At 70.4% G+C, this 50,073-nt stretch carries 51 protein-coding genes and 1 tRNA gene; 17 read left to right on the forward strand and 35 right to left on the reverse strand.

Annotation, left to right across the window (positions count from 1 at the left end; translation table 11 throughout):
* Positions 1-467: 467 nt before the first annotated feature.
* A complete protein-coding gene (gene murA, locus LL648_RS38920) occupies positions 468-1,736 on the reverse strand; it encodes a UDP-N-acetylglucosamine 1-carboxyvinyltransferase (protein ID WP_232667979.1) in 1,269 nt (422 codons plus the stop codon).
* 63 nt (positions 1,737-1,799) lie between these two features.
* Positions 1,800-3,830, reverse strand: coding sequence for a serine/threonine-protein kinase (locus LL648_RS44885; RefSeq protein WP_305080816.1), 2,031 nt, complete (start codon positions 3,828-3,830; stop codon positions 1,800-1,802).
* Positions 3,831-3,909: 79 nt separating this feature from the next.
* Here LL648_RS44885 and LL648_RS38930 point away from each other — a divergent pair, with 79 nt between their 5' ends.
* Complete coding sequence (locus LL648_RS38930) at positions 3,910-4,482, forward strand: cob(I)yrinic acid a,c-diamide adenosyltransferase (protein ID WP_232667980.1); 573 nt, start codon at positions 3,910-3,912, stop codon at positions 4,480-4,482.
* A 77-nt stretch (positions 4,483-4,559) separates the two neighbouring features.
* Here LL648_RS38930 and LL648_RS38935 read toward each other — a convergent pair whose 3' ends face one another.
* The 13 genes from LL648_RS38935 to glyA form a co-directional block, all read right to left on the reverse strand.
* Positions 4,560-5,024, reverse strand: a complete 465-nt coding sequence (locus LL648_RS38935; protein WP_232667981.1) for a DUF2550 domain-containing protein — start codon at positions 5,022-5,024, stop codon at positions 4,560-4,562.
* A gap of 10 nt (positions 5,025-5,034) precedes the next feature.
* Complete coding sequence (locus LL648_RS38940; protein ID WP_232667982.1) at positions 5,035-5,409, reverse strand: F0F1 ATP synthase subunit epsilon; 375 nt, start codon at positions 5,407-5,409, stop codon at positions 5,035-5,037.
* Positions 5,410-5,421: 12 nt separating this feature from the next.
* A complete protein-coding gene (gene atpD, locus LL648_RS38945; RefSeq protein WP_232667983.1) occupies positions 5,422-6,849 on the reverse strand; it encodes a F0F1 ATP synthase subunit beta in 1,428 nt (475 codons plus the stop codon).
* On the reverse strand, positions 6,849-7,811 hold the full coding sequence (locus tag LL648_RS38950; protein WP_232667984.1) for a F0F1 ATP synthase subunit gamma: 963 nt from the start codon (positions 7,809-7,811) through the stop codon (positions 6,849-6,851). Before LL648_RS38950 ends, atpD begins: the two co-directional genes overlap by 1 nt.
* Positions 7,812-7,822: 11 nt before the next feature.
* A complete protein-coding gene (gene atpA, locus LL648_RS38955; protein ID WP_232667985.1) occupies positions 7,823-9,472 on the reverse strand; it encodes a F0F1 ATP synthase subunit alpha in 1,650 nt (549 codons plus the stop codon).
* A gap of 48 nt (positions 9,473-9,520) precedes the next feature.
* Positions 9,521-10,351, reverse strand: coding sequence for a F0F1 ATP synthase subunit delta (locus LL648_RS38960; RefSeq protein ID WP_232667986.1), 831 nt, complete (start codon positions 10,349-10,351; stop codon positions 9,521-9,523).
* The gene (locus tag LL648_RS38965) at positions 10,351-10,902 is read right to left on the reverse strand and encodes a F0F1 ATP synthase subunit B (RefSeq protein WP_232667987.1); all 552 of its coding nucleotides are present in this window, start codon (positions 10,900-10,902) and stop codon (positions 10,351-10,353) included. Before LL648_RS38965 ends, LL648_RS38960 begins: the two co-directional genes overlap by 1 nt.
* 35 nt (positions 10,903-10,937) lie before the next feature.
* Positions 10,938-11,162: an ATP synthase F0 subunit C gene (gene atpE / locus LL648_RS38970; protein WP_232667988.1), complete on the reverse strand. Its 225-nt coding sequence runs from the start codon at positions 11,160-11,162 to the stop codon at positions 10,938-10,940.
* Between the two features lie 66 nt (positions 11,163-11,228).
* A complete protein-coding gene (gene atpB / locus LL648_RS38975) occupies positions 11,229-12,014 on the reverse strand; it encodes a F0F1 ATP synthase subunit A (RefSeq protein WP_232667989.1) in 786 nt (261 codons plus the stop codon).
* Positions 12,015-12,071: 57 nt separating this feature from the next.
* Positions 12,072-12,290 (reverse strand): AtpZ/AtpI family protein, encoded by a 219-nt coding sequence (locus LL648_RS38980; RefSeq protein WP_232667990.1) that lies wholly within the window; start codon positions 12,288-12,290, stop codon positions 12,072-12,074.
* 180 nt (positions 12,291-12,470) lie between these two features.
* Positions 12,471-12,908, reverse strand: a complete 438-nt coding sequence (locus LL648_RS38985) for a hypothetical protein (RefSeq protein ID WP_232667991.1) — start codon at positions 12,906-12,908, stop codon at positions 12,471-12,473.
* The gene (locus LL648_RS38990) at positions 12,905-14,011 is read right to left on the reverse strand and encodes a glycosyltransferase family 4 protein (RefSeq protein WP_232668026.1); all 1,107 of its coding nucleotides are present in this window, start codon (positions 14,009-14,011) and stop codon (positions 12,905-12,907) included. Before LL648_RS38990 ends, LL648_RS38985 begins: the two co-directional genes overlap by 4 nt.
* A gap of 64 nt (positions 14,012-14,075) precedes the next feature.
* Positions 14,076-15,356, reverse strand: coding sequence for a serine hydroxymethyltransferase (gene glyA, locus LL648_RS38995; RefSeq protein ID WP_232667992.1), 1,281 nt, complete (start codon positions 15,354-15,356; stop codon positions 14,076-14,078).
* A gap of 172 nt (positions 15,357-15,528) precedes the next feature.
* Here glyA and LL648_RS39000 point away from each other — a divergent pair, with 172 nt between their 5' ends.
* A complete protein-coding gene (locus LL648_RS39000) occupies positions 15,529-16,224 on the forward strand; it encodes a TetR/AcrR family transcriptional regulator (RefSeq protein ID WP_232667993.1) in 696 nt (231 codons plus the stop codon).
* A gap of 622 nt (positions 16,225-16,846) precedes the next feature.
* Here LL648_RS39000 and LL648_RS39005 read toward each other — a convergent pair.
* From LL648_RS39005 to argS, 10 genes are all read right to left on the reverse strand, one after another.
* Positions 16,847-17,494 (reverse strand): L-threonylcarbamoyladenylate synthase, encoded by a 648-nt coding sequence (locus tag LL648_RS39005; RefSeq protein WP_232667994.1) that lies wholly within the window; start codon positions 17,492-17,494, stop codon positions 16,847-16,849.
* A 9-nt stretch (positions 17,495-17,503) separates the two neighbouring features.
* The gene (prmC, locus tag LL648_RS39010; protein ID WP_232667995.1) at positions 17,504-18,382 is read right to left on the reverse strand and encodes a peptide chain release factor N(5)-glutamine methyltransferase; all 879 of its coding nucleotides are present in this window, start codon (positions 18,380-18,382) and stop codon (positions 17,504-17,506) included.
* A gap of 104 nt (positions 18,383-18,486) precedes the next feature.
* On the reverse strand, positions 18,487-19,551 hold the full coding sequence (gene prfA, locus LL648_RS39015; protein WP_232667996.1) for a peptide chain release factor 1: 1,065 nt from the start codon (positions 19,549-19,551) through the stop codon (positions 18,487-18,489).
* Between the two features lie 75 nt (positions 19,552-19,626).
* Positions 19,627-19,842 carry a 50S ribosomal protein L31 gene (gene rpmE / locus LL648_RS39020; protein WP_232667997.1) on the reverse strand — a complete coding sequence of 72 codons (216 nt, stop codon included), beginning with the start codon at positions 19,840-19,842 and terminating at the stop codon, positions 19,627-19,629.
* A 159-nt stretch (positions 19,843-20,001) separates the two neighbouring features.
* Complete coding sequence (rho, locus tag LL648_RS39025) at positions 20,002-22,287, reverse strand: transcription termination factor Rho (RefSeq protein WP_232667998.1); 2,286 nt, start codon at positions 22,285-22,287, stop codon at positions 20,002-20,004.
* 341 nt (positions 22,288-22,628) lie between these two features.
* Positions 22,629-23,531, reverse strand: a complete 903-nt coding sequence (gene thrB, locus LL648_RS39030; RefSeq protein WP_232667999.1) for a homoserine kinase — start codon at positions 23,529-23,531, stop codon at positions 22,629-22,631.
* A gap of 58 nt (positions 23,532-23,589) precedes the next feature.
* Positions 23,590-24,660 carry a threonine synthase gene (gene thrC, locus LL648_RS39035; RefSeq protein ID WP_232668000.1) on the reverse strand — a complete coding sequence of 357 codons (1,071 nt, stop codon included), beginning with the start codon at positions 24,658-24,660 and terminating at the stop codon, positions 23,590-23,592.
* Entirely contained in the window at positions 24,657-25,988 is a 1,332-nt protein-coding gene (locus LL648_RS39040; RefSeq protein WP_232668001.1) for a homoserine dehydrogenase, read from the reverse strand. Before LL648_RS39040 ends, thrC begins: the two co-directional genes overlap by 4 nt.
* A 52-nt stretch (positions 25,989-26,040) precedes the next feature.
* Positions 26,041-27,483 (reverse strand): diaminopimelate decarboxylase, encoded by a 1,443-nt coding sequence (lysA, locus tag LL648_RS39045; protein WP_232668002.1) that lies wholly within the window; start codon positions 27,481-27,483, stop codon positions 26,041-26,043.
* On the reverse strand, positions 27,480-29,129 hold the full coding sequence (gene argS, locus LL648_RS39050; protein WP_232668003.1) for an arginine--tRNA ligase: 1,650 nt from the start codon (positions 29,127-29,129) through the stop codon (positions 27,480-27,482). The genes lysA and argS overlap by 4 nt, the downstream gene beginning before the upstream one ends.
* A gap of 92 nt (positions 29,130-29,221) precedes the next feature.
* On the opposite strand from argS, the gene LL648_RS39055 reads away from it, so the two are divergent.
* The 3 genes from LL648_RS39055 to LL648_RS39065 all read left to right on the forward strand — a co-directional run bounded on the left by LL648_RS39055 (position 29,222) and on the right by LL648_RS39065 (position 30,814).
* The gene (locus LL648_RS39055; protein ID WP_232668004.1) at positions 29,222-30,013 is read left to right on the forward strand and encodes a DUF3105 domain-containing protein; all 792 of its coding nucleotides are present in this window, start codon (positions 29,222-29,224) and stop codon (positions 30,011-30,013) included.
* Positions 30,014-30,015: 2 nt separating this feature from the next.
* Positions 30,016-30,714 carry a DUF305 domain-containing protein gene (locus tag LL648_RS39060; RefSeq protein ID WP_232668005.1) on the forward strand — a complete coding sequence of 233 codons (699 nt, stop codon included), beginning with the start codon at positions 30,016-30,018 and terminating at the stop codon, positions 30,712-30,714.
* A gap of 28 nt (positions 30,715-30,742) precedes the next feature.
* Positions 30,743-30,814: transfer RNA gene (locus tag LL648_RS39065), tRNA-Arg, on the forward strand.
* 161 nt (positions 30,815-30,975) lie between these two features.
* On the opposite strand, the gene LL648_RS45585 is transcribed toward LL648_RS39065, so the two are convergent.
* Positions 30,976-31,767 (reverse strand): tyrosine-type recombinase/integrase, encoded by a 792-nt coding sequence (locus tag LL648_RS45585; protein WP_232668006.1) that lies wholly within the window; start codon positions 31,765-31,767, stop codon positions 30,976-30,978.
* A 904-nt stretch (positions 31,768-32,671) separates the two neighbouring features.
* Here LL648_RS45585 and LL648_RS39075 point away from each other — a divergent pair.
* A complete protein-coding gene (locus tag LL648_RS39075) occupies positions 32,672-32,953 on the forward strand; it encodes a hypothetical protein (protein WP_232668007.1) in 282 nt (93 codons plus the stop codon).
* A 448-nt stretch (positions 32,954-33,401) separates the two neighbouring features.
* Positions 33,402-33,818: a hypothetical protein gene (locus tag LL648_RS39080; protein ID WP_232668008.1), complete on the forward strand. Its 417-nt coding sequence runs from the start codon at positions 33,402-33,404 to the stop codon at positions 33,816-33,818.
* A 439-nt stretch (positions 33,819-34,257) separates the two neighbouring features.
* Here the strand turns inward: LL648_RS39080 and LL648_RS39085 are convergent, their stop codons facing one another.
* From LL648_RS39085 to LL648_RS39100, 4 genes are all read right to left on the reverse strand, one after another.
* Positions 34,258-34,665 (reverse strand): hypothetical protein, encoded by a 408-nt coding sequence (locus tag LL648_RS39085; protein WP_232668009.1) that lies wholly within the window; start codon positions 34,663-34,665, stop codon positions 34,258-34,260.
* 87 nt (positions 34,666-34,752) lie between these two features.
* Complete coding sequence (locus tag LL648_RS39090; protein WP_232668010.1) at positions 34,753-36,060, reverse strand: alpha-amylase family glycosyl hydrolase; 1,308 nt, start codon at positions 36,058-36,060, stop codon at positions 34,753-34,755.
* 235 nt (positions 36,061-36,295) lie between these two features.
* Positions 36,296-36,874, reverse strand: coding sequence for a dihydrofolate reductase family protein (locus LL648_RS39095; protein WP_232668011.1), 579 nt, complete (start codon positions 36,872-36,874; stop codon positions 36,296-36,298).
* A gap of 65 nt (positions 36,875-36,939) precedes the next feature.
* On the reverse strand, positions 36,940-37,761 hold the full coding sequence (locus tag LL648_RS39100) for a helix-turn-helix domain-containing protein (RefSeq protein WP_232668027.1): 822 nt from the start codon (positions 37,759-37,761) through the stop codon (positions 36,940-36,942).
* A gap of 58 nt (positions 37,762-37,819) precedes the next feature.
* Here LL648_RS39100 and LL648_RS39105 point away from each other — a divergent pair, with 58 nt between their 5' ends.
* The gene (locus LL648_RS39105; RefSeq protein ID WP_232668012.1) at positions 37,820-38,389 is read left to right on the forward strand and encodes an adenylate kinase; all 570 of its coding nucleotides are present in this window, start codon (positions 37,820-37,822) and stop codon (positions 38,387-38,389) included.
* Positions 38,390-38,476: 87 nt separating this feature from the next.
* Positions 38,477-39,064 (forward strand): dihydrofolate reductase family protein, encoded by a 588-nt coding sequence (locus LL648_RS39110; RefSeq protein ID WP_232668013.1) that lies wholly within the window; start codon positions 38,477-38,479, stop codon positions 39,062-39,064.
* Between the two features lie 16 nt (positions 39,065-39,080).
* Here the strand turns inward: LL648_RS39110 and LL648_RS39115 are convergent, their stop codons facing one another.
* The gene (locus tag LL648_RS39115; RefSeq protein ID WP_232668014.1) at positions 39,081-40,088 is read right to left on the reverse strand and encodes an RNA polymerase subunit sigma-70; all 1,008 of its coding nucleotides are present in this window, start codon (positions 40,086-40,088) and stop codon (positions 39,081-39,083) included.
* A gap of 101 nt (positions 40,089-40,189) precedes the next feature.
* Positions 40,190-41,143, reverse strand: a complete 954-nt coding sequence (locus LL648_RS39120; protein ID WP_308190450.1) for a CehA/McbA family metallohydrolase — start codon at positions 41,141-41,143, stop codon at positions 40,190-40,192.
* Positions 41,144-41,250: 107 nt separating this feature from the next.
* On the opposite strand from LL648_RS39120, the gene LL648_RS39125 reads away from it, so the two are divergent.
* Complete coding sequence (locus LL648_RS39125; protein WP_232668015.1) at positions 41,251-42,138, forward strand: PhzF family phenazine biosynthesis protein; 888 nt, start codon at positions 41,251-41,253, stop codon at positions 42,136-42,138.
* 176 nt (positions 42,139-42,314) lie between these two features.
* A complete protein-coding gene (locus LL648_RS39130) occupies positions 42,315-43,250 on the forward strand; it encodes a TIGR03619 family F420-dependent LLM class oxidoreductase (protein WP_232668016.1) in 936 nt (311 codons plus the stop codon).
* On the opposite strand, the gene LL648_RS39135 is transcribed toward LL648_RS39130, so the two are convergent.
* Together LL648_RS39135 and LL648_RS39140 are read right to left on the reverse strand one after the other, a co-directional pair.
* A complete protein-coding gene (locus LL648_RS39135) occupies positions 43,232-43,879 on the reverse strand; it encodes a response regulator transcription factor (RefSeq protein WP_232668017.1) in 648 nt (215 codons plus the stop codon). The genes LL648_RS39130 and LL648_RS39135 overlap by 19 nt on opposite strands.
* Positions 43,831-45,126, reverse strand: a complete 1,296-nt coding sequence (locus LL648_RS39140; protein ID WP_232668018.1) for a sensor histidine kinase — start codon at positions 45,124-45,126, stop codon at positions 43,831-43,833. The genes LL648_RS39135 and LL648_RS39140 overlap by 49 nt, the downstream gene beginning before the upstream one ends.
* 109 nt (positions 45,127-45,235) lie before the next feature.
* Between LL648_RS39140 and LL648_RS39145 the strand changes: the two genes are divergently transcribed.
* On the forward strand, positions 45,236-45,892 hold the full coding sequence (locus tag LL648_RS39145) for a VC0807 family protein (RefSeq protein ID WP_232668019.1): 657 nt from the start codon (positions 45,236-45,238) through the stop codon (positions 45,890-45,892).
* A 126-nt stretch (positions 45,893-46,018) separates the two neighbouring features.
* A complete protein-coding gene (locus LL648_RS39150; RefSeq protein ID WP_232668020.1) occupies positions 46,019-47,107 on the forward strand; it encodes an ABC transporter substrate-binding protein in 1,089 nt (362 codons plus the stop codon).
* A gap of 6 nt (positions 47,108-47,113) precedes the next feature.
* Here the strand turns inward: LL648_RS39150 and mscL are convergent, their stop codons facing one another.
* Complete coding sequence (mscL, locus tag LL648_RS39155) at positions 47,114-47,521, reverse strand: large conductance mechanosensitive channel protein MscL (RefSeq protein ID WP_232668021.1); 408 nt, start codon at positions 47,519-47,521, stop codon at positions 47,114-47,116.
* A 159-nt stretch (positions 47,522-47,680) separates the two neighbouring features.
* Between mscL and LL648_RS39160 the strand changes: the two genes are divergently transcribed.
* From LL648_RS39160 to LL648_RS39175, 4 genes are all read left to right on the forward strand, one after another.
* The gene (locus tag LL648_RS39160; RefSeq protein WP_232668022.1) at positions 47,681-48,280 is read left to right on the forward strand and encodes an ArsR/SmtB family transcription factor; all 600 of its coding nucleotides are present in this window, start codon (positions 47,681-47,683) and stop codon (positions 48,278-48,280) included.
* Positions 48,277-48,957, forward strand: coding sequence for an SRPBCC family protein (locus LL648_RS39165; RefSeq protein ID WP_232668023.1), 681 nt, complete (start codon positions 48,277-48,279; stop codon positions 48,955-48,957). The genes LL648_RS39160 and LL648_RS39165 overlap by 4 nt, the downstream gene beginning before the upstream one ends.
* A gap of 24 nt (positions 48,958-48,981) precedes the next feature.
* Positions 48,982-49,386 (forward strand): VOC family protein, encoded by a 405-nt coding sequence (locus LL648_RS39170; RefSeq protein WP_232668024.1) that lies wholly within the window; start codon positions 48,982-48,984, stop codon positions 49,384-49,386.
* A gap of 106 nt (positions 49,387-49,492) precedes the next feature.
* Positions 49,493-50,020 carry a hypothetical protein gene (locus tag LL648_RS39175; RefSeq protein ID WP_232668025.1) on the forward strand — a complete coding sequence of 176 codons (528 nt, stop codon included), beginning with the start codon at positions 49,493-49,495 and terminating at the stop codon, positions 50,018-50,020.
* The last annotated feature ends 53 nt before the right edge of the window (positions 50,021-50,073 follow it).

A 50,073-nucleotide genomic window follows, 5' to 3' on the forward strand; every position in this document is an offset into this window, starting at 1 on the left:
CTCATCACGGCATCATGACCACACACTGACCCGCACGGTGTCGAGCACGAACTCCACCACTCAGCGGGACGTGACCCGCCGAAGTGGGCACCGCTCCTCAGTTGCGGGTGCTGACGGCTGCCGCGACAGCCACCAGCACCCGCAAGTCGGCCAGCACCGGTGAACGAACGGCACTTTCGTCCACACCTATTGGACGAAAGTGCCCCCCCGTTCGTTCGAACCAGGCGGGCTGCTGGGCCTGCCAGCTCGCCGCAGGCCGCTGTGTGCGATGTGCGCGGAGGTCAGGAAAACCACTTTCATGCAATGCCGTTGCAGGAAAGTGGCTTTCCTGACCCCTGGCGTGTGGGTGGACGACCTGGGCTGCGCGTTTGCCGCTCTCAAGCATCAGGGGGACGTGCGGTGCCAGGAAAGTGGCTTTCCTGGCGCTCCCCGGGGCTGCGGCGCGCGGCTCAGGTTGGTGGGAGCGTTCAGCGGTCCGGGTCGGCCGTCACGCGTGCGATGGTGGCGCCGAGGCCGCTGAGGTTCTCGACGAAGCGGGGGTAGCCGCGGTCGATGTGCTCGATGTCCCAGACCTCGGTCTCGCCGTCGGCGCAGAGCGCGGCGAGGACGAGCCCGGCGCCCGCGCGGATGTCGCTCGCCCAGACCGGGGCGCTCGACAGCTGCGGCACGCCCCGGACCACGGCGTGGTGGCCGTCGGTGCGGGCGTCGGCGCCGAGGCGCACCATCTCGTCGACGAACCGGAAGCGCGATTCGAACACGTTCTCGGTGATCATCGAGGTGCCGTCGGCGACGGCGGAGAGCGCGATCGCCATCGGCTGCAGGTCGGTGGCGAAGCCCGGGTAGGGCAGCGTGACGAAGTCGACGGCGGTGGGCCGGCCCTCCATCGTGACGGTGAACTCGTCCTCGCCGATGTCGGTCCGTGCACCCGCGCTGCGCAGCTTGTCGAGCACGAGGTCGATGTGGTGCGGGTCGACCCCGCGGACGGTCACCTCGCCGCGGGTCATCGCCGCGGCGAACGCCCAGGTTGCGCCGACGATCCGGTCGCCGATCACGCGATGGGTGGTCGGGGAGAGCCCGGTGACGCCGTGCACGGTGAGCGTCGAGGTGCCGACACCCTCGATCTTGGCGCCCATGTGCGACAGCATCGTGCACAGGTCGACGATCTCCGGCTCACGCGCGGCGTTGTCGATCACCGTGGTGCCCTCGGCCAGCACCGCGGCCATCAGGATGTTCTCGGTGGCGCCGACGCTGGGGAAGTCGAGCCAGATCTGCGCGCCGCGCAGCTCCTCGACGCTCGCGACGACCCTGCCGTGCTCGATCTCCGTGGTCGCGCCCAGCTTGCGCAGCCCCGCCTGGTGCATGTCGAGCGGCCGCGAGCCGATCGCGTCGCCGCCGGGGAGCGGGACGACCGCGTGCCGGCAGCGGGCCACCAGCGGCCCGAGCACGCACACCGAGGCGCGCAGCTTCGACACCGAGCGGTAGTCGGCCTGTGAACCTGGCTCGGCGGGCACGTCGATCGTCACGGTGTCGCGCTCGACCTCGACCGTGCAGCCGAGGCTGCGCAGCACGTCGGCCATCAGCGGTACGTCGAGGATCTCGGGGCAGTTCGTGATCGTCGTCGTGCCCTCTGCCAGCAAGGACGCGGCCATCAGCTTCAGGACGCTGTTCTTCGCGCCGACGACGTCGACGGCGCCCACGAGCCGGGCGCCGCCGCTCACCGAAAAATGCTCTGCCACGGACACCGACGCTATCCCCTCACCGTCGTGTCACCGCACCCGCCCCAGGAGCGCCTGGAACGCTCAAGCGGGCGGCGGGAGCTTCCCGACGGCGGCGGACGCGAGTGTGGCCGCCGCCCCGCAGAGCTCCGCGTCGGGCAGCGACCGGTAGACGAACACCTGCACCGCCTCGATCCGCGGCGCCCCGCTCGGCCCGGCGAACGTGCGCTGCCCGAACTGCGCGAAGCAGTCGCTGCCCGCCGTCAGCTGGGTGGTGCCCGGACGGCCGGCGAAGTCGGTGCCGCGGCCGTCCTCCGGGGTCAACGGCGCCCGCCAGGCGAAGGCGAGCCGGACGTAGGCGCCCGTTCCAGACGCCCATTCGCACGACCAGGAGCCGAACCCGGGGCGTCCGGTGACGTCGATGCCCGGGACGGCAGCGAGCTCCTCAGGCGTGATCAGCGCGCAGGCGTCGATGCCGGCGAGCACGCTGCCGTCGGTGAGCGAGCGCGGGCGGGGTGTGATGCCGTGCGCGGTCAGCGCCGCGACGATTGCGCGCGCACCCGTATCTGCGACGGCGCAGGAGACGGCGGAGTCGGTGCCCCTCCCGGTGGTCGTGAAGAGCGCCACATTGCCGTCGGGCAGCAGCACCCGCCGGGCGCAGCGCGGGCCGACCGGCGCGAACCGGGCCACCGTGAACGGGCCGACCTGCTCGGGTGCGCCCTCGAACTCCTGGGAGGCCTGCGCGGTCTGGGCCGCCGACTGGAACTCCACCGAGACGGCGAGCGGCAGCCCGTCCGGAGGGGTCACCATCGCGCGGCAGGCCGCGAACGGGACCGCGCCGTCGTCCAGCGTTACCGCGCCGTGCGCACCGAGCGCGGCCGGGTCGAGCAACGAGCAGGGATCCGCGACCCGCGGGTCCGGGATCGTGATCGGCCCGGCCGCCTCCGGCTCACTCGCCCCCGGCGTCGGTTCCGGCGCCGTCGCCGGCGTCGGCTCCCCCGGCCCACCGCCACCCGTCGTCAACGCCAGCACCAGCGCGAGCACCGCCAGCACGGCAACACCGGCGATGACGAGACGCTTCACGTGGTTGGGCTTCGGGGTGGCCGCGAACGCCGTCTCGAAGTCGGTCGGCGGCGCCGGCTTCTGTTCGAAGAACAGCGTCGGGTCGCGCTGAACTGTGCCCAACTGAACAGCGGTGCCTGGATGAACAGCGGCGGGTCGGACGGGCTGCGGTCCCGTGGCGTTGATCGACGGGCGGCGTCGGACGGTCGAGAGCGCGTTCAGCGTGCGTTGCGCCTCCGCCGCGGTCGGCCGCACGCTCGGGTCGTCCGACACCAGGTCGCGCAGCACACCGGTGAGCGGGCCCGCCCGTTCCGGCGCCGGCGCGCCACCCCGGCCGACCCGCGTGAGCAGCGCAAGGACGTTGCCCTGGTCGCCGCCGAACGGCGGGTGCCCCTCGACCGCGGCGTAGAGGGTCGCGCCGAGCGAGTACATGTCGGTCCGCGGGCCGGTGCCCTCGCCACGCGCGGCCTCCGGCGCGAAGTACGCCGGGGTGCCGCTGAGGATGTCCGCGGCGGTGATGTCGGGCGACTGCGCGGCCCGTGAGATCCCGAAGTCGGTGAGCTTCGCCGTCGTCCAGTCGAGCGGGTTCTGGCTCGCACCCGCGATGAGGACGTTGTCCGGCTTCACGTCGCGGTGCACCACCCCCGCGGCGTGCGCGGCCGACAGGCCCGCCGCGATCTGCGCACCGATGGCGGCGACCTCACCGGGCGGCAGCGTGCCGTGCTCGCGCAGGATCGCGCCGAGGCTGCGCGATGGGACGTACTCGAGGATCAGCCACGGCTCGCCGCTGTCGATCACGATGTCGAAGATCGTCACGACGTTCGGGTGGTGCAGTGCGGCGGCGATCCGGGCCTCGCGCATCGTCCGCTCGCGGGCCCGCGCGGCATCGGCGGCCGGTAGCGAACCGAGGCGCACCCGCTTGATCGCAACCTCGCGACCGAGCACCTCGTCGGCGGCCCGCCACACCGCGCCCATGCCACCCTCGCCCAGCACGTCGTAGAGCCGATAGCGACCCCCGACGAGGGTGCCGGAGTCACCCGGCGCGTCCGGCATGAACGTCTCCCTTGTAGTTGCTCCGGAGAATAGATCAGCCGTTCGGGTGATCGCCGACCCCCCGGCATAGTCTCGGCACATGGCCGTGCACCTGACCAGGATCTACACGAAGACCGGCGACGACGGCACGACGGCGCTCGGCGACTTCAGCCGCGTCCGCAAGACCGACGTGCGGCTCGCGGCCTACGCCGACACCGATGAGGCCAACGCGGCCCTCGGTGTCGCCGTCACCGTGGGCGGGCTCGCCGAGGCGCTGCTGGTGCCGTTGCGGCAGGTCCAGAACGACCTCTTCGACGTCGGCGCCGATCTCTGCGCGCCGATCGTTCCCGACCCGAAGTACCCGCCGCTGCGCGTCACGGAGGAGTACGTGACCCGCCTCGAGGGCTGGTGCGACGAGTTCAACGAGGACCTGCCGAAGCTGGCCTCGTTCATCCTGCCCGGCGGCACACCCGGCGCGGCGTACCTGCACGTGGCCCGCACAGTCACCCGGCGGGCGGAACGCTCGGTGTGGGCACTGCTGGAGGTCGACGCCGAGCGCACCAACCCGCTGACGGCGAAGTACCTGAACCGCCTCTCGGACCTGCTGTTCATCCTCGGCCGCGCCGCCAACCCCGACGGCGATGTGCTCTGGCAGCCCGGCGGCGCCACCTGACCGAACTTCCCCACCGTTTTGTGCACTTGCGCGCCTTCTGGGCGCGCAAGTAGACAAAACGGTGGGGAAGTTCGTGGCTAGGAGGCCTGGCGGTAGCCCGTGGTCCGGCCCGGTGGGGCCGATTCGAGCCACGACAGGAAGCCGGTGAGCACGCCGGGCGCCATGGCGAGCTCGACGTCGACGCCCCGGCCGCGGCAGTACAGCACCGAGGCCGCGGGCGGCAGCGCGTAGGCCTCCGCCGCGACGGGCTGGCGGCGGTCGACGATCTCCAGCGTGGTCCGGTCGACCACCACCGTCGGGCCCGGCCGGAACGACGTCAGACGGAACCAGGCCAGCTGGTCGCCGCGGTACCGGCCGACCCCGAAGTGCCAGCCGGCGGCGGCGTCGCGCGAGGTGAGCCTGGATGTGGCAACGGGGCGGCGGCGCAGACACACGTCCACACCACCGCCCCGCATCAGCCGTACCCGCCGGATGGCGAGATAGCCGAGACACAGGCAGGCGAGCAGCAGCAGGATGCTGACGACGAGGGTCGTTGCTCCCACCGCTGTCCAGCTACTCCGCGGCGCCCGCGGCCCTCAGCCGGGCGTTCGCCCTGGCCGCGGCCGCCGCACCAGCCGGCTCTGAGGTGTCGGCCTTGTCGAGCGCCGAACGGGCCCTCGACACGTCGATCTCGTCGGACACCTCGGCGTACTCGGCCAGCACCGTGACCGTCTCCGGCGTTATCGAGAGGAACCCGCCGTGCACGGCCAGCGTCGTGGACGTCCCGTCGGTGCCGTCGATCCGCACGACACCGGCCTCCTCCAGCTGTGCGAGCGTCGACTCGTGCCCCGGGAGTACACCGATCTCGCCGACCGTGGTGCGGGCGAGCACGAAGCTGGCCGAGCCCGACCAGATCCGCCGCTCGACCGCGACCAGTTCGACCGTCATCTCTGCCAAGGGTCAGCCCTCGAGCTTCTTGCGGTTCTTCTCGAGGTCCTCGAGACCACCGCAGAGGAAGAAGGCCTGCTCGGGGACGTCGTCGAACTCACCCTTGGCGATCTTGTCGAACGACTCGAGGGTCTCCTTCAACGGCACCGTCGAGCCCGGCTGCCCGGTGAACTGCTCGGCGACCAGCAGGTTCTGCGAGAGGAACCGCTCGATGCGCCGCGCGCGGCCCACCAGCTGGCGGTCCTCCTCGGAGAGCTCGTCGATGCCGAGGATCGCGATGATGTCCTGCAGGTCGTTGTACTTCTGCAGGATCCGCTTGACCTCGTTCGCGACGCGGAAGTGCTCGTCGCCGATGAACTGCGGGTCGAGGATCCGGGAGGTCGACGTGAGCGGGTCGACCGCCGGGTAGATCCCCTTCTGGGAGATCGGCCGCGAGAGCTCGGTGGTGGCGTCGAGGTGCGCGAACGTCGTGGCCGGCGCCGGGTCGGTGTAGTCGTCGGCGGGCACGTAGATCGCCTGCATCGAGGTGATCGAGCGACCGCGCGTCGAGGTGATCCGCTCCTGCAGCACGCCCATCTCGTCGGCGAGCGTCGGCTGGTAACCGACCGCCGAGGGCATGCGGCCCAGCAGCGTGGAGACCTCGGAACCGGCCTGCGTGAACCGGAAGATGTTGTCGATGAACAGCAGGACGTCCTGGTCCTGCTCGTCGCGGAAGTACTCCGCCATCGTCAGCGCCGAGAGCGCGACGCGCATACGCGTGCCGGGCGGCTCGTCCATCTGGCCGAACACGAGCGCGGTGTTCGCGATGACGCCGCTCTCGGTCATCTCCGTGATGAGGTCGTTGCCCTCACGGGTGCGCTCACCGACCCCGGCGAACACCGAGGTGCCACCGAAGTTCAGCGCGACACGCTGGATCATCTCCTGGATCAGCACCGTCTTACCGACGCCGGCACCACCGAACAGGCCGATCTTGCCGCCGACCACGTACGGGGTGAGCAGGTCGATGACCTTGATGCCGGTCTCCAGCATCTCGGTCTTGCCCTCGAGCTGGTCGAAGTTCGGCGCCTTGCGGTGGATGCCCCACAGCTCGCCGGTGATCTCCAGGTCGGGCTTGTCGATGCACTCGCCGAGCGCGTTGAACACGTGCCCCTTGACCTGGTCGCCGACCGGGACGGAGATCGGGCGGCCGAGGCTCGTGACCTCCTGGCCGCGGACCAGACCGTCGGTCGGCTGCATCGAGATGGTGCGGACCAGGTTGTCGCCGAGGTGCTGGGCGATCTCCAGGGTCAGCGTCTTGGCGAGCTCACCGAGCTCGACCTTGACGGTCAGCGCTGTGTAGAGCTCCGGCACGGATCCGCGCGGGAACTCGACGTCGACGACCGGGCCGGTGACCCGGACGACCCGACCTGTTGTGGTGCCGGTATCGGCGGTGGCGGTCATCAGTTCTCACTCCCTGCGCTGACGAGAGCGTCGGCGCCACCGACGATCTCACTGATCTCCTGAGTGATCTGAGCCTGACGAGCCTGGTTGGCTTCCAGTGTCAGGGTACGGATCAGCTCGTTGGCGTTGTCGGTCGCGGCCTTCATCGCACGCTGGCGGGCCGCCGATTCCGAGGCGGCCGACTCCAGCAGCGCCGCGAACAGGCGCGCCCCGATGTACTTGGGCAGCAGCGCGTCGAACAGCGAGTCCGGGCTCGGCTCGAACGCGTAGAGCGGCCGCACCTCGTTCGCGTGCTCGGCGGCCTGCTCGCGCCGCTCCTCGATCTCGCCGCCGGGCGTACCGACGGTGTCGGCCTCGTACTCGACCTCGAGCGGTGCCATCCGCCGTGCCTGCGGCGTCTGGGTCACCATGTTCTTGAAGGTCGTGTAGACGAGGTGGAGCTCGTCCACCCCGTTGCCGCCGTCGGCGGTGCCCTCCATGAACGCGTTGACGAGCGTGCGGGTCGCCTCCGCGGCGTCGGCGTACCGCGGCTGCTCGGAGAAGCCGGTCCAGCTCTCCTCGACCTTCCGCCTGCGGAACCGGTAGTAGCCGACGCCCTTGCGGCCGATCACGTAGAGCACGGGCTCCTTGCCCTGCTCACGCAGCAGCTGCTGGAGCTGCTCGGCCTCCTTGAGGACGTTCGCGTTGTAGCCGCCGCACTGCCCGCGGTCGCTCGTGACGACCAGCACCGCGGCGCGCTTCGGCTCCGCGCGCTCCACGAGCAGGGGGTGGTCCAGCGCCGAGTTGTTCGCCAGCTCGGTGAGGACCGCCGTGATCTGCTCGGCGTAGGGCCTCGACTCGTCCACCCGCGCGCGGGCCTTCGCGATCCGCGAGGTCGCGATCAGCTCCATCGCGCGGGTGATCTTCTTGATGGACTGCGTCGACTTGATCCGTCGCCGCAGCACCCGGATCTGTGCCGCCATCGGTTATCCCGTCAGCTCTTGGCCGGAGCCGGCTTGGAGACCTTGACCGAGTCGCGATCGACCTCGTCCTCGTCGAGCGCCTCGGCCTTGGCCTCCTTCGGCACCACCGAAGAGCCGTCGGAGGCGGTGAACCCCTCCTTGAAGCTCTTCACGGCGGTGGAGATGCGGTCGGACAGCTCGTCGGAGAGCTTCCCGGTGTCGCGGATCTCGCCGAGGATGCCCTCTTCGTTGCGACGGACGTGGTCGAGGAACTCCCGCTCGAAGCGGCGGACGTCCGCGACCGGGACCGAGTCGAGGTGGCCGCGGGTGCCGAGGAAGATCGAGACGACCTGCTCCTCGACCGGCTGCGGCTGGTACTGGGCCTGCTTGAGCAGCTCGACGAGGCGGGCGCCACGGCCGAGCGCCGCGGCCGACGCGGCGTCGAGGTCGGAACCGAACGCGGAGAACGCCTCCAGCTCGCGGAACTGCGAGAGGTCGAGGCGCAGCGAGCCCGAGACCGTGCGCATCGCGCGGACCTGTGCGGAGCCACCGACGCGGGACACCGAGATGCCGACGTTGATCGCCGGCCGGACGCCCTGGTTGAACAGGTCGGACTCCAGGAAGACCTGGCCGTCGGTGATCGAGATGACGTTGGTCGGGATGTACGCCGACACGTCGTTCGCCTTGGTCTCGATGATCGGCAGCCCGGTCATCGAGCCCGCGCCGAGCTCGTCGGAGAGCTTCGCGCAACGCTCGAGCAGCCGCGAGTGCAAGTAGAAGACGTCACCGGGGTAGGCCTCGCGGCCCGGCGGGCGACGCAGCAGCAGCGAGATCGCGCGGTACGCCTCGGCCTGCTTGGAGAGGTCGTCGAAGATGATCAGGACGTGCTTGCCCTGGTACATCCAGTGCTGGCCGAGCGCCGAGCCGGTGTAAGGCGCGAGCCACTTGAAGCCGGCGGGGTCGGACGCGGGCGCCGCGATGATCGTCGTGTACTCCAGCGCACCGGCGTCCTCGAGCGACTTGCGGATACCCGCGATCGTCGAGCCCTTCTGGCCGATCGCGACGTAGATGCAGCGGACCTGCTGCTTCGGGTCGCCGCTCACCCAGTTCTGCTTCTGGTTGATGATCGTGTCGACGCAGACGGCGGTCTTGCCCGTCTTGCGGTCGCCGATGATCAGCTGGCGCTGACCGCGGCCGATCGGGGTCATGGCGTCGATCGCCTTGATGCCGGTCTGCAGCGGCTCGCTGACGCTCTGGCGCTCGACGACCGAGGCCGCCTGCAGCTCGAGCACACGCTCCTCGTCGGACTCGATGTCGCCGAGGCCGTCGATCGGGGCGCCGAGCGGGTCGATGACGCGGCCGAGGAAGTTGTCGCCGACCGGCACCGAGAGGACCTTGCCGGTGCGCTTGACCTCTTGGCCCTCTTCGAGGCCGGCGTACTCGCCGAGGATCACGGCGCCGATCTCGTGGACGTCGAGGTTCTGCGCGACGCCGAGGATGCCGCCCTCGAACTCGAGCAGCTCGTTCGTCATCACCGAGGGCAGGCCCTCGACGTGCGCGATGCCGTCAGCGGTGTCGGAGATGTGGCCGACCTCTTCGCGAGTGGTCGCCGTCTCCAGGGACGAGACGTAGCTGGAGATCGCACTCCGGATCTCCTCGGAGGAGATCGTCAGCTCTGTCATGGCTGTCGGTGTTCCTTCTCTTCGATCGGAAAAGTCAGCCCGAATAGGTCAGCTCGGGAGGGTGCGGCGCGCGGCGGCGAGCTTGCCCGCGACGCTGCCGTCGATGACCTCGTCACCGACCTGCACGACAAGGCCGCCCAGCAGTCGTTCGTCCAGCTCGACCTGCAGCGAGATCGCCCGGCCGTAGAGCCGGGTGAGCTTGTCGACGAGCTTCTGTTCCTGCTCGGACGTGAGTGCGACCGCCGTCCGGACCTTCGCGACCGAGCGGTCGCGTCGCGCTGCGGCGAGCTCGGCGAGCTCCTCCGCGATGACGTCGAGGTGCCGGCCGCGGGGCAGCCGGACCGTCTGGCGCAGCAGCGTTGCGGTGGTCGTCGACACCTTGCCGCCGAGCACCTGGTCGAGCAGCGCGGTGCGGCCGCCGACCGGGGTGGCTGTGTCGGCCAACAGCCCGTTGAGCTGCGGTTCCCTGTCCAGGATCCGGCCGAAGCGGAACAGCTCGTCCTCGACGTCGTCGAGCTTGCCGTTCTTCTCCGCCGCGGCCAGCGTGGCCTGCCGGGCGAGCGACTCGACGCCGTCGACGAGGTCGAGCGAGCGCGACCACCGGGCCCGCAGCAGGCCGGTGAGCTGCTCGAACGTCGGCTTCGACACCTTCGAGCCCAGCACCTGCTGCGCGAGCGCGACGCGGGCCGACTCGTCGGCTGCCGGGTCCCCGAGCAGCCGGCGCAGCGCCTTCTGCGCCACGAGCAGCTCGGCGATTGCGAACAGCTCCTCGCCGACCTGCACGAGGACGTCGACCTTCGCCTTGTCCGCGAAGGCGTCGAGCCGGGCGCCGGCCGAGGCCAGCGCTTCCCGGCTTGCTGCCTGCAGGACGACGGCCATCAGCTCGCTCCGCTGGTCTCGCGGCGCCGCGTGAGGCCGTCGAGCTCGTCGAGGAACGTGTCGACGGTGGCGGAACGGCTGGCGTCGTCGGCGAGCGAGCGGCCGATGAGCCGCTCGGCGAGCTGCACGGAGAGGCCACCGACCTCACCGCGGAGCTGGCGGACGGCCTGCTCGCGCGCTGCGGTGATCTGCTCCTCACCGCGGGCCCTGATGCGTGCGGCCTCTTCCTCGGCCTGCGCCCGCAGCTCCGCCTTGATCTGCTGCCCCTCGGCGCGGGCGTCGTCGCGGATGCGCGCCGCCTCGGCCCGAAGGCCGGCCAGCTGCTCCTCGTACTCCTTCTTGAGGGCGGCGGCCTGCTCCTGGGCCTCCTCGGCCCGCTTCAGCCCACCCTCGATCTTGTCGGTCCGCTCGGCGTAGATCTTCTCGAACTGCGGGAAGACCGTGCGCTTGAGGACGAAGAACAAGATGAGGAAGGCGATGGTGCCGACGATCATCTCGACAGGGTGCGGCGTGAGAGGATTGATCTCCTCCGCCGCAAGGACGCTCATCATGATGTCTCCTCCGCCTTGCCCTGCGATGCGCTAGCTCAGCCCGCGATGGGCTGCAACGCGAATGCGAGCACCAGGCCGAGAATGGCGAGCGCCTCGGAGAGCGCCATGCCGATGAACGCGATGCCCTGCAGCTGGCCACGGGCCTCCGGCTGGCGGGCGACACCGTTGATGAACGCGGCGAACACGATACCGACGCCGATACCCGGGCCGATCGCGGCGAGGCCGTAACCGATGACGTTCAGGTTACCGCTGATCAACATTGCGTATTCCTTTCATCCGGTCCGTGGTTCGTGCCGACGGACCCGTCAGTTCTGTGTGGGGAGGAACTAGTGGTCGTCGGCGAGCACGGTGCCGATGTACGACGCCGTCAGGATGACGAAGACGTAGGCCTGCACCACCTGGATGAAGGCCTCGAAGAACGTGAAGACGATGGCCAGCACGAACGCGATCGGCGAAATGATCTTCGGCAGCAGCGTCTCGGAATGCAGCAGCATGTATTCGCCACCGAGGATGAACACCAGCAGCAGCAGGTGGCCGGCGAACATGTTGCCGAACAGTCGCAGCGAGAGCGTGACCGGGCGCAGCAGGATGTTCGAGATGAACTCGATCGGGGTGAGGATGAACCGCACCCACCCCGGCACCCCGGGCGGCCACGTGGAGATCCGCAGGTAGCCGATGAACCCGTGGTGCTTGATCCCGACCCACGTGAAGATGAGCCACGTGAAAATCGCCAGCACGTAGGGCATGCCGGGATGTGAGAACGTCGGGAACTGGATGATCGGGATGATCCCGAACAGGTTGTTCACCAGGATGAAGGCGAACAGGGTGGTGAGGTAGGGCACGAACTTGAGGAACTCCGGCCCGATGTTGTCTCGGGCGATGGAGTTGCGGACGAGCCCGTGCAACGACTCGCCGAGGAACTGGCCCTTGCTGGGCACGAGACTCGGCTTGCGCACACTGAGGGCGAAGAACGCCCAGATGATCAGTGCGGCCAGAACGAGCTGCAGCACCGGCTTCGTGATGTCACCGAAGATCGGCGGCAGGTTGAAGTCCTCCACCCCGGGAGAGTTGAAGCCTCCCGAGGGCGGTGGGGCGGTGGCCAACGTGGTCACCCAATGCTCCTTCCGGTTCCACCGGCCGGGTGATCCGGGGCGGCAGAATCGTGACGATCAGGACTTAACGTACCTGATGTAGATCAGATACAACGAAGCGGCTCCACCGGCCAGCAGGCCGACCGGCAGGAACAGTCCCGTGCCAAGCAGTGCATCCAGCCCCCATCCGATCGCCCCGAAGATCAGGAAACCCGACAGGAGGTAGGACAGAGCGGTCCACGCGTCCCCCGGCGGTGGCGTCTTGCCGCCTCCATCGGGGGCCCGGTCCAGCTCCATCAGCACGGACACTATCAGGCGTGTTAGCAGCTCTTTACCAGGGACGACCTCGGCGGACGGCCAACCGGGCCACGTGGTGGGCCGGACGGGTCGGCGACCTGCTCTATCGCGTGTAGAACAACCGTGCAGGGGTGACCCGGATCGCAGAGTGAGCCGGCCCACGTCACCCGTTCGGGGGTCTCAGAGGTCGACGACCGGGATGCGGGCGCGAACGAAGCCGACGACCTCGCCGCCGATGTAGGCGGCGGTCACCGCGAGCAGCGTGAACGCGAAGGCCTGGTTGTCGAAGAGGGTCGTGCCGCGGAAGACGATCAGGAAGACCAGCAGCACCAGTACCTTGCCGACGAACGCGGTCATGGCGGCGACCATCACCCCGGCGGCGCTCGCACGAGCCGTCTTGCGCATGACGAACGTCCCGACGAACCCCGCGCCACCGCCGATGATCACACCGACGACGGCACCGATCGCGCCCGGCCACGCCCGCAGCACCGCGGCCACGACGATCGCGATGACCCCGACGATCGCCGTGAGCACCAACGCGTTGCGCTGCATCACCCCGGCCAGCCGCAGCACCGTCGCGACGTGCGGAGCGTCCTTCACGGGTTCCGGTTCGGTCATCTGGCCCTCACTCTCGGGATGGCGGAGGCGAGCACGACCACGACCAGGCCGATCCCCACCGCCCACAGCACGATCGACGGGTCGTCGATCAGCGCCAGCGCAACTGCGCCGAACGCGAGCACACCCGCCCACAAGTAGATCAGCAGCACCGCTCGGCGCTGGCTGTGGCCGATCTCCAACAAGCGGTGGTGCAGGTGCATCTTGTCAGCCGCGAACGGGCTGAGCCCCTTGCGGGTGCGCCGAACGACCGCCATCAGCAGGTCGAGCACCGGCACGAACACCACCGCGGCCAGCACGATGAGCGGTGCGAACAGCGCCAGCACATCGGCGGCCCCCGACGAGCCGGTGGGGATCGCCATCCGACCCGACATGCTCGTCGTCGCGGCCGCCAGGATCAGCCCGACCAGCATCGACCCCGAGTCGCCCATGAAGATCCTGGCGGGGTTGAAGTTGTGCGGGAGGAAGCCGAGGCAGGCCCCCGACAGCACGGCCGCGAGCAGCGCGGGCACGTACGCCGAGGGGTCGTAGTAGCCGAGTCGGGAGAGCAGCCCGATGGCGAACAGGCCCGTGGCCAGCGCGGCGATCATGCCGAGGCCCGCGGCGAGGCCGTCGAGTCCGTCGATGAAGTTCATGGCGTTGACCAGCGCGACGGTGATCAGGACCGTCAGCAGCACTCCCTGCTCCAGCCCCAGGCTCAGGATCGACATGGAGAACAGGCCGCCGCCACCGCCCCACGGCACCGGGAACGCCGTCCACTGCAGCCCGAACATGATCAGCACGCCGGCTGCGGTGATCTGGCCGACCAGCTTGGTGATCGCGTCGAGGTCGTAGCGGTCGTCCAGCATGCCGACGACCGAGAGCAGCACCCCCGCGATGACCACGCCGATGATCTCGTTCGAGTAGTCGAACGCGAGCCGCAGCGCCGGCAGCTGGTAGGCCATCAGCACGCCGGCCAGCACCCCGCCGAGCATCGCGATGCCGCCCCAGCGCGGGGTGGGTGTCACGTGCACGTCGCGGCCGCGGGGCCACGCCACGGCGTGCAGCCGCAGCGCGAGCACCCGCACCGGCCCGACCAGCAGATAGGTGATGACGGCCGATGTCATCCCGGCGAGGAGGTACTCCCGGATCGGCAGGACCAGCCCAGGCACGGGGACGGCCGGCGGTTCGTCAGGGACGCGGGTAGGCGGGCGTCCTGGCGACGAGCGCCGACACCGCGTCGGCGACCTCCACCAGCTCGGCGTCGCCGTCGGGCGTGCCGTGCTCGGCCTTCACCGCACGCGACACCAGCGAGGCGATCTCCGCCATGTCCGACTCGACCATGCCCTGCGACGTCACGCTCGGCGAGCCGACCCGCAGGCCGGACGGCTTGAGCGGCGGCGCGGGGTCGTACGGGATCGCGTTCTTGTTGAGCGTGATCCGCGCGGCGTCGCAGCGGGTCTCGGCCTGGTCGCCGGTGACGCCGATGGGGCGCAGGTCGACCAGCGCGAGGTGGGTGTCGGTGCCGCCCGAGACCGCGCGCATGCCCTCCGCCTCGAGGCTCTTGGCGAGCGCCTGCGCGTTGGCGATGACCTGGGTGGCGTAGGCCTTGTACTCCGGCTGCGCCGCTTCCTTCATCGCGACCGCCTTCGCGGCGACCGCGTGCATCAGCGGACCGCCCTGCGAGAACGGGAAGACGGCCTTGTCGATCGCCTTGGCGTGCTCGGCCTTGCAGAGGATCATGCCGCCGCGCGGGCCGCGCAGCACCTTGTGCGTGGTGGCGCTGACGACGTCGGCGAACGGCACCGGCGAGGGGATCGCCTGCCCGGCGACCAGCCCGATGAAGTGCGCGGCGTCGACCATCAGCTTGGCGCCCACCTCGTCGGCGATCTCGCGGAACGCCTTGAAGTCGATCAGGCGCGGGTACGCCGTGGCGCCGGCGATGATCATCTTGGGCTTGTGCTGGCGGGCGAGGTCGCGGACCTGGTCGTAGTCGATCAGCTCGCTGTCCTCGCGGACGGTGTAGGACACCGCGTTGAACCACTTGCCGGAGAAGCTGACCTTGCTGCCGTGCGTGAGGTGCCCGCCCTGCTTGAGGTCCATCGCGAGCACGGTGTCGCCGGGCTGGGTGAACGCCGCGTAGACCGCGAAGTTCGCCGACGCGCCCGAGTGCGGCTGCAGGTTGACGTGCTCCGCGCCGAACAGCTCCTTCGTGCGGGCGTTGCCGATCTCCTCGGCCTTGTCGACGACCTCGCAACCGCCGTAGTAGCGACGCCCGGGGTATCCCTCCGCGTACTTGTTCGACAGCGTCGAACCGAGCGCGGCCAGCACGGCAGGGCTGGTGAGGTTCTCGCTGGCGATCAGCTGGAGGCCGCCGCGCAGCCGGTCCAGCTCCTCGAGCACCACTCCCGCGATCTCGGGATCCTGGTGCTGAAGCTCGTCGAAGTCCGGTCCCCAGAACGGTGTCGTCACGGTTCAACGGTACCTGCGGCCCACCCACGGCCCGCCCCGGCCTTCGGCCGAGGGCAGGAAAGCCACTTTCCTGCCCCCACAGGGCCTGAAAGTGGCTTTCCTGCCCTTCCTGGGCCAGCGGGAGCAGTGCTCACGATTGTCATCAGTGCTCCAGTACTGGCAGACTGCAGCGATGAGTGCCGCCGGAACCCGGGCCCGCGTCCGCGCCGAGCTCACCAAGGAGATCGCCGAGGTGGCCAGGCGCCACCTCGCGTCGGACGGCGCCGCCGCGCTCTCGCTGCGGGCCGTCGCGCGTGAGATGGGCATGGCGTCGTCAGCGGTGTACCGCTACTTCCCCAGCCGCGACGACCTGCTCACCACGCTGATCGTCGAGGCCTACGACGCCATCGGCGAGGCTGCCGAACAGGCCGTCGCGGCCGCGCCGAAGGGCGACCTGCGCGCGCGGTGGCAGGCGATCTGCCGCGCGACGCGGGAGTGGGCCGTCGCGCACCCGCATGAGTACGCGCTGGTCTACGGCTCGCCGGTGCCTGGCTACGCAGCGCCGCAGGCGACGATCGGACCCGCTGGGCGGGTCGGGCTGCTGCTCACCACGCTGATCTCGGACGGTGTCGCGGCCGGCACCGTCGACCCGCTCGGCTCCCCGACCGGCTCCGACGCCGCGCTGACCCCCGACATCGCGGAGCGCGTCGGGCTCGCGTCCACGAGTGCGGAGTCGTCGCTCGCCGCCCGCGGCGTGACGGCGTGGATCAGCCTCTTCGGACTGATCAGCTTCGAGATCTTCGGCCACACCAACAACATCGTCGAGGACCACGAACGCTTCTTCACCGACGCCACGGACCGGCTGGCCGACCTGGTCGGCCTGCCGTAGCACGAAGCCGGCCGGCCGGGGTTGCCGGGAAAGTGGCATTCCCGGCATATGGGGCCGGGACCGTGGCTTTCCCGGCAACGTGTGCGTTTCGCACCCGTCCGCGGGTGCACGGGAGTGCGGTGCGCCGTGGAAGGTCAGGAAAGTCCGCCATGGCCCTTCGGGCCGCCACGAGGGATGTGAATCCGTGCTGGGTGCGGCACTCGGGGGTGTGCACGGAGAGCGGGCGCAGGGGCGCTGGTGCACAGGTTGATGCCTTCGTGCACAGGTTCGAACTTGTGCACGGGGAGGCGAACCTGTGCACGAGCAACCCGGGGCCCGACCCGGGCGGTGACGGCCAGCCGGGGTGGGTGGGTTCCTGCCCTCCACCCACTGGGTGAGCTGCGCAGGCCACCACGTGCGGCTCGGGCGAGAGTTCCGGCTCATGATCACCATCTCGGCGCGGAAACGAACCAATTTGGTCGGTTCGCGCACCCAGCCGGTGATCATGGTCGACCCTGCCCCCGTCCGCGACACCGGGCTGGTCACGGCAGTGCCAGGAAAGTGGCTTTCCTGGCGCCACAGGACAGGAAAGTGGCTTTGCTGGCACACCCCGCCACCACTCCAGCCGCCGTGCCGGCGGGGGTCAGGCGGTCGTGACCGCCCGGCCCAGCACCTTCTCGATATCGGCCCCTGTCACCGCGCCCTCGCGCAGGATGCGGGGGTCGTCGGCGGTGAGGTCGACGATGGTCGAGGCGACGGGCTCGCCGGACGGTCCGCCGTCCAGGTAGACCGAGACGCGTTCGCGCAGCTGCTCGTCGGCCTCGAGGACGGTGGTGGCGGGTGGCCGGCCGGAGATGTTGGCGCTGGAGACGGCCATCGGGCCGACGTCGCCCAGCAGCTCCAGCGCCACCGGGTGCAGCGGCATCCGCAGCATGACGGTGCCCTTGGTCGAGCCGAGGTCCCAGGTCAGCGACGGCGCGTGCTGCAGCACCAGCGACACGGCGCCGGGCCAGAACGCCTCGATGAGGTCGCGCGCCGCCTTCGGCACGCCCAGCACCAGCCCGTCGATCGTCGACCACGAGCCGACGAGCACCGGAACGGGCATGTCCGGGCCGCGGTTCTTCGCCGCGAGCAGCGCGCGGACGGCGTTGGAGTCGAACGCGTCGCAGCCGAGACCGTAGACGGTGTCGGTCGGCAGGACGACGAGTTTCCCGGCACGTGCGGCGCGGGCCGCCGCCGCGAGGCCTTCGACCCGCTTGTCGGGGTCGGCGCAGTCGTAGATCGGTGCCACCCGCGAAGCCTACGAGTGCGCCGGCTTGCGACGACGGGCGGTCGCGTATCGGGGGCGGCCGGTGAGGTCGCGGTGCTCCTCGACGTCGGTCAGCACACGTCGGCGGCGCAGCAACGCGGGCACGACCTCGCCCTGCGTGTCGTCGTGCTCGATCCCGAGGTGCCCGCCGTAGCGCAGCAGCGCGGCCGAGGCGGCGATCACCGAGCGGATCACCTCCAGCCCGTCCGGGCCGCCGAACACCGCGCCGGGCGGGTCCCACTCGGTGACCTCGGGCGGCAACGGCGTGTTGTCGGGCACGTAGGGCGGGTTGCAGAGCACGAGGTCGACGTGCGACTCCAGCTCCAGCAGCAGGTCCTTCGCCCGGACGTCCGCCGCGTGCAGGGTGATCGGGGAGCCCCCGCGCGCGACGTGGTCCTCGATGTTGCGCCGGGCCCACGAGAGCGCGCCCGGGTCGATGTCGACGGCGTGCACGACGGCGTCGGGACGTGCGGTCGCGACGGCGAGGGCCAGCGCGCCCGAGCCGGTGCACAAGTCCACCACCAGCGGCGACGCGACACCGTGGAGCGTGCGCAGGCCCCATTCGAGCAGCAGCTCCGTCTCCGGGCGGGGCGTGAAGACCCCCGGCCCTACGGCCACTGCGACCGGCCCGAGCACGGCCGTGCCGAGCAGGTGCTGCAGCGGTTCACGGGCCGCGCGGCGCACGACGTACTGGCGCAGTGCCTCGACGACGGGCGGGTCGACGAGCGGCTGCATCATCAGCCGCCCGCGCTCGACGCCGACGACGTGGGCGGCGAGGATCTCGGCGTCGACCCGCGGTGAGGCCACACCTGCGGCGGCGAGCACACGTTCGGCCTCGGCGATCGCCAGCCGGAGCGGCTGCCGGCTCACGTGGCCTCCTCCTCGCTCAGGCAAGAGTTCAGGAAAGCCACGTTACTGCCCCCGCAGGGCCGGAAAGTGGCTTTCCTGCCCACGCCACGCCGACGGGTGGCTGATCATGCACCGACGGCTTCGGCCCGGTCGGCGGCGGCGAGCGCGCCCAGCACGTCGTCGAGGTCGCCGTCGAGCACGGCAGAGAGGTTGTGCGCCTTGAACCCGACGCGGTGGTCGGAGATGCGGTTCTCCGGGAAGTTGTAGGTGCGGATCCGCTCGGAGCGGTCGACCGTGCGCACCTGCGATCGGCGCTCGGCCGACGCAGCGGCGGCCGCCTCCGCCTCGGCGAGCGCCTGCAGCCGGGAGCGCAGCACCTCCATCGCCCGCGCGCGGTTCTGAAGCTGCGAGCGCTCGTTCTGGCAGCTCACGACGATGCCGGTGGGCAGGTGCGTGATGCGGACGGCCGAGTCGGTGGTGTTGACGCTCTGCCCGCCGTGCCCCGACGACCGGAAGACGTCGACGCGCAGGTCGTTCTCGTCGATCTCGACGTCGGCGTCCTCCCCGGTGTCGGGGTAGACCAGCACGCCGGCCGCCGAGGTGTGGATGCGGCCCTGCGACTCGGTGACGGGCACCCGTTGCACGCGGTGCACCCCGCCCTCGAACTTCAGCGCCGACCAGACGCCTTCGGGGTCGGTGCCGCGCGAGCGCAGGACCATCGTGAGGTCCTTGTAGCCGCCGAGGTCGCTGACGACGGCATCGAGCACCTCGACCTTCCAGCCGCGCCGCTCGGCGTAGCGGGTGTACATCCGCACGAGGTCGCCCGCGAAGAGCGCCGACTCCTCGCCGCCCTCCCCCGACTTGACCTCCATGACGACGTCGTCGCCGTCGTGCGGGTCGCGCGGGCGCATGAGCTCCGCCAGGCGGGTCTCCAGCGCGGGGATGCGGGCGGCGAGCTCGTCGGCCTCCGCGCCGAACGCGGGGTCCTCCGCGGCCAGCTCGCGCGCGGCCGTCTCGTCGTCGCGGGCAGCGGCGAGCTCACGTGCGGCGCCGACGACCTGGCCCAGCTCGGCGTAGCGCCGGCCGAGCTTGCGCGCGTTGGCGGCGTCGGCGTGCACGGACGGGTCGGCGAGCGCACGCTCCAGCTCGGCGTGCTCCATGAGCAGCGCTTCCACGCTCGACGCGGTCATCTCGCCTCCCAACAACGATCTTTGCCGTGAACATGCCGACGGCGCCCACCGTTGCGGTGGGCGCCGTCGATGCAGCTACTTGCCGGGGCGCTTGCCGTAGCGCGCCTCGAAGCGGGCGACTCGACCGCCGGAGTCGAGGATCTTCTGCTTGCCGGTGTAGAAGGGGTGGCAAGCGGAGCAGACCTCAACGGTGATCGCGCCGCTGGTCTTGGTGCTGCGCGTGGTGAACTGGTTGCCGCAGCCGCAGGTGACCTGCGTCTCGACGTACTCGGGGTGAATGCCTGAACGCACGGTGGTTCCTCTCGATGTGGCGCCGGGTCCCCGTCTGACCTGGGGTGAACCGGAGCCGGAGCGTGACGGTCCATTCAACCATCACCGCCCCGCCGGTGTTCCCGGCGGGGCGGCGACGGCCTGGCTATGACGACTTGACTGCGACGACTTGTCGGCGACTCAGTCGTCGTTGCCGGGTGTGCTCTTCGCGACCTGCATCAGGAACTCGATGTTGGTGCGGGTCTTGCGCAGCTGGGTGAGCAGCAGGTCGATGGCCTGCTGGTCGTCGAGCGCGGAGAGCACGCGCCGCAGCTTGACCATGACGGCGTACTCGTCGGCAGACATCAGCAGGTCTTCCTTGCGGGTGCTGGAGTCGCCGACGTCGATCGCCGGGAAGACGCGCTTGTCGGCGATCTTGCGGTCGAGCTTGAGCTCGGCGTTGCCGGTGCCCTTGAACTCCTCGAAGATCACGGTGTCCATGGTGGAACCGGTCTCGACGAGCGCCGTCGCGAAGATCGTCAGCGAGCCGCCGTCCTCGATGTTGCGGGCCGCGCCGAGGAACCGCTTCGGCGGGTAGAGGGCGGTCGAGTCGACACCACCGGAGAGGATCCGGCCCGACGCCGGCGCCGCCAGGTTGTAGGCGCGGCCGAGCCGGGTGATGTTGTCGAGCAGGACGACGACGTCGTGCCCCATCTCGACGAGCCGCTTCGCCCGCTCGATCGACAGCTCGGCCACGGTGATGTGGTCCGACGGCGGCCGGTCGAACGTCGAGGCGATGACCTCGCCCTTCACCGACCGCTGCATGTCGGTGACCTCCTCGGGCCGCTCGTCGACGAGCACGACCATGAGGTGGCATTCCGGGTTGTTCGTGGTGATCGCGTTGGCGATCGCCTGCATGATCATCGTCTTGCCGGCCTTCGGCGGCGAGACGATGAGCGCGCGCTGGCCCTTGCCGACCGGCATGACCAGGTCGATCACGCGGGTGGTGAGCTTCGACGGCTCGGTCTCGAGGCGCAGCCGCTCGTTCGGGTAGAGCGGGGTCAGCTTCGTGAACTCCGGACGGTTGCGCGCGCTGTCGGGGTCCTGCCCGTTGATCGAGTCGACCCTGACCAGCGGGTTGAACTTCTGTCGCGACTGCTCGCCCTCGCGGGGCTCGCGCACCGCGCCGGTGATGGCGTCGCCGCGGCGCAGCCCGTACTTGCGCACGACCGAGAGCGAGACGTAGACGTCGGTGGGGCCGGACAGGTAACCGGTCGTGCGGACGAACGCGTAGTTGTCCAGCACGTCGATGATCCCGGCGACCGGGAGCAGCACGTCGCCGTCGCGAACCTCGGTGTCCACGTTGGACTGACCGCTGCCGCCCTGGCCGCCGCCGGTGCGCTCATTGCGGTCGCGGCCCCTGCGGCGGTCGCGGAAGCGACGTCCGCGCCGGCCGCGACCGTCGCCGTCGTCATCGTCGTCGTCAGGGCGGTTGTCGGGACGTTGGTCGCCCCGGTTGTCGGCCCTGTTGTCGGGGCGGTTGTCGGGGCGGTTGTCTGGGCGGCCCCGGTTGTCGTTCCGGTCGCCCCGGTCGTTCCGGTTGTCGCCCCGGTTGTCACCCCGGCCGCGGTTGTCGGAGCGGTCGTCGCCGCCCCTGTTGTCGGCTGCCCTGTTGTCGGCTGCCCTGTTCTCGGCGGCCCTGTTCTCGGCGGCCCTGTTCTCGGCGGCCCGGTCGCCCCGATTGCGGCGCTCGCTGCGTGACGGGCGGTCGTCGCCGCTCTCCGGCTCCGCGTCGGCCGGCTGGGCGGGTGCCTCGGCCGGCGCAGCGGTCTCGGCTGCGGCGACGCCGTTCTGCTCGCCGCGGTTGACGTTGCGGCGCTGCCGGGAGCGGCGGCTGCCGCCCTCGTTCTCGCTGCTCTCGCCCGTGACGGGCCGCTCGACGACCACGGGGGCCTTCGACTCGGCGGTGTCCGGGCCTGCCGGGGCGGCGGCCGCAATTGCGGCGGCGGCGCTCTCCGTGCTGGGCGCGGAGCCGTTCGTCGGCGCCTTCTCCGCCGGTGCAGCCTTCGCGTCCGGCGTCTTCTCGGCGGGCGCAGCTGTTGCGTCCGGCGCGGTCACTGCGGTGTCAACGGGGGCCGCATCCCTGGCCACCGGCGCTCCCGCGGGGCGGGAGGCAGCGCGGCGGCGCCTGCTCGGCGCCGCGACTACCGGGGCGTCCTCGCTGGTCACGGGCGCGCTCGTGGCGGGTGCGCTGCTCTCCGGCAGGCTCAGCTGCGCGGAGGCGGGGGCCGTCGAAGCCGCCCCGGAGCCGCCGGACTGGCGCTCCTTGATCGCGGCGATCAGGTCGCCCTTGCGCATTCCCGAGATGCCCGAGATGTTCAGCTCCCCGGCCAGCTGGCGGAGCTCCGCCAGCACCATTCCGGTGAGACCACCGCGCTTGCGTGGCGCAGGTGCTGCCTCGGTGCTGACGAGATCGGTCTCGCTCAACGATTGTCCTTCCTGACCAACCGGGCCGTGCCCGGGTCAGCGGATTCACACACATGTCTCCGGCGGTATGCCGGACGACTGTCGGTCAACGGATCGCAGGGATGAGCGGCCGTACCGACTGGCGGATCGGCGATCATTGCGACGGTCGCGGGATGAGGCCGCTCGGTCCGAAACCGGATCTGGAAGATCGGATGTCTACCGTGATCCTGGATGTATCGAGCCCGGCTCGAGTGGCCACGCATAGGACGCGTGGATCGCCGTTGCGACGCCGAGCCTATCCCGTTGCCACTGGTCGCGGCAACAACCCCCTGCCCCGACGCGCCGCTTTCTCCAGGTGCGGCTCAGCCGATCTCGACGGTCGTCCCGCGACGGTCGATCTCCAGCGGTGTCGCGGTGAAGCCGGTGGTGTCGACCTGAGCGGGCAATGCACCGTTCGTCGGCAGCGCGAGCACTGTCGGGCCCGCCCCGGAAATGGCCGCGGCGATGCCCTGCTCACGCAATGCATCAACGAGATCGGCCGATGCCGGATAAGCCGGACGGCGGTACGACTGGTGGATCCGGTCTTCCGTCGCCGGGAGCAGCAGCTCCGGTCGCTCGGTGAAAGCCAGCACCGCGAGCGCGGTGCGGCTGCCGGTGAACGCGGCGTCGACGAGCGGTACCCGCTCGGGCAGAAGACCCCGGGTGGTCGCGGTCAGCGACTCGACCCCTGCGATGAACGCAACAGGACGGATGCCCTGGTGCGCTTCGAGACGTACAGCGTGGAACCGGTCGGATGTATTCCCCGGCGTCTCCCAGGCGACGACGAACCCGCCGAGCAGGCTGGCCGCGGCGTTGTCGGCGTGGCCCTCCATACCGGCCGTGACCTGCAGCAACGTCTCGCGTTCCAGCTCGGGGTCGCGGCCCGCGAGCACGGCGGCCGCCACCGCGCCCGCCACCGCGGCGGCCGCCGAGCTGCCGAGCCCACGCGAATGCGGGATGGCGTTGCGGCACCGCAGCCGGATCCCGGCCGGTGCGTCGCCGACGATGTTCCACGTCGTGCGCATCGCGCGGACGACGAGGTGTGACTCGTCACACGGCACCTGACCGGCGCCTTCACCCTCGACCTCGACGGTCGTGCCCTCGGCGGCGGCGCTGACCTCGATCTCGTCGTAAAGCGAGAGCGCGAGACCGAGCGAGTCGAACCCGGGCCCGAGGTTCGCCGACGACGCCGGCACCCGGACCCTGACCTCACGTGGGCTGCCCATCAGGCGCCGCCCGTCGCTGCAGTTCCCGTCACTGCGGTTCTCGTCACTGCGGTTCTCGTCACTGCAGCTCCAGGGCCCGCGCGACGGCCGCGGGATCGATCGGGACGATCGTCGGGTCGGCCGCGGTGAGCAGCGCGGTGTCGGGGTCCTTCAGCCCGTGGCCCGTGACGGTGCACACGACGAGCGAGCCGGGCGGGAGCGTGCCGTCGCCCGCCGACTGGAGCAGCCCGGCGACGCTCGCCGCCGACGCGGGCTCGACGAACACCGCCTCGCGCGAGGAGAGCAACCGGTATGCCGAGAGGATCTCGTCGTCGGTCACGGCGGCGAACCGACCGCCGGACTCGTCACGGGCGGTGACCGCGGCGGCCCACGACGCCGGCGCGCCGATCCGGATCGCCGTCGCGATCGTCTCGGGGTTGCGCACGGGTGCGCCGTGCACGAGCGGCGCGGCGCCCTCGGCCTGGTAGCCGAACATCCGCGGGGCCTCGGTGATCAGCCCGTCGGCTAGGTAGGACCGGTAGCCGGCCCAGTAGGCGGTGATGTTGCCGGCGTTGCCGACCGGGAGGCAGTGCACGTCGGGCGCCCGGCCCAGCTCGTCGCACACCTCGTACGCCGCGCTCGCCTGCCCCGCGATGCGGGTGGGGTTGACCGAGTTGACGAGTGCGGCGATCGGGTAGTCGGCCGCGGTCTTGCGCGCCAGCTCGAGGCAGTCGTCGAAGTTGCCGTCGATCTGCAGGATCCGCGCGCCGTGCGCGACGGCCTGCGCCAGCTTGCCGAGCGCGATCTTGCCCTGCGGGACGAGAACGGCGCAGGTCAGGCCGGCGCGGGCGGCGTACGCGGCCGCGGAGGCCGACGTGTTGCCGGTGGAGGCGCAGATCACACCCTGCGCGCCCTCGGCGAGGGCGGCGGTGACCGCCATAGTCATGCCGCGGTCCTTGAACGAACCGGTCGGGTTGGCGCCGTCGACCTTGAGGTACACCTCGCAGCCGGTCAGCTCCGAGAGAACCGGCGCCGGCAGCAGCGGGGTACCACCCTCGCCGAGGGTGACGACGTGCCACTCCGGCTGCACCGGCATGCGGCTGCGGTAGGCCTCGATCACACCTGGCCATCTGACGAGCTTGGGGTTCATATCGCCAGCCCCTTCCGGCCCAGGTCCTCGACCCGCAGGACGCTCTCCACGCCCAGCACGACGTCGAGGCTGCTCAGGACGCGAACGGTAGCCGCAAGCGCGGCCTCCGGGGCGGCATGTGTGACCACCACCAAACGCGCGGCCGTGCCGTTCCCGCCGTTCCCGACGCCGGTCTGGCGCACCGCCGCGAGGCTCACACCGTGGCGGGCGAACTCGCCGGCGATCGTGGAGAGCACACCGGCGCGGTCGGTGACGTCGAGGCTCACGTGGTAGCGCGTCGGCACTGTGTCCATCGGCAGCACGGCGAGGCTCGCGTACGCGGAGTCGCGCGGCCCGCGACCACCGACGACGCGGTTGCGGGCGACCGCGACGAGGTCGCCGAGCACCGCGCTGGCCGTCGGCGCACCGCCGGCGCCCTGCCCGTAGAACATGAGCTGGCCGGCGGCCTCCGCCTCGACGAACACCGCGTTGAAGGCGCCGTCGACCGACGCGAGCGGGTGCGCCGCGGGGATCATCGCGGGGTAGACGCGGGCGGAGACCGACTCGGGCAGGTCGCCGCTGGCCGGGACCCGCTCGCAGATGGCCAGCAGCTTGATGACGCAGCCGAGGCCCTTCGCGGCCGAGATGTCGGCGGCCGAGACGTTCCTGATGCCCTCGCAGTGCACGTCGGCGCTGGTCACGCGGGTGTGGAAGGCGAGAGAGGCGAGGATCGCCGCCTTCGAGGCTGCGTCGTAGCCGTCGACGTCGGCGCTCGGGTCGGCCTCGGCGTACCCGAGGCGGGTCGCCTCCTCCAGCGCGTCGGCGTAGCTCGCGCCGGAGGCCTCCATCGCGGAGAGGATGAAGTTGGTGGTGCCGTTGACGATCCCGGCGACGCGCGTGATGCGGTCGCCGGCCAGCGACTCGCGCAGCGGCCGCAGCAGCGGGATCGCACCGGCGACGGACGCCTCGTAGTAGAGGTCGGCGCCCGAGGCGTCGGCCGCCTCCGCGAGCGCGGCGCCGTCCTCGGCGAGCAGCGCCTTGTTCGCCGTCACCACCGACTTGCCGGCCTTCAACGCCTCCAGCAGCAGCGAGCGGGCGGGCTCGATGCCGCCGATCACCTCGACGACGACGTCGACGTCGTCGCGCGTGACCAGGCCTTGCGCGTCGGTCGTCAGCAGATCGCCGAGGTCGGCGTGCTTGTGCGGCCTGCGCACCGCCACCCCGGCCAGCTCGACGGGCGCTCCGGCGCGGGCGGCGAGCTCGCCGGCCTGCTCACGCAGCAGGCGGACGATCTCGGTGCCGACGGTGCCGCAGCCGAGCAGTGCGACGCGGATCGGTTTCACAGCCACCCTTCGATCCTCACTGGTAACGAGACGTCGACTGAACCACTTGAGTGCCGGCTCACCCGGGGACTTCCAGCCGGAAGAGGTCGGCGTCGGTCTCGCGACGCAGCAGCACCCTGGCCGCGCCGTCACGCACAGCGACGACAGCGGGGCGCGGGAGCCGGTTGTAGGAGCTGGCCATCGCGTAGCAGTAGGCGCCCGTCGCGGCGACCGCGAGCAGGTCACCCGGCGCGAGGTCGGCGGGCAGCCAGCAGTCGCGCACGACGATGTCGCCGCTCTCGCAGTGCTTGCCGACGACCCGCGAGAGCACGGCCTCGGGGTTCCCGTCCAGCTCGGAGGAGCGGGAGACCAGCCGGCAGTCGTACACGGCGTCGTAGAGGGCGGTGCGGATGTTGTCGCTCATCCCGCCGTCGACGCTCACGTACCGGCGCTGCGCCGAGCGGCCGAGCGGGACGTCCTTCAGCGTGCCGACCTCGTACAACGTGATCGTGCCCGGCCCGGCGATCGCCCGGCCCGGCTCGACCGCGAGCGCGGGCACGTCGAGGTCCTCGGCGTGGCACTCCTTCTTGACGATCCCGCGCAGCTCCTCGGCGAGCTCGGGGACGTCGATCGGGGTCTCGTCGGCGCGGTAGGCGATGCCGAAGCCGCCACCCAGGTCGAGCGTGGTGACCGCGACCATGGCGTCGGCGCCGTGCTCCTTGTGCAGCTGCGCGAGGAAGCGCACCACGCGGTGCGCCGACACCTCGAAACCCTCCGTGTCGAAGATCTGGCTGCCGATGTGGCTGTGCAGCCCGACCAAAGCGAGCCCGGTGGCCTTCAACACCCTGCGCGCGGCCTCCGCCGCGTCGCTCGCCTCGCCGCCCGCGATGGAGAACCCGAACTTCTGGTCCTCGTGGGCGGTGGCGATGAACTCGTGGGTGTGCGCCTCGACGCCGACCGTCAGCCGGATCATCACCGGCACGACGACACCGCGGTCGCGGGCGATCGCGTCGAGCCGCACGATCTCGTGGAACGAGTCGACGACCACCCGCCCGACCCCGGCCTCGACAGCGGCTTCCAGCTCGGCGACCGACTTGTTGTTGCCGTGCAACGCGATCCGCTCCGCGGGGAAACCGGCGTGCAGCGCGATCGCCAGCTCGCCGCCGCTGCAGACGTCGAGCGAGAGGCCTTCCTCGGCGACCCAGCGGGCGACCTCGGTGCAGAGGAATGCCTTGGCCGCGTAGTGCACGGCATCGGCGCCGAACGCCGCGGCGAACTCCGCCGCTCGGGACCGGAAGTCCGCCTCGTCGATCACGAACAGCGGGGTGCCGTACCGCTCGGCCAGGTCGCGGACGTCGACACCGGCGACTCGCAGCGCGCCGTCGACCCCGCGTGCGGCGTTGCGCGGCCAGACCGCCGGCGCGAGGTGGTCGAGCGACTCCGCGTCGGACGGGCGGGCGCCCGCCGTCTCCGGCGGGGCCTGGATGCCGGCATGCAGCGGCCCGGCCGGGTGCGCCCTCACATCCGCTCCGGAGCGGAGACGCCCAGCAGGCCGAGGCCGTTCGCGAAGACCTGACGTGCGGCGATGCAGAGGTTGATGCGCACGCGGTGCAGCTCGGTCGGCTCCTCGTCGCCCTTCGGCAGCACGCGGCACGCCTCGTAGAACTTGTGGTACGCACCGGCCAGCTGCTCCAGATAGCGCGCCACCCGGTGCGGCTCGCGCAGCTCGGCCGCCGACGCCACAACCGTCGGGAACTCGCCGATCGTGCGGATCAGGTCGCCCTCGCGCGGGTGCTCCAGCAGCCCGAACGCGGTGCTGGGCTCCAGCCCCAGCTCGGCGGCGTTGCGGGCGAGCGACGCCAGCCGGGCGTGCGCGTACCGGACGTAGTGCACCGGGTTGTCGTTGGTGTGCCTGCTGATCAGGTCGAGGTCGATGTCGAGCGTCGAGTCGACCGACGAGCGGATGAGCGTGTAGCGCGCGGCGTCGACGCCGACCGCTTCCACCAGGTCGTCCATGCTGACGGCGGTACCGGCGCGCTTGCTCATCCGCACCGGCTGGCCGTCGCGGAACAGGTTGACCATCTGCCCGATCAGCACCTCGACGACGTCGGGGCTGTCGCCGAACGCGGCCGCGGTGGCGCGCAACCGCGCGATGTAGCCGTGGTGGTCGGCGCCGAGCATGTAGATGAGCAGGTCGAAGCCCCTGGTCCGCTTGTCCAGGAAGTAGGCGAGGTCGCCGGCGATGTACGCGGGCGTGCCGTCGCTCTTGATCACCGGGCGGTCCTTGTCGTCGCCCTCGTCGGTGCTGCGCAGCCACCAGGCGCCGTCGGCGAAGTACAGGTTGCCGGTGTCCTTGAGGCGCTGCACCGCCACCTCCACAGCGCCGGAATCGTGCAACGAGCGCTCGTGGAACCACACGTCGAAGTCGGTGCCGAACGCGTGCAGCGCCCGCTTGATCTCGGTGAACATCAGGTCGACCCCGACCTTGCGGAACACCTCGTCGCGCTCGGCGTCGGGCAGCGCGAGCGCGCCCGGCTCCGCGGCGACGACCTGCGCGGCGATCTCTCCGATGTACGCGCCGCCGTACCCGTTCTCCGGGGTCGGCTCGCCCTTCGCGGCCGCGACGAGCGACTCGACGAACCGGCTGATCTGGCCGCCGGCGTCGTTGAAGTAGTACTCGCGGGTGACCTTCGCGCCACGCGCGGACAGCACGCGGCCCAGCGCGTCGCCGACGGCGGCCCACCGGGTGTGCCCGAGGTGCAGCGGGCCCGTCGGGTTCGCGGAGACGAACTCCAGGTTGACGTTGAGGCCCGAGTACTCGTCGCCGGTGCCGTAGGAACCGGCCGCGGCGAGCGTCTCGGTGAGGATGCCGCCCTGCGCGTCGGCGGCGAGCCGCAGGTTGATGAAACCCGGCCCGGCGACCTCGGCCGACGCGATGCCCTCGCGGGACGCCAGCTCCTCGACCAGCCAGCCGGCCAGGTCGCGCGGGGCGACCCCGGCCTTCTTCGCGGTGCGCATCGCGACGTTCGTCGCGTAATCACCGTGATCGGGGTTGCGCGGCCGCTCCACGCCGACGTCCACCGGCAGCGCAGCCAGGTCGAGCCCGCGTCGGGAGAGCACATCGGACGCAGCGGCACGGACCAGTTCTGCGAGCAGGGCGGGAGTCACCGGCCAAGTCTATGAGGTGCTGCTAACGGGAATCTCAGGCGCCGCTCCTAGACTCGGCAACGGCTCAACGATTCCCCGAGGTCTGGACGCTCATGGTCAGCGGCAAGAACAGCAAGTCCACGCGCAAGGTGAAGCCGACCGTCGTCGTCCGGCGCAAGGCAACACCTTGGGGAATGATCGCGGCGATCACCGCCATCGTCCTGTTCGCGGGGGCCATCGGCACCTACTACGTCGTAGAGATGAATGCCAAGCAGGCCCGCACCGCCGCGTTGGCCGCGTACGTCCCGAGCCCGGAGAACCGCGACCCCTCCACGAAGATCGAGGGCGTCGTCGTCAAGGAGTACAAGGGCGGCCAGCACATCGACCGCACCCAGAAGGTCGCCTACACCAACAGCCCGCCCTACGGCGGCGCCCACGACTTCGCGTGGGCCGCGTGCAGCGGCGTCGTCTACCCCGTCGCCGTGCGCAACGAGAACATGGTGCACTCGCTCGAACACGGCGCCATCTGGATCGCGTACAACCCCGACCAGGTCAGCGGCGCCGCGCTCGACACGCTGCGCGCGAAGGTCGACAGCCAGCCCTACATGCTGATGTCGCCCTACCCCGGCCTGAACCAGCCGATCTCACTGCAGTCGTGGGGTCACCAGCTCAAGCTGAGCGACGCCAACGACCCCAGGATCGACCAGTTCATCTCGTCGCTGCGGCTGAACCAGTACGCGTTCCCCGAGCCCGGCGCGACCTGCAACGAGATGGGCCCCGGCAACTTCCTCGAGTCCGCCCCGCCGCCGTTCGAGCCCGCCCCCGAACCGCTCTCACCCGGCTCGACCCCCGAGGTCACCCCCGACGCCGCCGTCGTCCCCGACGCACCGGTCACCAACGGATGACCATGACGTCCGCGCCCGGGACCGCCGATCTGGACCCCTCCGAACGGTTCCGGCCGTGGCACCGGACCGTCGTCATCATCGCGGTCTCACTCACCCTGGTGCTCGTCGGCGCGATCTTCGGGATGCTCATCAGGCTCCCCGGAACACCCGCCGCGCCACCCGAAACCGGCTCCGTCGACGTCGGGTTCGCCCAGGACATGACCGTCCACCACCAGCAGGCCGTCCAGATGGCCGGCTGGGAGCGCGACCACAGCACCGACCCCGTCGTCATCCAGCTCGCCGCCGACATCGAAGCCACCCAGACCGGCCAGATCGGCCGCATGCAGGGCTGGCTCGAACTCTGGGGCGCCGCCGCACTGCCCGTCGGCGGCCACATGGCCTGGATGGCCGACACCCCCGACGGCCACGGCCACACCCCCGGCGCCCCAACCGCAGGCGTCCCCACCATGCCCGGCATGGCCACCAGCCAAGAACTCCGCGACCTGCGCGCCGCCACCGGCCCCGACCTCGACGTCAAGTTCCTGCAGCTCATGCTGCGCCACCACCAAGGCGGCGCCGCCATGCTCAGCTACGCCGCCGAACGCGCCACCATCCCCCAGGTCCGCAACCTCGCAGCCCAGATGCTGTCCTCGCAGTCGAGCGAAACCGAGTACCTCAGCCAGCTCCTCGCCGAACGCGGGGGTAAACCACTCCCCCTCTGACCGTGCGCTAGTGTTAACTCCGTTGGCCGCCCCCGTAGCTCAGGGGATAGAGCACCGCCCTCCGGAGGCGGGAGCGCAGGTTCGAATCCTGCCGGGGGCACTATCCATCCAACCAGCAAAAACCGGCCCCTCACCTGCTGAAACAGGTAGAGGGGCCGATCTTGTTCTGTCCGGCTGCGGCCGGTCGTGGGTGGCCGTCACCGGCTATCTGTACCCAGGGCGTTCCCAAGTTCGTTCCCAATGCGTACCCAAGTTCTGGCCCTACGTCGGCCGGTGGCCGAGCGCAACGAGCACCTGTCGCCGCGCCAGCGCGTCCTGCCCTTCGAGGGTCTTGGCGTAGACCTTGAGCAACACCTCGACGGAGTGCCCGGCCCACTCGGCCACCTGCGTGGCCGGGACACCGCCGTTGAGCCACGTCGAGACGCACGCGTGCCGCAGGGCATACGGCTTGGCCGCGAGCGGCCCAGCGGCCGCCTCAGGCGTGAACGCGATCCGGCGGGCGGCCCGCCAGGCCCGCATGTAGGTGAGCTTGGGCAGCTCGTCCGCGCGCTCGCCGGGGAACAGCCGGCCGTCGGCGCCGATCCGTCGGTGGGCCAGGTGCTCCTGCAGGTGCGCCGTCAGCTCCGGCGTGCTCGGCACGATGCGCCCCTCCCCCGCCGCCCGGTTCTTCAGCGGCCTCCGGTCGCGCTGGTTGCCGTCGTCGGTCCAGTCCGACCCGGCGTAGGGCGTGGCTTCGTCGAGGTGGATCTCTCCCCAACCTTCGGCCGGCAGCACCAGGTTGTCCTTGCGGATGTTGGCCGCCTCCTCCGGCCGCAGCGCGGCGAAGTACATGAGGGCGAAGAACGCGACCAGCTGCGGACCGGACCGCTTCGTCTCCGCGACCGCCGCGAGCAGGGTGCGCGCCTGCAGCGGGTTGACCACGGTCCGCCGGTCGACGCCCGTCGAGACCTTCGGCGCGGTCCACTTGAAGGTGGGCAGCGGGTTCGCGGTGAGCAGCTCCCGCTCCACGGCGTACTCGACGACGTTGAACAGGACCCGACGCCGCTTGGACACGACACTGCCGGCGGCGGGGGTGCCGTCGGTTCTGCGGGCGATGGTATCGACTCCGCCGACGTCGGATCGGCCTCGATCGCGGCGTTGGCCATCGCAGCGCGCAGCTCGCGGCGCAGCTGCTGCATCGACCGCACCCGCGGGCTCGGATGCGTACGGCGCTGCTTCGGCGGCGCGGCGGGCTCGTCGGGACGATCGAGCGTCCCACCCCACCACCGGTGGTGTCGTGCCCGGCAGGCTTCCCCTCCCCCGGGCGCGAACGCTCGACGTCAGGTGCGGTGGGGTCGGCGGCCAGCCAGGCGCTGATCTGGTCGGCGAGGGTGTCGGCGAGATCGGTGTCCGGGGCCACGGGCAGGCCGGGGACGATCGCGTGGACCAGCCGTGGCCGGCCGAGCAGCCGCCGGCGCAGAACGTAGCGGCCCGGCGCCACGACCAGACGTACAGTGCCGTCGGCGTCGATCTCGGCGACAGCACCGCGGATCGCGGCAAGTCGCGCAGCGGTGATCCTGCGATCCCGGTGCCGTGCCATGCGGGCCGCGGCCCGCTCGGTGCGGGACCGGAATCCGCCAGCGGTGACGAGCTGGTAGGCGACGACACCTGCGATGGAGACGATCCCCATCACGGCAGCCGGTACCGGTCCCTGGTCGAGGCCGTGTCCGACGTTCAACCCGGCGGCGACCGCGGCGAAGGTCCACACCCCCAGCTGCAGCGCCCACACCGGCGCCTGCGGGGTGTGGGCGCGGCAAACCTGGACTGCGAGCGCGAACGCCCACATCCCCAGCTCCGAGAACACCGGCAACACGACACCGGTCACCCCGCCGTAGACACCGACGCCGTAGGTGGCCATCGACGGCACCGCCATCACCGCGGACGCGACCGCCAACGGGTAGATCAACACGCTCACCCGGTGCGCACTCACCCACCCGACCAGCTGCGCCCACACCCGAGCCCGCCGGGCGCGACGCGCGTCCCGCGCCTGTGCCCGCCGGGCATCGCGCTCGGCGTCAGCAACGCTCTTCAGCTGCGCCGCCGCCGCAAGGTCTCGACGTTCCCGCTCGGCTGCCGCGTCCGCGTCCAACCGAGCCTGGCCAGCAGCCGCGACGGCATCGCGGCGCACCTGCTCCGCGCGTGCCGCACGATCCAGGCGCCGCTCCTCAGCCCACCCCATCGGGCACCCCCGATCTCGTGACCGGAGTCAGGGCGGCCGCAGCGGACGCCGCAAGTGCGGCGGTTGCGGCGACGCGGTAGCGAGCTGCGTGTGCGAGGACCTGGTCGGCGTACGCGCCGCTGCGGTTGTAGCCCCACAGCGATGCCCGGACGCCGCGACCCTGGCCGCGGTCGCACCAGGTAGTGCGCCGCGGCCGGGATCGCAGCTGTCGGGTCGTACACGTTCGGCCCGATCTCCGGGTGGTGGGTGCGGACCTCGCGCCAGGTCCCGGCCAGGAACTGCATCGGGCCGCCGGCTATCTAGAGGTAGACGCAAGAGAAGCTGGTCAAGGGCGCGGGACTGGCTGAGGAACGTTAGGCATGCGGTATCCAGACCAGGCTGAGCAGGTATCGGTCGCTGTGCGGCGCGTCGTGGAACGTCCGCTTCTGCCGACGAGACCGCTCACGATCGCGTTCGGGATGATGACTCGGTGAACGCGACGACCCGAAGCCTGCGGTTGATCGGATTCTGGCTCGGTCCTGAGGCGCCTGGGTGGCCTGACGTGCAGTCGTTCGTCGATCAATCACTCGATGCCGTGCTGCGCGATCGAGTGGTGAAGTACCTTCGCGGCGGGACCGTGTTCGTCGCTACCGCCGGCTCGTCACGTTGTCGCATGTGTGGGCAGGCGAACGGTAGTACGGAGCTGACCGACGGCGTTCGCTTCATCTGGCCGGAAGGGCTCGCGCACTACGTCGAAACCCACCACGTCAGACTGCCAGCTGAAGTCACCGCAGCGATGGACCTCGACCCGCCGCAGGTGGACGTCGTCGAGTTCGAGCGCCGCCTGTTCGACACAAACGAGTTGATCGTCGACGAACACTGGTGGCGTAGCCTCGGGGGGCACTGAAGTCCTGGCGCACCGGCGCCTAACGGCTCAACTGCGTCGCAACCGAGTGGTGAGCCTGCTCGGTCAACTCAGCAGACCGACGTTCGCTCATGCCGCTGATCGCGCGTTGCTCAAGTGCACGGAGGGCCGGTTTGACTGGCTCAGCTGCAGAGTTCGATGCTTTTTTGGCGGTAGAAGATGACGGGGTCGGTGGCTTGACCGCGGATCTCGACTTGGAAGTGCAGGTGCGGTCCAGCGCCTGCGATGCGAGAGTGCAGGCCCTCACGGCACGCTTGACCTCACCGGTGTCCGCGGGGCGGACGGTGCGTACCCATTCCTTGGCGGCCTCCCGCAACCACCGCGCGCCACCCGGCCCGCGTAGGCCGCCCATGTGTTGCCTGTCTCCTTCGATGCCGGTCGCCACGTGGACATCGACCCATGATGCGTTCCCAGGTCGGCGCTACTGGCGCTCCTCGATGGAGACGCCGTACGCCGCCTTGATGTCGGCAACCAGTTCGGCGCCGGCGTAGGCCGGTAGGTGGGCCTCCCACCACGGCGAGTTGCCGCGCACCGGCTCCGGCCGCAACAGGGACCTGAACCGCGCGTCGATCTCGCCGACCTGCGTCCGGACCCGCTCCATCTGCTCCACACCGCTCAGGCTCTCGTCCTGGAGCAGGACCTCGATGCGCTCCCGGACGCTCAGATCGTTGCGGTACTCGTAGATGTTGTCGTCATAACCCTCCGCAACCACGTCTACCAGCTGCTCCCACCCGCCGATCAGGTCGAACGGTGTGGAGACCCCACGCCAACCACGGGCTGCGACGACAGCCCGGAAGCGCTCCACGAACTCCTTCGGCGTCGTCAGCATCCCCCATGGGTGTCGGATCCAAGACGCTGGTCTTCGCTGTTCCTGGGCATCACGTTGTGCGTCAGCGCGGCACCCATGATCGCCAAGTCATGGATCGACATGAAGCTGGGGCACCGCGGCATCGGCCGGCACATCCCGTTGGCGAGCACGTTGGACGACGCGGTCGGTCGAGTCGTGCTCTCCGTCCTCGTGGAATGGCGACCGCCGGGCGGCGCGATCGACCTGCCAGTCCTCGGCCTTCGGGTCGACGCTGACCCGGATCGCCTCGTCGCCGGCGCCGCGGACCGTGTAGGCGAGCACACCGTCGCGCACCTGGATGTCGGTGAGCGCGGCGGTGCGCAGCCAGGGGTTGCTCCGGCGGAACCGGGTGAGCTGCCGCACGGATTCGAGCAGGTGCCCGGATCCTTCGAGATCACCCAGTTCAAAATCGCGCAGCGCGAGGGGCGGGCGCAGCAGCGCATCGTCCTTCCCCTCAGCCCAGGCCGAGGTGAGCCCTACCTCGTCGCCGTAGTAGATGCCGGGGATCCCCGGCAGCGTCATGAGGATCGCGAACGCGAGGGGCAACGCCGCTGCCGGGACGGCGTCGGCGAGCCGGGCGAAGTCGTGGTTGCCGAGGAACGTATGAGGTGCGGCCCCGCCGGCGGTGTTGTGCTGGTGGGTGCGCAATGTCGCCCCCATTGCGTCGACCGGGCCACCGGACAGCCACGCGCGGGTGCCGTGCATGAGGGCGTACTCCGTCGCGCTGGACACCGTCGTGGCGGCGACCACCGGGGGCAGGTCGTCGTCGAAGACCTGGCCGAGGAACCACGCGCTCGGGTGGGACTCGCGGACGTGGCCGAGAACCTGCCGCCAAAAGTCGTCGGGGACCGACCACGCAGAGTCCAGCCGGAACCCGGCGATCCCCCGGTCCAGCCAGTAAGAAAGCGTCTCAGCGACGTAGGCGCGGTAGCCGTCGGACGCGTAGTCCGGCGTCACGAGCGAGTCGACCCGCCACGGGACGTGCTCGCCGGCGTCGTCGCGCAGGAACCAGGGGGCACGCGGCTCGCCGGGGTCGGTGAGCCGGTGGAAACCTCGACCCGCATAGGCGAAGGCGCCGTCCAGGACGACGCCGACCCCTCGTGCCGAGGCGGCCGCGACCAGCGCGTCGAGATCGCTCAGGTCCCCCAGGCGGCTGTCGATCTCCCGGTGGGTGACCGTGTCGTAGCCGTGCGAAAGCGACGCGAACACGGGACCGAGGAGCAGCCCGTCAGCGCCGAGCGATTCGACATGCGGTAGCCACTCGACGAGTTCGCGCAGCGTTCGCCGGCAACTCCGCCTGGATCCGCCCTGGTCGGCGTCGAGGAAGCCCAGCGGATAGAGGTGATAGAGAGCGGTCGGCGCATGCGGGGTCGGCATCCGGCATACCCTTCGCAGAAAGTCACGCAAGATCTCGGGCAGATCTCGCCACTGCAACACAACGCACGATCCGGCCCAGCTGGGCTCCACGTGAATTGGTTAATGGTCGACGGCGACGAATACGGCAGGATCACCGTACCGCCGTTCTCGCGACCCAGCCACCCGAAGCGTCGCCGGCCGGGCTACCCGACAGGAACAGCGATGCGCAGCCGGAGACCCGACCCCGAGTCACCGTTCAGCGGCGCACCTGGTAGCGCAGGTGCAGCACCCGGTCGCCCTGGATCACGTCGGGATCCTCCAAGAGATGCTGCGCGTCGACCGATCCGAAGTAGCGTTTTCCTGACCCGAACACGACGGGCACGACGTCCATGCGCACCTCGTCGACCAGGCCTGCGGCCAGCGCCTGGCCACCGACGTCGCCGGCGGCGATCTCGACGATGCGGTCACCCGCGAGCTCCTGCGCCTTGGCCACGGCTGCCTCGACGCCGTCGACGAAGTGGAACGGTGGCTCGGGGTTCCAGCCTTCGGGCGCCGGCCGGTGCGTCACGACGACCACGTGGTCGATCCCGGCCGGAGGCTTCCCGTCCCAGCCGTCCGTCAGGTCGAAGACGTGGCGGCCGGCGACCGTCACCCCGATCTGGTCCCAGTACGACCGCGTGTAGTGGTAGGACATCTGCGACACCTTGAGCGCGCCGCTCTCGTCCAACAGGACGTCACCACTGGTCAACCAGTCGAACAGTGGTCCGGGCTGATCCTTCTCGTCCGCGACGAAGCCGTCCACCGACACCGAGCTGTACATGACCACCTTGCCCACAGGGCTCTCCTCTACTTTTGGGTGCCCCAAATTAACGTGTCGTGGGTCGTCACTCTTGTAAGAAATCAATCGGACGGCAGCGGCCAGCCGTCCAGCACGTGGCCGGGATTCTCGCGGAGGAACCGCCGCCGGACTTCGATGTAACGGGTCGGTGTGAGCCCCGTGAACTCCCGGAACTCGTGGCCGAAGTGGGCCTGGTCGAAATAGCCTGCGCCACCGGCGAGGTCGCCCCAGTCGATCGGTCCGGCGGGGTTGATCGCGAACACGGTGGCGGCGAAGCGGTAGGTGCGGGCCAGCCGCTTCGGTGTGATGCCGACGAGCTCCTTGAACCGCTGTGCCAAATGGGTGCTGCTGACACCGGCCGCCACGCTCAGGTCGCCGATCGTCACCGCCCCGCTGGCCGCCGCGATGACGCTGCTCGTATGGCGGACCAGCCCCAGACCGGCGGTCTCGCGCAGCCGTCGCCTCAGCTCCTCCTCGAGCAGCGTCAGCATCTCGTGCGGTCCGGCCGCCGTGGCCAGCCGGTCTTGCAGCTCGGCAACGGCGGCCCGGCCCCAAACCTGCTCCACCGTGACCGGCCGGTCCCGCAGCTCGGCCGCGGGCATCGGCATGAACGGCGCCAGCCCCCACGGTTTGAGGTGCACGCCGACGGACCTGGTCCGGAGGGGGTAGCTGAAGTCCATCGCGCGGGTGGGCATGGTGACCACGCAGCCGTCGGCGTACTCGGCTGTCTCGACGTCGGCGCCGGCGCGGATGCGGAACGGCGCCCCGAGGTTGACGATGAGCAGCGCCGACGGTGCCGGCGGCAGCGTCAGCCAGGCGTACGGCGACGCACCCTCCAAGTAGTAGAGGTCGTCGATCAGCCCGTCCAGCGGCGGCCGCGGCACTCTGGACACGTACTCCACGCGCCTAGCATCGCCGACGGGCCCGACTACTGTCGCGCTGATGACATCCGGCGCGCAGGATCAGGGGCAACGCCAAGTTTCCCGGGTCCTCGTCTACGGCGTCACCGGCTCCGGGAAGACCACGTTGGCCCGACGGATGGGCGAGTTGACCGGGCTGCCCTGGCATTCGGTGGACGATTTGACCTGGGAATCGAACTGGGTCGTCGTGCCGGTCGACGAGCAGCGGCGACGCATCGAAGAGATCTGCGCCGGCGAGAAATGGATTCTCGACACTGCTTACGGCAAGTGGCGGGAGATCCCGCTGGCCAGGGCCGAGCTGATCGTCGCCCTCGACTATCCACGGTGGTTGTCGCTGTCCCGGCTGATCCGCCGCACCCTGGCGCGGCTGGTGAGCCGGCGCACGGTCTGCAACGGCAACCGGGAGACAGTCCGAACGCTGTTCGCCCGGGATTCGATCGTGCTGTGGCATTTCCGGTCCTTCCAGCGCAAACGAGCTCGCATGCGGGCCTGGAGCAGCAACCCGGCCGGCCCGGAGGTGCGCCGGTTCACGTCGCCCCGACAGCTGGACGACTGGCTTCGCCGCACCGGCCTGCTCCCCGGTCCGAGGTGACGGCCGCGGAGGCAGATCGCACACAGATCAGTTTTCCGCGCTGCGCCCGTCTGTATGTGTGAGATCGACTCACAGGAGGCAGGCAAGATGCGGAAACTGATCTTCGGCATGAACGTGACCTTGGACGGCTACATCGCCGCGACCGGCGACGACATCGGCTGGGGCGGCGGGGACTCCGGCGCGCACGGTGGGCCGAGCGACGAGCTGTTCGAGTGGTGGCTCGGCTACGAGCAGGCGAACGAGCTGACGCTGTACGGACGCAAGCTGTGGAAGACGATGAGCTCCTACTGGCCGACCGGCGACCAGCAGCCCGGCGTCACCCCGGCGGAGATCGAGTTCGCGCGGAACTGGCGGGACACGCCGAAGGTCGTGTTCTCCTCGACGATCGACGAGGTCGACTGGAACACCCGCGTGGTCACCGGCGATGCGGTCGCCGAGATCACCCGGCTCAAGGCCGAAGACGGCGGCCCGATGAGCATCGGTGGGGCAACGCTCGCCGGGGCCGCCATGCGGGCCGGGCTGATCGACGAGTACGTGCTGGTCACCGCGCCGGTCCTGGTGGGTGGCGGCACACCGTTCTTCACGGCAATGGACAACTGGGTGAACCTGCGCCTGGTGGAGACGCAGACGTTCCCCGGCGGCGAGCTGCTGACCCGGTACGAGACGAGGCGATGAGGACGACGGCGGGTGATCACAGCGTCGGGGGCAGACCCAGCCATGGCTTGTCTCTGGCGTCGAACCCGGTGAGCTCGGCGATCCTTCCGTCGACGATGTGCAGGACCGCGATGGTGAACAACCGGTACTCCGGGGCATCGGGGGTGCGGCGGTACAGCGCGGCGGCCGGCATGCGGTTGAGCGTGGTGGTGATGCAGCGCCAGTCGTCGTAGCCGCGCTGGAAGAGCCCACCCGCGACCCACCCGTCCACCGCGTCCTCGGCCGTGATGCTCGAGGTGCCCGACTCGGGCAGCATCACGAAGCGCAGATCGTCGCGCAGGAGGGACACCAGCCCGTCGAGGTCGTTGCGCTCATGGGCGTCGATGTACGACCTCACCACGCCGCGCTCGTCGTCCGACAGCTCGTGGGTGGCGGGGCTTCGCCAGTCGAGGCGGCGATCGGGCAGCTGCTCGCGCATCGTCGCCCGAGCCCGCTGCAGCGCGCTGGTCACCGATGCGACGGTCAGCTCGAGGGCGTCGGCGGCCTTCGACGCGGGCCAACCGAGGACGTCGCGCAGGACGAGCACCGCCCGCTGCCGCGGCGGCAGGTGCTGGACGGCGACGATGAACGCCAGCTCGATCGTCTCCCGCGCCACCACCGATTCCTGAGGATCCTCGGGGAGCATCCGGTCGGGATACGGCTGCAGGTACAGCACCTCGGAGCCGGGGCCCGGCAGCTCGGACTGCGCGGGTGTGCGGTCGTTGCGCTTCTCCAGGAAGTCGAGGCAGGCGTTCGTGGCGATCCGGTACAGCCAGGTCCGCAGAGCGGCGTGGCCCTTGAACGACTCCCGCTTGTTCCACGCTCGCAGGAACGTCTCCTGCGTCATGTCCTGGGCGTCCTCGTAGTTCGCGAGCATCCGGTAGCAGTGCACCTGCAGCTCACGTCGGTGGCGCTCCGTCATGAGGGCGAAACGCGCCGTATCGCCTGAGCGGACCGCCGCGATGAACGTGGCCTCGTCGAATCCGAGCGGCCTGGCGTCGGTCATGGTCGTCGATCCTTCCACCGGGGCGAGGGCTACCCGAACTGACGACGTGGCAGAGAGTTTCTGATCGGTGCGGCCGCCGACGCCGTCCGGGACCGGCGGAATCAGCCGACCGAGCTTCTCAGCTGCACCGGATTGGTCATCGCCGCCATCACGCCGCCGCCGTCCCGGATTTCAACTCGGACGAACCCTGCGTCGGACGCCCGGACGTGCCAGATCACCTCGGCGGCGCCGTCGGGCGGAAGCGTCGCCGAGTGGATTCGCCCCTGTTCGGTGTGGAAGCTGACGCATCCCGATCCCACGCCGCGCACCGACGCCGCTACCACGGCTTCTTCGGCGTTCAGCACCTCACCGATGCCCGCCACCCGTGCTCCGGCGGAGGCGGTGAGGGTCAACTCGACGTCCCGGGACGCGGCGATCCAACTCCTGCCCGCGCGCAGTCCGGCGAGCACCGCGGCCGTAGTGAGCTCGTCAGCCAGCACCACCGTCTGCGGGCTGCCGAGCTGGCCCCGCAGGTGGGCGTCGCTGTTGCCCACCGCGGGCAGCCACCGCCCGGCCGCGACGCCCGCGGCCAGCCCGCGCCCCCACTCGGCCAAAGCTGCCTCGTTGTCGGCCTGCCACGCCACGCTCGAGGTCCACCTGCCGTTCCATACCTCGACCGCGTCGAACAGCTCGAACGGATATCCGAGCTGGCCGCGGAGGTAGGGGGCGTGTGGGTGCGCCGCAACGCACAACCCGCCAGCAGCGCGAACTCGATCGAGCCGACCTCGAGCCGGGCGTCGCGTACGCCGTACTTCCAGTCGATCAGTTGTCCCGGTTCGAGACCCAGTGCCAGCCAGTGCCCGGTTCGGGTGGTGACCTCCTGGCCGAGGATCACCATCAGCTCGTCGGCGTGGCCGGTCCAATCGGGTGTGCCCATCGACGGTGTTGTGCTCCGTGGTCGCGATGAAGTGCAGACCTGATCGCCGTGCGGCGTCCACGGCCTCCTCGACCGTGAGTTCAGCACCCTCGGACCGTCCGGTGTGCACGTGGCTGTCACCGCGGAACCAACCGGGCACAGAACTCAGCTCCCCAACGGTCGACCGATCGGCGAGCGCCGAGATGAACCGCAGCCTTGCACAGGGCTGGCCGTGTGCGTTGCCACGACCGACGTAGCGTGGTCGCCGTGCCGACGGACATCGCCTTCCACATGATCGACGTGTTCGCTGCGGAACCGCTGACCGGCAACCCGCTCCCCGTCGTCCCGGACGCGGACGCGCTCGGCGACGACCGCATGCGAGCCATCGCGAGCGAGTTCAACCAGGCCGAGACCACGTTCCTCGTCGCGCCGACGCTCCCGGGTGCCGACCGGCGGCTGCGCTCGTTCACCCCGGCCGGGCACGAAGTGGGCGGGGCCGGGCACAACGCGATGGGCGCCTGGCTGTGGCTGGCCCTCGCCGGCCGGCTCGACCTGCATGGACCGTCGACGTCGTTCGTCCAGGAGATCGCCGGTCGAGCGCTGCCGCTCACCGTGCTGAACGAGCCGGGCGAGCCGATCACCGTCGTGATGGAGCAGGAGCCGCCCCGCTTCCTGGGCGTCCCGCACGACCGGGACGAACTCGCGGCCAGCCTCGGCCTCGCAGCCGACGACGTACGCGGCGACCTGCCCGCCCAGGTCGTCGACACCGGCGCCGGACACCTCATGGTGCCTCTGCTCGACCGCGCCGCCGTCGACCGCGCCCGCCCCGACACCGCACGGCTCGCAACCGCACTACGAGCCGTCGGCGGCGAAGGCGCCTACGTCTACAGCCTCGACGCCCCCGGCGGGGCCGTCGCCTACACGCGCTTCTTCAACCCGACGATGGGCATCGTCGAAGATCCCGCGACGGGCACGGCGGCAGGACCGCTCGTCGCGCTGCTGGTGCGCGCCGGACTTGCGCCGAGCGGTACGTCGATCATCGAGCAGGGGCACCACATGGGGCGGCCCAGCCGGCTCAGCGTCACGATCGAGGGCGAGCACGTCCGACTCGCCGGATCCGGCGTGGTGTCGATGTCCGGCACCTTGCACCTGTAGCGGTCCGCCAGATCGCTTGGGCCGGCAGCACGATCCGGCTTCGCCTGAGGACTGCGATCATCCGGATACCCCGATGCTCGCTGTGGTCAGCGTCACATCGCGCGGTCGGCAAGTTCCCCGGCGGGTCTCCGACCGGATGGCGAAGGGACGTTTCGCCACGGAGAGGAAGAAGAGGGATGAGCTACCCGCGCATCGGTGTCAGCCTGCCGCATTTCGGCCCGCACGCCGGACCGGAGGGTGTGGTCACGGTGGCAAAGGCCGCTGAGCGGCTCGGATTCCACGCGGTCTCCGTGACCGAGCGGCTGCTCATGCCGGTCAGGGAGGACTGGGTCAACGACGCGAAGCTGCCCGAGTCGCACGTGTTCGACCCGCTCGAACTGCTCACCTGGGCTGCGGCGCACACCCGGCGGGTACGGCTGGCTACGGGGGTCGTGAACGCGATCTTCCAGTCGCCGATCCTGCTCGCGCGCCGGCTCGCCACCCTCGACCAGCTCTCCCACGGCCGGGTCGACGCGGGGGTCGGGCAGGGCGGCGGCAGCCGCTCCGCCGAGACCGGGTTCGCCATCCCCGAGGAGTTCCGTGCGGCGGGCGTGCCGATGAGCCGGCGCGGTGCGGGATTCGTCGAGCACCTCGCCGCAATGCGCGCGTGCTGGGCTCCGGACCCGGTGCAGTTCGAGGGCACCCACTATGTGATACCGCGCTCGACCGTCGGGCCGAAGCCCTACAACGGCACCATTCCGTTGTTGATCGGCGCGCTGCTGCCCAGCACGATCGAGCGCGCAGCGCGGATCGGCGACGGATTCGTCACCGTCGCGCATCCGCAGAACTGGGCTGAGATCCCCGGACAGGTCAGCTGCTACCGCAACGCCGGTGGCACCGGAACCGTCGTGCTCAACACCATCCAGCCCTTCGCGGATGCCGACATCTCCGCGGAGGCGTTCACCGATGCGGTGTTGACCGACGCTGCGAAGGCTGACACGGCCGGCGTCGATGAAATGCACATCACCTTGAACCTCGTCGGGGTTCATCCGGACCGCCAAGCCGAACTGCTGGAGGACCTCGCCGCTGACCTGAAGCTCACCGCTGCCGGCGGTCAGGAGCCGCGCAGGTAGGCGAGCACCGCGAGCACACGACGGTTGTCGTCGTCGGACGGCGGCAGATCGAGCTTGCCGAAGATCGACGCGATGTACTTCGTGACCGCGCTGCTCGAGAGGTGCAGCTGCGTGCTGATCGCGGCATTGGACCGGCCCTGCGCCATCACTTCCAGCACTTCCCGTTCCCGCGGTGTGAGCTGCGCGAGCGGAGCGCGACGGGAGCCGCCGGTGACGAGTCCGGCGATCACCTCCGGATCCATCGCGGTGCCGCCGTCCGCCACCCGACGAACGGCGTCGACGAAGTGGTCGTCGTCGAAGACACGATCCTTGAGCAGGTAGCCGACCCCGCCGGTGCCGTCGGCGAGCAGTTCGCGCGCGTAGAGCTGCTCGACGTGCTGGGAGAGCACGAGCACCGGCAGTCCCGGGACCTCACGCCGCGCGGCGAGCGCGGCGCGCAGGCCCTCGTCGGTGAACGAGGGCGGCAGCCGCACATCGACGACGGCGACGTCAGGCCGGTACTGCAGCAACGCATCCAGCAGCTGCGGTCCGGACTCGACGTCGGCGACCACGTCGAAGCCGTAGGAGCCCAGCAGGCGGTTCAGGCCGGACCGAAGGAGATAGAGGTCTTCCGCCAGGACAACGCGCACGGCACCTCCATCGTCACAACCGTTGGGCCGCCGGCCGGGCTGTCGATCACCAGCTTGCCGTCGAACGTAGCGAGCCGGCGGCGGACGCCGTCGAGCCCTGAGCCGGCGACCGGGGACGCCCCGCCCACACCGTCGTCGCTAACGGCGGCACGCAATACGCGATCGCGGTGGGCGAGCTCGATCCGCAGGTGCTGGGCGCGGGCGTGCTTCACGGAGTTGGTGACCACCTCCGCAACAGCGAAGTAGACGGCAGCGGCAAGCGGTGGTTCGGGCTCCCCATCGAGCTCGGCATGCACCGTGCTCTCCAACGGGGCGTCGAGCGCGAGGGCACGCACGGCGTCGGCGAGCCCACGCTCGGCGAGGACCGGCGGGTGGATGCCGCGCACGAGTGCGCGCAGCTCGCGCAATGCCGACGCGGCGGTCGTCCTCGCCTCGGCCACGAGCTCCTTGGCCGTGGCCGGGTCGCTCTCGAACAGCCGCTCCGCCGTGCGCAGGGTGATCCCGACCGCCACGATCCGCGCCTGCGCTCCGTCGTGCAGATCGCGCTCGATGCGGCTCAGCTCGGCGGCGCCGGCGTCGGTGGCATGCGCCCGGGTGGCGGCGAGCTCCTGCACGCGGCGGGTGAGCCTGGCCTTCGACGTCGGACGCAGCAGCAAGGCGCCGACCCGCCCGTGCACGCGCAGCGCCCACCAGGTGATGGACAGGTAGGCCGCGACGAGAGGTACTCCCACCGCGGGCGTCCACCACGGCCAACTCGACAGCAGCGGCCCGGTAACCGCCAGGAGCCCGCTGAGCCCGACCGCCATCGGCGCGCCGATCAGCACGGCGGTCGCCAGGGGCTGCACGACCACCAGCCACAGCAGGTCGCGCCACGTGGCCGGGTCGCGCAGCAAGTGGCCGGCCTGCTGGATCTGCGCAGCCATCTCATAGGAGGTGAACAGCCGCCTGCCGAGCCGGTAGCGGCCCTCGTCGTTGGGCACCAGCGGCTGCGGCGCCGGCCGATACGGCGTGTCGATCGCGATGCCGGTCCAGGCCACCATCATGCGTCGGTAGTGCTCGGGCAGTTGGCGTGCTCCCTGCGCCATCGAGACGAACGGGGTGACGAACCCGACCAGGATGCCCAACGCGCCGACCAGGATCAGCGCGCCGGACAGCACCCCGACCACCGCCCCGGCCAAGAGCTCCAGCCCCAGGCGGGCGCCCTGGGACTGCCGGCGCAGCACCTGGCCGGCTCGTCGCGCGTTCACCCGACCATTCTGGACTCTCGGGGCCGGCTGCGGAGGTGGAGAAAAGTGCACTCTTGCCGTGTACCTGAGTGGATTATCCGGCGGCCCCGCCGTTCGTAGCGTTGCGCACATGCCCACACCCGCATTGACACAGCACCCGCACCTCCAGGCCATCGTGCGGCTCATCCGCATCCAGCTGCCCACCGTGATCGTGCCGCTGGCGCTCTTCTACGGCCTGCGCTCGCTCGGGGTCGACCAATGGGCCGCGCTAGTCGTCAGCGGCATCGCCCCCCTCGTCGCGATCGGCCATCGGCTCATCACGAGCAACCACCTCGACCGCCTCGCCGTGTTCGTGCTCTTCTCGATGGTCGTCGGCACAGCAGTCTCACTGGTGGAGGGCGACCCACGAGCGCTCCTCGCCCGCGAGAGCTGGGGCACGGCCGTGATCGGCATCGGTTTCCTGTGGTCGCTGAGTCGCAGCCCCGTGCTGCTCACCGCGGCCGCTCCGTTCCTCGGGCCCGGTACCGCGGCCGCCTGGCGCGAGGCCTGGCAGCACGACGAGCGGTTCCGCCGCGGCATCCGCCTGGTGACGGCAATGTGGGGGATCGGGTTCCTGCTCGACTCCGCCCTGCGCGTCGTGCTCGCATACACCCTGCCGATCGACGTCGTGCCAATCGCGAGCGTCGCCCTCATCGTCGTGACGATCGTCGGCGCCAACATGCTCGGCAAGGCCATCGCCGGGCGCCACTTGGCCCGCAGCACGGGACTGCCGTCGACAGCCCGCTGACAGCGGCCCGTCGTAGCGTTGCGCAACTCGTCTGGCGGCGACCTCACGGCGGGGTATGAATCGTGTGACGACACCACCGGCTGAGCGAGGTCAGCCGCAACCGAAAGCCGGCCAGGAGATCAGAGCATGAACACCCGACCAGACGATTCAGCCGTCCAGATCGGCGTCCTCGCCCCGTTGACCCCGCCCGGTTGGGTCGAGGCCGGCCAGCACCTGCTCGCCGGGATGGAGCTCGCCGCCCGCGAGGTTAACGATGCCGGCGGGATCGACGGGCGACCGCTCGAGCTGGTCGTCAGGGACACCGCAGCCGATCCGCAGCGCGCCGCGGCGGCGGTCGACGAGTTGGCCGGCCTCGGCGTGGCCGCGTTGGCCGGCGAGTACCACAGTGTCGTCGCCCGCGCCGCTGCCACCAGGGCCGACGCGCTCGGCCTGCCGTTCCTCTGCTCCTCGGCGGTGCTCGACGCGCTCACCGAGGAGCCGACGGAGTGGGTCGCCCGGCTCGCCCCGGCGCAGTCGCACGGCTGGCGGATCTACGCCGATTTCCTGCTCGGCGCGGGCCACCGGCGCGTCGCCGTGGCGACCCAGCCGAGCGTCTACTGGGCGTCCGGGACCGGCATCCTGCGCGATCACCTCGCAGCACGTGGTGGCACCGTCATCGAGCTCGACGCGGCCACACGCACCCGCGAGCAGCTTTGCGACGAGCTGGTCGACAACCGTGCGACGGCCCTGCTCCTCCTGGTCGGGCACCCCGAGCCGGCAGTGCCGATCGTCGAGGCCGTCCGCCACGACAAGCGCCTGGTCGACATCTTGATCGGTGCTCCCGCCGGACAACCGGAGCTCGCCGGATGGGCGAAGCTGCTGAGCACCGACGGAACCGGGATCCCGTTCCTGCGCTACCTGCCCGAGCAGCTCGGCCCACTCGGTCGACAGGTCGAGGAGGCCCTTCACGAGCGGCTGACGACAACGCCGTCCTTCGTCGCCTTCGAGGGCTACGACACGGTCACCGTCCTCGCCGACGTGCTCCGTACCCACGGCACCGATCGGGGGCGCATCGCCGCGGCCTGGGAGCACATCGAGGTCCAGGGCACCCGCGGTCGGATCCGGTTCACCCGGCCGCCTGGCATGGGTGTCCACCAGTGGGCGTGGCCGGCGGTCCAGGTCGCAGATCGGGATCCTGCCGATCCCGATCGATTCCGGGTCCTCCACGCCGGCTGAGGTCGGTCAGTCGTTCCGGTCCGCCCCAGCCTGCAGGCGGAGCAGATCGCGGATCTCCTTGAGCAGCTCGACCTCCGTCGGCTCGGCCGGGCCTGGCTCCTCGCCGGACTTGCGACGCTCCTTGAGCCGGTTGAGCGGCAACACGATGAGGAAGTAGACGACGACAGCGACGATCACGAAGTTCAACGCGACGGTGATCAGGCCGGCGAAGTCGATGTAGGTCGACTCCTTCCCCGGCACGATCCGCACGCCGAGGGCCGGCGTTTCGGGCGGGGTCACCGCGTTCACCAGCGGTTTGACGATCTTGTCCGTGAACGCGCTGACGACCAGCCCGAACGCGGCGCCGATCACCACCGCGACCGACAGGTCGACCACGTTCCCGCGTAGGACGAAGTCCTTGAAGCCTCGCAGCATGCTTGCCCTCCCGATGATCCGACGCGGGCGGCACGCTACTGCCGACTGCATGCCACTGCTCACCCACCTCCTCGGGCCCACACGCTGGCGTGAGCCCACTCTGTCCGGATCGTGTGCACTTTCTTGACAGCACTTACTTTCGGTGGCACGGTCGCTGCCATGACGGATCACGAAGGCGGCGGTGTCGCGGTCATCGAGGACGCGGCGACGGCCGCGGTGGCGATCGACCCCGTGCGCGCCCGACTCCTCGCGGCGCTGCGGGAGCCGGGCTCGGCGGCGTCGCTCGCCGCCGGACTGGGCATGAGCCGGCAGAACACCAACCACCACCTCCGCGCGTTGGAGCGACACGGGCTCGTGGAGCTGGTCGAGGAACGACGCAAGGGCAACATGATCGAACGGGTGGTCCGCGCGACGGCAGGTTCCTACGTGATCTCGCCGCTGTCCTGGGCGATGGTCGCGCCCGACCCTGCGCGACAGCCCGACAAGCTGTCGGCTCAGTGGCTGCTCGCGGTGGCAGCGCGACTGCTGCAGGACGTGGGTCGGCTGATCACGAAGGCCGGCCGACGCCGGATCGCGACCTTCGCGATCGACGGGGAGATCCGGTTCGCCAGCGCGGCCGACCGTGCCGAGTTCGTCGGCGCGCTCGGCGAGTCGGTCCGCGAGCTGGTCGCCCGGTTCCACGTGCCGGACGAGCCGGGCGGCCGCACCCACCGGATCGTCGTCGCGCTGCATCCCACCGTGACGGAGGAGGACGAATGAGTCGCAAGTTCGAAGTGCGCCGGGAGGTGGTGCTGCCAGCCGCTCCCGAACAGGTGTGGCAGGCCATCGCGACGCCGGAAGGCCAGGCGGCCTGGTTCATGAGCCTCGACGACGAAAGCGCCGACACCCTGGTCAAGGCGGCCACCGAGGGGGAAGGCCGCCGATTGGAGATCACAGCCGGCACCCACGCGTTCGAATACATCGTGGAGGCCGGCAGCGGCGCCACGACCGTGCTGCGGTTCGTCCACAGCGGAGTGCTCGACGACGAGTGGGGCGACGAGTACGAGTCGATGACCGGGCACGGCTGGGACCTGTACCTGTTCACGCTGGGCGAGTACCTGAAGCACTTCCCGGGCCGCAGCAGCGTGTACGGCTCGGCGGAGGCACCGCCCGGGAGGGACGTCTGGGTGAAGCTGCTGGACACGCTGGGCGATCCGGCCGTCGGCGAGACCGTGCGGCTGCCCATCGGTGCCGGTGTCGTCGACCTGCGCAACGACCACTACCTCGGGATCCGCACCGGGAACGCACTCGTGCGCTTCCACGAACGCTCGAAACTCGGAATGCCCCTCGCCGTCGGGCACCACGACTACGGCCCGGGTGCCGACCCGGAGCAGATCGGCGCGACCTGGTCGGGCTGGCTGGCCACGACCGCCAACCACACGTCACGCGACAACTGAACGATCGAAACGGAGAACGAGGAAATGCCTGAGCTGGAGAAGCTGTCCCCCTTTCTGATGTACCAGAACGGCGAGGCCGAGGAGGCCATGCAGTTCTACACGAGCCTGTTCGACGACGGTGAGATCGTGCTGATCGAGCGTTTCGAGCCCGGCCAGGGCCCGGAAGGCAAGATCCGCACAGGGGTGATCCGGATCGCCGGCCGGCAGGTCCGGCTCTTCGACAGCCCGGTCCAGCACGAATGGGACTTCACCCCTGGAGTCTCACTTTTCGTGCGCTGCGGGTCGCGCGAGGAGCTGGACAAGCTGTGGGCGGCGCTGTCCGAGGGCGGTCGGGCCCACATGCCGCTCGACGACTACGGGTTCGGCGGACCGTTCGGCTTCACCGAGGACCGGTACGGCGTCTCGTGGCAGCTCATCTTCGAGAGCTGAACGCCGCCCCAACCGGAGCGGGCCGCGGCGGGTCATCCCCGTCGTGGAACGCACCGGGCACGTTCAGCACGAGACCGCACGGCCGGCCACCGAGTACGTGGCCCCGATGCGGAGATGGCCCGTCTACGTGATCTCGACGCTGCTGCCGATCCAGGTCCTGCTGTACGCGGTGACGAACGACGCGCTCGCGCAGCTCGCCACCGGCTCGGACGGCGGTCCCGACATGTTGCGAATCATGACGTACGTCGCTCAGGACATCGGGCTGGCGACTCAGGGGTGGGTCCTGATCCTGCTGATCCCGACCCTGCGACACCCACCGCGGGTGACGCCCGCCGGGCTGCGGCTCTGGCTGCACACGACGTCCGAGCAGGTCACGGTGCCGTGGGAACGGGTCACCGTGATCCGCAAGGGCTCGACCGGGATCGCCTTCGGCGGGCTGTTCGTGCACGTCCACGACCCGGACGCGCTGGCGGGCGGGAACACGGCGGCGCTGCGCCGGATCCGGCGCTCCATGCGGAGGTTCGGCGGCGCCCCGTTCGCTTGCGGGATCAGCACTACACCGCGCCGACTGCTCGAGCTGGACGCCGCCATCCGACACTTCAGCGGCGGACGGCACGCGTTGCGGCGCATCTGAGCGACCGATGATCGGATAGTGATCGACGGGCCGGATCGGGCTCTGGTTTGATC

Origin of the sequence: Pseudonocardia sp. TRM90224, from assembly GCF_021245725.1 — a bacterium.
Lineage (GTDB): Bacteria > Actinomycetota > Actinomycetes > Mycobacteriales > Pseudonocardiaceae > Pseudonocardia.

Coding starts and splice junctions, on each gene's coding strand:
- LL648_RS38930 (WP_232667980.1), top strand. CDS start 3,910: ATGGCCGTGCACCTGACCAGGATCTACACGAAGACCGGCGACGACGGC.
- LL648_RS39175 (WP_232668025.1), top strand. CDS start 49,493: ATGCGGAGATGGCCCGTCTACGTGATCTCGACGCTGCTGCCGATCCAG.
- LL648_RS38950 (WP_232667984.1), bottom strand. CDS start 7,811: ATGGCGGCACAGATCCGGGTGCTGCGGCGACGGATCAAGTCGACGCAG.
- LL648_RS39145 (WP_232668019.1), top strand. CDS start 45,236: ATGCCCACACCCGCATTGACACAGCACCCGCACCTCCAGGCCATCGTG.
- LL648_RS39110 (WP_232668013.1), top strand. CDS start 38,477: ATGCGGAAACTGATCTTCGGCATGAACGTGACCTTGGACGGCTACATC.
- thrB (WP_232667999.1), bottom strand. CDS start 23,531: ATGGGCAGCCCACGTGAGGTCAGGGTCCGGGTGCCGGCGTCGTCGGCG.
- atpD (WP_232667983.1), bottom strand. CDS start 6,849: ATGACCGCCACCGCCGATACCGGCACCACAACAGGTCGGGTCGTCCGG.
- LL648_RS44885 (WP_305080816.1), bottom strand. CDS start 3,830: ATGCCGGACGCGCCGGGTGACTCCGGCACCCTCGTCGGGGGTCGCTAT.
- LL648_RS38960 (WP_232667986.1), bottom strand. CDS start 10,351: ATGGCCGTCGTCCTGCAGGCAGCAAGCCGGGAAGCGCTGGCCTCGGCC.
- atpA (WP_232667985.1), bottom strand. CDS start 9,472: ATGACAGAGCTGACGATCTCCTCCGAGGAGATCCGGAGTGCGATCTCC.
- LL648_RS38980 (WP_232667990.1), bottom strand. CDS start 12,290: ATGGAGCTGGACCGGGCCCCCGATGGAGGCGGCAAGACGCCACCGCCG.
- LL648_RS39090 (WP_232668010.1), bottom strand. CDS start 36,060: ATGCCGACCCCGCATGCGCCGACCGCTCTCTATCACCTCTATCCGCTG.
- LL648_RS39105 (WP_232668012.1), top strand. CDS start 37,820: ATGACATCCGGCGCGCAGGATCAGGGGCAACGCCAAGTTTCCCGGGTC.
- LL648_RS39150 (WP_232668020.1), top strand. CDS start 46,019: ATGAACACCCGACCAGACGATTCAGCCGTCCAGATCGGCGTCCTCGCC.
- LL648_RS39115 (WP_232668014.1), bottom strand. CDS start 40,088: ATGACCGACGCCAGGCCGCTCGGATTCGACGAGGCCACGTTCATCGCG.
- LL648_RS38965 (WP_232667987.1), bottom strand. CDS start 10,902: ATGATGAGCGTCCTTGCGGCGGAGGAGATCAATCCTCTCACGCCGCAC.
- LL648_RS39060 (WP_232668005.1), top strand. CDS start 30,016: ATGACGTCCGCGCCCGGGACCGCCGATCTGGACCCCTCCGAACGGTTC.
- LL648_RS39000 (WP_232667993.1), top strand. CDS start 15,529: ATGAGTGCCGCCGGAACCCGGGCCCGCGTCCGCGCCGAGCTCACCAAG.
- mscL (WP_232668021.1), bottom strand. CDS start 47,521: ATGCTGCGAGGCTTCAAGGACTTCGTCCTACGCGGGAACGTGGTCGAC.
- atpE (WP_232667988.1), bottom strand. CDS start 11,162: ATGTTGATCAGCGGTAACCTGAACGTCATCGGTTACGGCCTCGCCGCG.
- LL648_RS39055 (WP_232668004.1), top strand. CDS start 29,222: ATGGTCAGCGGCAAGAACAGCAAGTCCACGCGCAAGGTGAAGCCGACC.
- LL648_RS38990 (WP_232668026.1), bottom strand. CDS start 14,011: ATGACATCGGCCGTCATCACCTATCTGCTGGTCGGGCCGGTGCGGGTG.
- prfA (WP_232667996.1), bottom strand. CDS start 19,551: ATGACCGCGTCGAGCGTGGAAGCGCTGCTCATGGAGCACGCCGAGCTG.
- LL648_RS38940 (WP_232667982.1), bottom strand. CDS start 5,409: ATGACGGTCGAACTGGTCGCGGTCGAGCGGCGGATCTGGTCGGGCTCG.
- LL648_RS39160 (WP_232668022.1), top strand. CDS start 47,681: ATGACGGATCACGAAGGCGGCGGTGTCGCGGTCATCGAGGACGCGGCG.
- LL648_RS39085 (WP_232668009.1), bottom strand. CDS start 34,665: ATGCTGACGACGCCGAAGGAGTTCGTGGAGCGCTTCCGGGCTGTCGTC.
- LL648_RS39165 (WP_232668023.1), top strand. CDS start 48,277: ATGAGTCGCAAGTTCGAAGTGCGCCGGGAGGTGGTGCTGCCAGCCGCT.
- LL648_RS38985 (WP_232667991.1), bottom strand. CDS start 12,908: ATGACCGAACCGGAACCCGTGAAGGACGCTCCGCACGTCGCGACGGTG.
- LL648_RS39130 (WP_232668016.1), top strand. CDS start 42,315: ATGAGCTACCCGCGCATCGGTGTCAGCCTGCCGCATTTCGGCCCGCAC.
- thrC (WP_232668000.1), bottom strand. CDS start 24,660: ATGAACCCCAAGCTCGTCAGATGGCCAGGTGTGATCGAGGCCTACCGC.
- LL648_RS39170 (WP_232668024.1), top strand. CDS start 48,982: ATGCCTGAGCTGGAGAAGCTGTCCCCCTTTCTGATGTACCAGAACGGC.